The organism is Kitasatospora sp. NBC_01266 (assembly GCF_036242395.1).
Classification (GTDB): domain Bacteria; phylum Actinomycetota; class Actinomycetes; order Streptomycetales; family Streptomycetaceae; genus Kitasatospora.
In genome coordinates, this window is the sequence record NZ_CP108458.1 from 3,596,405 (window position 1) to 3,650,018 (window position 53,614).

67 protein-coding genes (1 of these 67 only partly in view) are annotated in these 53,614 nt (G+C 69.9%); 7 read left to right on the plus strand and 60 right to left on the minus strand.

Translation table 11 applies throughout. The features are described from left to right. Nucleotide 1 precedes the first annotated feature (1 nt). Nucleotides 2-316: a WhiB family transcriptional regulator gene (locus OG403_RS15395; RefSeq protein WP_329564823.1), complete on the plus strand. Its 315-nt coding sequence runs from the start codon at nucleotides 2-4 to the stop codon at nucleotides 314-316. 100 nt (nucleotides 317-416) lie between these two features. Here the strand turns inward: OG403_RS15395 and OG403_RS15400 are convergent, their stop codons facing one another. From OG403_RS15400 to groES, 3 genes are all read right to left on the minus strand, one after another. Beyond that, nucleotides 417-1,418 (minus strand): LysR substrate-binding domain-containing protein, encoded by a 1,002-nt coding sequence (locus tag OG403_RS15400; RefSeq protein ID WP_329564824.1) that lies wholly within the window; start codon nucleotides 1,416-1,418, stop codon nucleotides 417-419. Nucleotides 1,419-1,509: 91 nt separating this feature from the next. Continuing rightward, nucleotides 1,510-3,141, minus strand: coding sequence for a chaperonin GroEL (groL, locus tag OG403_RS15405; protein WP_329564825.1), 1,632 nt, complete (start codon nucleotides 3,139-3,141; stop codon nucleotides 1,510-1,512). Nucleotides 3,142-3,271: 130 nt separating this feature from the next. Continuing rightward, nucleotides 3,272-3,577: a co-chaperone GroES gene (gene groES / locus OG403_RS15410; RefSeq protein ID WP_329564826.1), complete on the minus strand. Its 306-nt coding sequence runs from the start codon at nucleotides 3,575-3,577 to the stop codon at nucleotides 3,272-3,274. 209 nt (nucleotides 3,578-3,786) lie between these two features. Between groES and OG403_RS15415 the strand changes: the two genes are divergently transcribed. Beyond that, on the plus strand, nucleotides 3,787-4,974 hold the full coding sequence (locus OG403_RS15415) for a class I SAM-dependent methyltransferase (RefSeq protein WP_329564827.1): 1,188 nt from the start codon (nucleotides 3,787-3,789) through the stop codon (nucleotides 4,972-4,974). Here OG403_RS15415 and OG403_RS15420 read toward each other — a convergent pair. The 5 genes from OG403_RS15420 to tsaB are packed head-to-tail and all read right to left on the minus strand — an operon-like array spanning nucleotide 4,947 to nucleotide 8,451. Next, nucleotides 4,947-5,873 (minus strand): polysaccharide deacetylase family protein, encoded by a 927-nt coding sequence (locus OG403_RS15420; protein ID WP_329564828.1) that lies wholly within the window; start codon nucleotides 5,871-5,873, stop codon nucleotides 4,947-4,949. The genes OG403_RS15415 and OG403_RS15420 overlap by 28 nt on opposite strands. A gap of 53 nt (nucleotides 5,874-5,926) precedes the next feature. Then, the gene (locus tag OG403_RS15425; RefSeq protein ID WP_329564829.1) at nucleotides 5,927-6,193 is read right to left on the minus strand and encodes a hypothetical protein; all 267 of its coding nucleotides are present in this window, start codon (nucleotides 6,191-6,193) and stop codon (nucleotides 5,927-5,929) included. Continuing rightward, on the minus strand, nucleotides 6,190-7,296 hold the full coding sequence (gene tsaD / locus OG403_RS15430) for a tRNA (adenosine(37)-N6)-threonylcarbamoyltransferase complex transferase subunit TsaD (RefSeq protein ID WP_329564830.1): 1,107 nt from the start codon (nucleotides 7,294-7,296) through the stop codon (nucleotides 6,190-6,192). Before tsaD ends, OG403_RS15425 begins: the two co-directional genes overlap by 4 nt. Further along, nucleotides 7,289-7,801: a ribosomal protein S18-alanine N-acetyltransferase gene (gene rimI, locus OG403_RS15435; RefSeq protein ID WP_329564831.1), complete on the minus strand. Its 513-nt coding sequence runs from the start codon at nucleotides 7,799-7,801 to the stop codon at nucleotides 7,289-7,291. Before rimI ends, tsaD begins: the two co-directional genes overlap by 8 nt. Beyond that, the gene (gene tsaB / locus OG403_RS15440) at nucleotides 7,798-8,451 is read right to left on the minus strand and encodes a tRNA (adenosine(37)-N6)-threonylcarbamoyltransferase complex dimerization subunit type 1 TsaB (RefSeq protein WP_329564832.1); all 654 of its coding nucleotides are present in this window, start codon (nucleotides 8,449-8,451) and stop codon (nucleotides 7,798-7,800) included. The genes rimI and tsaB overlap by 4 nt, the downstream gene beginning before the upstream one ends. A 138-nt stretch (nucleotides 8,452-8,589) precedes the next feature. Between tsaB and OG403_RS15445 the strand changes: the two genes are divergently transcribed. Continuing rightward, the gene (locus OG403_RS15445) at nucleotides 8,590-9,159 is read left to right on the plus strand and encodes a hypothetical protein (protein ID WP_329564833.1); all 570 of its coding nucleotides are present in this window, start codon (nucleotides 8,590-8,592) and stop codon (nucleotides 9,157-9,159) included. Here OG403_RS15445 and OG403_RS15450 read toward each other — a convergent pair. From OG403_RS15450 to glmS, 7 genes are all read right to left on the minus strand, one after another. Beyond that, a complete protein-coding gene (locus tag OG403_RS15450; RefSeq protein ID WP_329564834.1) occupies nucleotides 9,105-9,293 on the minus strand; it encodes a hypothetical protein in 189 nt (62 codons plus the stop codon). The two genes, OG403_RS15445 and OG403_RS15450, sit on opposite strands and share 55 nt — an antisense overlap. 97 nt (nucleotides 9,294-9,390) lie before the next feature. After that, nucleotides 9,391-9,888: a tRNA (adenosine(37)-N6)-threonylcarbamoyltransferase complex ATPase subunit type 1 TsaE gene (gene tsaE / locus OG403_RS15455; protein WP_329564835.1), complete on the minus strand. Its 498-nt coding sequence runs from the start codon at nucleotides 9,886-9,888 to the stop codon at nucleotides 9,391-9,393. Nucleotides 9,889-9,991: 103 nt separating this feature from the next. Continuing rightward, the gene (locus OG403_RS15460) at nucleotides 9,992-11,086 is read right to left on the minus strand and encodes an alpha/beta fold hydrolase (protein ID WP_442910918.1); all 1,095 of its coding nucleotides are present in this window, start codon (nucleotides 11,084-11,086) and stop codon (nucleotides 9,992-9,994) included. Continuing rightward, complete coding sequence (gene alr, locus OG403_RS15465) at nucleotides 11,083-12,243, minus strand: alanine racemase (RefSeq protein WP_442911067.1); 1,161 nt, start codon at nucleotides 12,241-12,243, stop codon at nucleotides 11,083-11,085. The genes OG403_RS15460 and alr overlap by 4 nt, the downstream gene beginning before the upstream one ends. A 35-nt stretch (nucleotides 12,244-12,278) precedes the next feature. After that, nucleotides 12,279-13,745: an NAD(P)H-hydrate dehydratase gene (locus tag OG403_RS15470; RefSeq protein WP_329564837.1), complete on the minus strand. Its 1,467-nt coding sequence runs from the start codon at nucleotides 13,743-13,745 to the stop codon at nucleotides 12,279-12,281. Between the two features lie 10 nt (nucleotides 13,746-13,755). Continuing rightward, nucleotides 13,756-14,124: a holo-ACP synthase gene (locus OG403_RS15475; RefSeq protein WP_329564838.1), complete on the minus strand. Its 369-nt coding sequence runs from the start codon at nucleotides 14,122-14,124 to the stop codon at nucleotides 13,756-13,758. 20 nt (nucleotides 14,125-14,144) lie between these two features. Beyond that, the gene (gene glmS / locus OG403_RS15480) at nucleotides 14,145-16,001 is read right to left on the minus strand and encodes a glutamine--fructose-6-phosphate transaminase (isomerizing) (protein WP_329564839.1); all 1,857 of its coding nucleotides are present in this window, start codon (nucleotides 15,999-16,001) and stop codon (nucleotides 14,145-14,147) included. A gap of 120 nt (nucleotides 16,002-16,121) precedes the next feature. On the opposite strand from glmS, the gene coaA reads away from it, so the two are divergent. Beyond that, a complete protein-coding gene (gene coaA, locus OG403_RS15485) occupies nucleotides 16,122-17,120 on the plus strand; it encodes a type I pantothenate kinase (protein WP_329564840.1) in 999 nt (332 codons plus the stop codon). Between the two features lie 39 nt (nucleotides 17,121-17,159). Here the strand turns inward: coaA and glmM are convergent, their stop codons facing one another. The 37 genes from glmM to OG403_RS15670 all read right to left on the minus strand — a co-directional run bounded on the left by glmM (nucleotide 17,160) and on the right by OG403_RS15670 (nucleotide 41,850). Continuing rightward, nucleotides 17,160-18,530, minus strand: a complete 1,371-nt coding sequence (gene glmM, locus OG403_RS15490; protein ID WP_329564841.1) for a phosphoglucosamine mutase — start codon at nucleotides 18,528-18,530, stop codon at nucleotides 17,160-17,162. Nucleotides 18,531-18,709: 179 nt separating this feature from the next. Continuing rightward, a complete protein-coding gene (gene rpsI / locus OG403_RS15495) occupies nucleotides 18,710-19,192 on the minus strand; it encodes a 30S ribosomal protein S9 (protein ID WP_442911068.1) in 483 nt (160 codons plus the stop codon). Nucleotides 19,193-19,266: 74 nt separating this feature from the next. Continuing rightward, the gene (gene rplM, locus OG403_RS15500; protein WP_035848207.1) at nucleotides 19,267-19,710 is read right to left on the minus strand and encodes a 50S ribosomal protein L13; all 444 of its coding nucleotides are present in this window, start codon (nucleotides 19,708-19,710) and stop codon (nucleotides 19,267-19,269) included. A gap of 219 nt (nucleotides 19,711-19,929) precedes the next feature. After that, nucleotides 19,930-21,594 (minus strand): ABC-F family ATP-binding cassette domain-containing protein, encoded by a 1,665-nt coding sequence (locus tag OG403_RS15505; RefSeq protein ID WP_329564843.1) that lies wholly within the window; start codon nucleotides 21,592-21,594, stop codon nucleotides 19,930-19,932. Nucleotides 21,595-21,636: 42 nt separating this feature from the next. Further along, nucleotides 21,637-22,536: a tRNA pseudouridine(38-40) synthase TruA gene (gene truA, locus OG403_RS15510; protein WP_329564844.1), complete on the minus strand. Its 900-nt coding sequence runs from the start codon at nucleotides 22,534-22,536 to the stop codon at nucleotides 21,637-21,639. A 79-nt stretch (nucleotides 22,537-22,615) separates the two neighbouring features. Further along, the gene (gene rplQ / locus OG403_RS15515; RefSeq protein WP_329564845.1) at nucleotides 22,616-23,119 is read right to left on the minus strand and encodes a 50S ribosomal protein L17; all 504 of its coding nucleotides are present in this window, start codon (nucleotides 23,117-23,119) and stop codon (nucleotides 22,616-22,618) included. A 134-nt stretch (nucleotides 23,120-23,253) separates the two neighbouring features. Then, entirely contained in the window at nucleotides 23,254-24,276 is a 1,023-nt protein-coding gene (locus tag OG403_RS15520) for a DNA-directed RNA polymerase subunit alpha (RefSeq protein WP_035800873.1), read from the minus strand. Nucleotides 24,277-24,402: 126 nt separating this feature from the next. Continuing rightward, nucleotides 24,403-24,810: a 30S ribosomal protein S11 gene (gene rpsK, locus OG403_RS15525; RefSeq protein ID WP_030232513.1), complete on the minus strand. Its 408-nt coding sequence runs from the start codon at nucleotides 24,808-24,810 to the stop codon at nucleotides 24,403-24,405. Nucleotides 24,811-24,883: 73 nt separating this feature from the next. Then, nucleotides 24,884-25,264: a 30S ribosomal protein S13 gene (gene rpsM, locus OG403_RS15530; RefSeq protein ID WP_280692217.1), complete on the minus strand. Its 381-nt coding sequence runs from the start codon at nucleotides 25,262-25,264 to the stop codon at nucleotides 24,884-24,886. Nucleotides 25,265-25,436: 172 nt separating this feature from the next. After that, nucleotides 25,437-25,550 (minus strand): 50S ribosomal protein L36, encoded by a 114-nt coding sequence (gene rpmJ / locus OG403_RS15535; RefSeq protein ID WP_003956441.1) that lies wholly within the window; start codon nucleotides 25,548-25,550, stop codon nucleotides 25,437-25,439. Between the two features lie 59 nt (nucleotides 25,551-25,609). After that, nucleotides 25,610-25,831: a translation initiation factor IF-1 gene (gene infA, locus OG403_RS15540; RefSeq protein ID WP_003956442.1), complete on the minus strand. Its 222-nt coding sequence runs from the start codon at nucleotides 25,829-25,831 to the stop codon at nucleotides 25,610-25,612. Nucleotides 25,832-25,992: 161 nt separating this feature from the next. Continuing rightward, a complete protein-coding gene (mscL, locus tag OG403_RS15545) occupies nucleotides 25,993-26,418 on the minus strand; it encodes a large conductance mechanosensitive channel protein MscL (protein WP_329564846.1) in 426 nt (141 codons plus the stop codon). Between the two features lie 71 nt (nucleotides 26,419-26,489). Beyond that, nucleotides 26,490-27,329 (minus strand): type I methionyl aminopeptidase, encoded by an 840-nt coding sequence (map, locus tag OG403_RS15550; protein ID WP_329572321.1) that lies wholly within the window; start codon nucleotides 27,327-27,329, stop codon nucleotides 26,490-26,492. Nucleotides 27,330-27,484: 155 nt separating this feature from the next. Beyond that, a complete protein-coding gene (locus tag OG403_RS15555) occupies nucleotides 27,485-28,144 on the minus strand; it encodes an adenylate kinase (protein WP_329564847.1) in 660 nt (219 codons plus the stop codon). Then, nucleotides 28,144-29,451 carry a preprotein translocase subunit SecY gene (gene secY / locus OG403_RS15560; protein ID WP_329564848.1) on the minus strand — a complete coding sequence of 436 codons (1,308 nt, stop codon included), beginning with the start codon at nucleotides 29,449-29,451 and terminating at the stop codon, nucleotides 28,144-28,146. The genes OG403_RS15555 and secY overlap by 1 nt, the downstream gene beginning before the upstream one ends. 331 nt (nucleotides 29,452-29,782) lie before the next feature. Next, entirely contained in the window at nucleotides 29,783-30,235 is a 453-nt protein-coding gene (rplO, locus tag OG403_RS15565; protein ID WP_329564849.1) for a 50S ribosomal protein L15, read from the minus strand. Between the two features lies 1 nt (nucleotide 30,236). After that, nucleotides 30,237-30,419 (minus strand): 50S ribosomal protein L30, encoded by a 183-nt coding sequence (gene rpmD / locus OG403_RS15570; protein WP_030300409.1) that lies wholly within the window; start codon nucleotides 30,417-30,419, stop codon nucleotides 30,237-30,239. After that, on the minus strand, nucleotides 30,419-31,060 hold the full coding sequence (gene rpsE / locus OG403_RS15575) for a 30S ribosomal protein S5 (RefSeq protein WP_329564850.1): 642 nt from the start codon (nucleotides 31,058-31,060) through the stop codon (nucleotides 30,419-30,421). Before rpsE ends, rpmD begins: the two co-directional genes overlap by 1 nt. Before the next feature lie 48 nt (nucleotides 31,061-31,108). Then, complete coding sequence (rplR, locus tag OG403_RS15580) at nucleotides 31,109-31,492, minus strand: 50S ribosomal protein L18 (RefSeq protein ID WP_280692204.1); 384 nt, start codon at nucleotides 31,490-31,492, stop codon at nucleotides 31,109-31,111. 3 nt (nucleotides 31,493-31,495) lie between these two features. Continuing rightward, nucleotides 31,496-32,035 (minus strand): 50S ribosomal protein L6, encoded by a 540-nt coding sequence (rplF, locus tag OG403_RS15585; RefSeq protein ID WP_329564851.1) that lies wholly within the window; start codon nucleotides 32,033-32,035, stop codon nucleotides 31,496-31,498. 22 nt (nucleotides 32,036-32,057) lie between these two features. Then, entirely contained in the window at nucleotides 32,058-32,465 is a 408-nt protein-coding gene (gene rpsH, locus OG403_RS15590) for a 30S ribosomal protein S8 (protein WP_184937226.1), read from the minus strand. Between the two features lie 265 nt (nucleotides 32,466-32,730). Continuing rightward, nucleotides 32,731-32,916 (minus strand): type Z 30S ribosomal protein S14, encoded by a 186-nt coding sequence (locus OG403_RS15595; RefSeq protein ID WP_030055830.1) that lies wholly within the window; start codon nucleotides 32,914-32,916, stop codon nucleotides 32,731-32,733. Nucleotides 32,917-32,920: 4 nt separating this feature from the next. After that, the gene (gene rplE, locus OG403_RS15600; RefSeq protein WP_280692202.1) at nucleotides 32,921-33,499 is read right to left on the minus strand and encodes a 50S ribosomal protein L5; all 579 of its coding nucleotides are present in this window, start codon (nucleotides 33,497-33,499) and stop codon (nucleotides 32,921-32,923) included. Next, complete coding sequence (gene rplX, locus OG403_RS15605; RefSeq protein ID WP_035853973.1) at nucleotides 33,499-33,810, minus strand: 50S ribosomal protein L24; 312 nt, start codon at nucleotides 33,808-33,810, stop codon at nucleotides 33,499-33,501. Before rplX ends, rplE begins: the two co-directional genes overlap by 1 nt. A gap of 15 nt (nucleotides 33,811-33,825) precedes the next feature. Beyond that, the gene (gene rplN / locus OG403_RS15610; RefSeq protein WP_035848171.1) at nucleotides 33,826-34,197 is read right to left on the minus strand and encodes a 50S ribosomal protein L14; all 372 of its coding nucleotides are present in this window, start codon (nucleotides 34,195-34,197) and stop codon (nucleotides 33,826-33,828) included. 103 nt (nucleotides 34,198-34,300) lie between these two features. Then, on the minus strand, nucleotides 34,301-34,573 hold the full coding sequence (gene rpsQ, locus OG403_RS15615; RefSeq protein ID WP_110670527.1) for a 30S ribosomal protein S17: 273 nt from the start codon (nucleotides 34,571-34,573) through the stop codon (nucleotides 34,301-34,303). Beyond that, on the minus strand, nucleotides 34,573-34,797 hold the full coding sequence (rpmC, locus tag OG403_RS15620; RefSeq protein ID WP_035848170.1) for a 50S ribosomal protein L29: 225 nt from the start codon (nucleotides 34,795-34,797) through the stop codon (nucleotides 34,573-34,575). The genes rpsQ and rpmC overlap by 1 nt, the downstream gene beginning before the upstream one ends. Continuing rightward, the gene (gene rplP, locus OG403_RS15625) at nucleotides 34,797-35,216 is read right to left on the minus strand and encodes a 50S ribosomal protein L16 (protein WP_329564852.1); all 420 of its coding nucleotides are present in this window, start codon (nucleotides 35,214-35,216) and stop codon (nucleotides 34,797-34,799) included. The genes rpmC and rplP overlap by 1 nt, the downstream gene beginning before the upstream one ends. Before the next feature lie 3 nt (nucleotides 35,217-35,219). Continuing rightward, nucleotides 35,220-36,053, minus strand: coding sequence for a 30S ribosomal protein S3 (gene rpsC / locus OG403_RS15630; RefSeq protein WP_280692196.1), 834 nt, complete (start codon nucleotides 36,051-36,053; stop codon nucleotides 35,220-35,222). Beyond that, nucleotides 36,053-36,400 carry a 50S ribosomal protein L22 gene (gene rplV, locus OG403_RS15635; protein ID WP_280692195.1) on the minus strand — a complete coding sequence of 116 codons (348 nt, stop codon included), beginning with the start codon at nucleotides 36,398-36,400 and terminating at the stop codon, nucleotides 36,053-36,055. The genes rpsC and rplV overlap by 1 nt, the downstream gene beginning before the upstream one ends. A 57-nt stretch (nucleotides 36,401-36,457) precedes the next feature. After that, complete coding sequence (gene rpsS, locus OG403_RS15640) at nucleotides 36,458-36,739, minus strand: 30S ribosomal protein S19 (protein ID WP_030232469.1); 282 nt, start codon at nucleotides 36,737-36,739, stop codon at nucleotides 36,458-36,460. An 11-nt stretch (nucleotides 36,740-36,750) separates the two neighbouring features. Then, nucleotides 36,751-37,587, minus strand: a complete 837-nt coding sequence (gene rplB, locus OG403_RS15645) for a 50S ribosomal protein L2 (protein WP_329564853.1) — start codon at nucleotides 37,585-37,587, stop codon at nucleotides 36,751-36,753. 45 nt (nucleotides 37,588-37,632) lie between these two features. Further along, nucleotides 37,633-37,950: a 50S ribosomal protein L23 gene (gene rplW / locus OG403_RS15650; protein WP_101381383.1), complete on the minus strand. Its 318-nt coding sequence runs from the start codon at nucleotides 37,948-37,950 to the stop codon at nucleotides 37,633-37,635. Continuing rightward, nucleotides 37,950-38,627: a 50S ribosomal protein L4 gene (rplD, locus tag OG403_RS15655; RefSeq protein WP_329564854.1), complete on the minus strand. Its 678-nt coding sequence runs from the start codon at nucleotides 38,625-38,627 to the stop codon at nucleotides 37,950-37,952. The genes rplW and rplD overlap by 1 nt, the downstream gene beginning before the upstream one ends. A gap of 4 nt (nucleotides 38,628-38,631) precedes the next feature. After that, on the minus strand, nucleotides 38,632-39,279 hold the full coding sequence (rplC, locus tag OG403_RS15660) for a 50S ribosomal protein L3 (RefSeq protein WP_329564855.1): 648 nt from the start codon (nucleotides 39,277-39,279) through the stop codon (nucleotides 38,632-38,634). Between the two features lie 14 nt (nucleotides 39,280-39,293). Next, entirely contained in the window at nucleotides 39,294-39,602 is a 309-nt protein-coding gene (rpsJ, locus tag OG403_RS15665; RefSeq protein ID WP_012785157.1) for a 30S ribosomal protein S10, read from the minus strand. Nucleotides 39,603-40,068: 466 nt separating this feature from the next. Then, nucleotides 40,069-41,850 carry a hypothetical protein gene (locus OG403_RS15670; protein ID WP_329564856.1) on the minus strand — a complete coding sequence of 594 codons (1,782 nt, stop codon included), beginning with the start codon at nucleotides 41,848-41,850 and terminating at the stop codon, nucleotides 40,069-40,071. Nucleotides 41,851-42,351: 501 nt separating this feature from the next. Between OG403_RS15670 and OG403_RS15675 the strand changes: the two genes are divergently transcribed. After that, complete coding sequence (locus OG403_RS15675; RefSeq protein WP_329564857.1) at nucleotides 42,352-43,995, plus strand: hypothetical protein; 1,644 nt, start codon at nucleotides 42,352-42,354, stop codon at nucleotides 43,993-43,995. A gap of 73 nt (nucleotides 43,996-44,068) precedes the next feature. On the opposite strand, the gene OG403_RS15680 is transcribed toward OG403_RS15675, so the two are convergent. The 6 genes from OG403_RS15680 to rfbB are packed head-to-tail and all read right to left on the minus strand — an operon-like array spanning nucleotide 44,069 to nucleotide 49,312. Beyond that, a complete protein-coding gene (locus tag OG403_RS15680; RefSeq protein ID WP_329564858.1) occupies nucleotides 44,069-44,977 on the minus strand; it encodes a glycosyltransferase family 2 protein in 909 nt (302 codons plus the stop codon). Next, on the minus strand, nucleotides 44,970-45,374 hold the full coding sequence (locus OG403_RS15685; protein ID WP_329564859.1) for a DUF2304 domain-containing protein: 405 nt from the start codon (nucleotides 45,372-45,374) through the stop codon (nucleotides 44,970-44,972). Before OG403_RS15685 ends, OG403_RS15680 begins: the two co-directional genes overlap by 8 nt. Then, nucleotides 45,371-46,060: a glycosyltransferase family 2 protein gene (locus OG403_RS15690; protein ID WP_329564860.1), complete on the minus strand. Its 690-nt coding sequence runs from the start codon at nucleotides 46,058-46,060 to the stop codon at nucleotides 45,371-45,373. The genes OG403_RS15685 and OG403_RS15690 overlap by 4 nt, the downstream gene beginning before the upstream one ends. Before the next feature lie 29 nt (nucleotides 46,061-46,089). After that, complete coding sequence (locus OG403_RS15695; RefSeq protein ID WP_329564861.1) at nucleotides 46,090-47,400, minus strand: lipopolysaccharide biosynthesis protein; 1,311 nt, start codon at nucleotides 47,398-47,400, stop codon at nucleotides 46,090-46,092. Then, entirely contained in the window at nucleotides 47,397-48,338 is a 942-nt protein-coding gene (gene rfbD / locus OG403_RS15700; protein WP_329564862.1) for a dTDP-4-dehydrorhamnose reductase, read from the minus strand. The genes OG403_RS15695 and rfbD overlap by 4 nt, the downstream gene beginning before the upstream one ends. Next, a complete protein-coding gene (rfbB, locus tag OG403_RS15705) occupies nucleotides 48,335-49,312 on the minus strand; it encodes a dTDP-glucose 4,6-dehydratase (protein ID WP_329564863.1) in 978 nt (325 codons plus the stop codon). Before rfbB ends, rfbD begins: the two co-directional genes overlap by 4 nt. A gap of 80 nt (nucleotides 49,313-49,392) precedes the next feature. On the opposite strand from rfbB, the gene rfbA reads away from it, so the two are divergent. Together rfbA and OG403_RS15715 are read left to right on the plus strand one after the other, a co-directional pair. Further along, the gene (gene rfbA / locus OG403_RS15710; RefSeq protein WP_329564864.1) at nucleotides 49,393-50,268 is read left to right on the plus strand and encodes a glucose-1-phosphate thymidylyltransferase RfbA; all 876 of its coding nucleotides are present in this window, start codon (nucleotides 49,393-49,395) and stop codon (nucleotides 50,266-50,268) included. A 2-nt stretch (nucleotides 50,269-50,270) separates the two neighbouring features. Then, nucleotides 50,271-50,861: a dTDP-4-dehydrorhamnose 3,5-epimerase family protein gene (locus tag OG403_RS15715; protein ID WP_329572323.1), complete on the plus strand. Its 591-nt coding sequence runs from the start codon at nucleotides 50,271-50,273 to the stop codon at nucleotides 50,859-50,861. 216 nt (nucleotides 50,862-51,077) lie between these two features. On the opposite strand, the gene tuf is transcribed toward OG403_RS15715, so the two are convergent. Both tuf and fusA read right to left on the minus strand, forming a co-directional pair. Then, entirely contained in the window at nucleotides 51,078-52,271 is a 1,194-nt protein-coding gene (gene tuf, locus OG403_RS15720; RefSeq protein ID WP_329564865.1) for an elongation factor Tu, read from the minus strand. A 196-nt stretch (nucleotides 52,272-52,467) separates the two neighbouring features. Then, nucleotides 52,468-53,614: the 3' portion of an elongation factor G gene (fusA, locus tag OG403_RS15725; protein ID WP_329564866.1), read on the minus strand. It continues 959 nt past the right edge of the window; only the last 1,147 of its 2,106 coding nucleotides appear in the window; the start codon falls outside the window, past its right edge; its stop codon occupies nucleotides 52,468-52,470.

Genomic DNA, 53,614 nt, shown 5'->3' on the forward strand with positions numbered 1-53,614 from the left:
CATGGCCGATTTCTCCCGTCTCCCCGGTCCGAACGCGGACCTCTGGGACTGGCAGCTCTCCGCCGCCTGCCGCGGCGTGGACAGTTCGCTCTTCTTCCACCCGGAGGGCGAGCGCGGTGCGGCGCGCAGCTCGCGGGAGCAGAGCGCGAAGGAGGTCTGCATGCGCTGCCCGGTGCGGGCCCAGTGCGCGACCCACGCGCTGGCGGTCCGCGAGCCGTACGGCGTCTGGGGCGGCCTCACCGAGGACGAGCGCGAGGAGTTGCAGGGCCGCGCCCGCAACCGGCTGGCCGAGGTGCCCGTGACCGTTCAGCAGTGACCGCCCGGCGGTAGCAGAAACGTTTGCTCGACGTCAGCGCGCCGGTGTGCGGGCACCCCCGCCGACACCGTCGCCGGCCCTGCGGACATCCCGAAGAGCCTTACCCCCGACGACCGGCCGCCACCGTGGCGAGCCGGTCGAGCATGAGCCCGACGGCCGGCACCTCGGCCAGGTCCGGCAGGGTCAGCGCCACCACCTCACGCATCGCGGGCCGGCCGTCCGCCGCGTGCACCGGCACCGCCGCCACCGCGTCGTGCCGCACCGCGTCCAGCGCCAGGCGCGGCAGCACGGCGACCCCGAGACCCGCGGCCACCAGGCCGACCACCGCCGGGTAGTCGTCGGTGGCGAAGTCGATCCGGGGCGCGAAGCCGGCCTCGGCGCACAGCTCCACCAGTTGCCCGCGGCACTGCGGGCAGCCCGCGATCCACTGCTCCTCGGCCAGCTCGGCGAGCCGCACCGGGTGCTCCGCAGTGCGCTCGGCCAGCGGATGGCCGACCGGCAGCAGGCCGACCAGCGGGTCGTCCAGCAGCGGGCGCACCACCAGCTCGGACCAGTCACCGGCGGCCGCGGTCTCGGCGGCGGCCAGCACGGCGGCGGCCCGGGCCGACCGCGACACACCGTGCGCGGGGGTGCTCACCAGGTGCTCGCCCGGGTAGCGGAAGGCCAGCGCGATGTCGCACTCACCGCCGCGCAGCATCGCCAGCGACTCCGGCGGCTCGGCCTCCACCAGCGACACGCGCACCCCCGGATGGGCGTCGCGCAGTCGGGCGACCGCGGGCGGCACCAGGGTGGAACTCGCGGTGGGGAAGGAGACCAGCCGCACCCGCCCGGCCCGCAGCCCGGCGATCGCGGCCACCTCCTGCTCGGCCGCCGAGAGGCCGGCCAGGATCCCCGAGGCGTGCTTGAGCAGCACCTCGCCGGCCTCGCTCAGCTGCACCCCGCGCCCGGAGCGGGCCACCAGCGGCAGGCCGACCGCCTTCTCCAGCGCCTTCATCTGCTGGCTGACCGCCGGCTGGGTGCACCCCAGCTCCCGCGAAGCGGCGGAGAACGACCCGGTACGGGCGACCGCGCGCAGCACACGCAGATGACGAGCCTCGATCATGCGCCAAGGGTAGACCGACGGCCCGGCACCCCCGGTTGAGCGGGGGTACCGGGCCGTCGGCCGGTCACGCTGTCGAACTACCGACCAGGGGTCAGTGCGAGTGGCCGTGGCCGCCGTGCGAGTGACCGGCGCCGGCCTCCTCCTCGGCGGGCTTCTCCACCACGAGGGTCTCGGTGGTGAGCAGCAGCGAGGCGATCGAGGCGGCGTTCTCCAGGGCGGAGCGGGTGACCTTGACCGGGTCGATGACGCCGGCCTTCATCAGGTCACCGTACTCGCCGGTGGCGGCGTTGAAGCCCTGGTTGCCGTCCAGCTCGGAGACCTTGGAGGTGATGACGTAGCCCTCCAGGCCGGCGTTCTGGGCGATCCAGCGCAGCGGCTCGGCAAGCGCCTTGCGGACCACGGCGACACCGGTGGCCTCGTCGCCCGACAGGCCCAGGCCGCCGTCCAGCACCTTCTGGGCGTGCACCAGGGAGGCGCCACCGCCGGCGACGATGCCCTCCTCGACCGCGGCACGGGTCGCCGAGATGGCGTCCTCCAGGCGGTGCTTGCGCTCCTTGAGCTCCACCTCGGTGGCGGCGCCGACCTTGATCACGCAGACCCCGCCGGCCAGCTTGGCCAGGCGCTCCTGCAGCTTCTCGCGGTCCCAGTCCGAGTCGGTGTTGGCGATCTCGGCCTTGATCTGGGCGACGCGACCGGCGACGGCCGCGGAGTCACCGGCACCGTCGACGACCGTGGTCTCGTCCTTGGTGATGGTGACGCGACGGGCCGAGCCCAGCACGTCCAGGCCGGCCTGGTCGAGCTTGAGGCCGACCTCCTCGGCGATGACGGTGGCACCGGTCAGGGTGGCCAGGTCGCCGAGGATGGCCTTGCGGCGGTCACCGAAGCCCGGGGCCTTGACGGCCACCGCGTTGAAGGTGCCGCGGATCTTGTTCACCACGAGGGTGGAGAGCGCCTCGCCGTCCACGTCCTCGGCGATGATCAGCAGCGGCTTGGAGGTGCCGCCCTGCAGGATCTTCTCCAGCAGCGGGAGCAGTTCCTGGATCGAGGAGATCTTGCCCTGGTTGATCAGGATGTACGGGTCCTCCAGGACCGCCTCCTGGCGCTCCTGGTCGGTGACGAAGTACGGCGACAGGTAGCCCTTGTCGAACTGCATGCCCTCGGTGAAGTCCAGCTCCACGCCGAAGGTGTTGGACTCCTCGACGGTGATCACACCGTCCTTGCCGACCTTGTCGATCGCCTCGGCGATCAGCTCGCCGACCTGGGTGTCCTGCGCGGAGAGCGAGGCGACGGCGGCGACGTCGTCCTTGCCCTCGATCTCGCGGGCGACCGAGAGCAGGTGCTCGGAGACGGCGGCGACGGCCTTGTCGATGCCCTTCTTCAGGGCGGCCGGACCGGCGCCGGCGGCGACGTTGCGCAGACCCTCGTTGACCAGGGCCTGGGCCAGCACGGTGGCGGTGGTGGTGCCGTCACCAGCGACGTCGTTGGTCTTGGTGGCCACCTCCTTGACGAGCTGCGCGCCGAGGTTCTCGTACGGGTCGTCCAGCTCGACCTCGCGGGCGATGGTGACACCGTCGTTGGTGATGGTCGGAGCACCGAACTTCTTGTCGATGACGACGTTGCGGCCCTTGGGGCCGATGGTCACCTTGACGGTGTCGGCCAGCTTGTTGACACCGCGCTCGAGCGAGCGGCGGGCGTCCTCGTCGAACTGCAGGATCTTCGGCATGTTTCCGTTTCCTCGGGATATCTGCGTTACGTGACGTCAGGTGTACCAACAACCGCGCCCCGGGCCCCTGTCACAACTGACACGGATCCGGGGCGGGCCAGGTGGCGGACCGTCAGGTCCGCCGGACTGCTTACTTCTCGACGATGGCGAGAACGTCGCGAGCCGAAAGGACGAGGTACTCCTCGCCCTTGTACTTCACCTCGGTGCCGCCGTACTTGGAGTACAGGACGACGTCGCCCACGGCGACGTCGAGCGGCAGGCGCTGGCCGTCCTCGAAGCGGCCCGGGCCGACGGCCAGGACAACGCCCTCCTGGGGCTTCTCCTTGGCGGTGTCCGGGATAACCAGGCCGGAGGCCGTGGTGGTCTCGGCGTCGAGCGGCTGGACCACGATGCGGTCCTCAAGCGGCTTGATGGCAACCTTGCTGGCGGTGGTCACGTCCGAGTTCCCCTTCGGAGATTACGGGGTTGTCTAACAGGTGAGTGGCGACACCGACGGCCTGCCGTCGCGGGGGTCAGGCCGGTACTGTCGCGTTAGCACTCCCCCAGGGGGGAGTGCCAAGAACGACCATAGGCCGCGGTTAGCACTCAGTCAACCAGAGTGCCAACGGCGCGCGGGGCGAATCGCCGGACCTGGACAATGGCCGGGTGGAGACCGAGATCTTTGAGCAGCTGCTGACCGACCAGGGGCAGCGGCTGCTGGCCGAACTGCGCGAGTACGCCCCCGGCGAGGAGCTGGCGCTGGCCACCCGGCTGCGGCGGGAGCACCCGGCGGAGCTGGTCTCGGCGGCGCTGGGGCAGGCCCGGCTGCGGCAGCGGGCGCAGGCGAAGTTCGGGGACGACGCGGCGCGGATGTACTTCACGCCCAACGGGGTCGAGCAGTCCACCCGGCGCAGCGTGGCCCAGTGGCGGGCGGCCCGGTTCCAGCAGCTCGGGGTGGCGCGGCTGGCCGACCTGTGCGCCGGGATCGGCGGTGACGCGATCGCGCTGGCGCGGGCCGGGATCTCGGTCCTGGCGGTCGACCGCTCCCCGCTGACCTGCGCGGTCGCGGCGGCCAACGCGGCCTCGCTGGGCCTGTCCGAGCTGATCGAGGTGCGCTGCGCGGACGTGGCCGAGGTGCGCGTCGACGGTTTCGACGCCGTCTTCACCGACCCCGCCCGACGCACCGACCGGGGCCGGGTCTTCGACCCCGCCGCCTACTCACCGCCGCTCTCCTGGGCGATCGAGGCCGGCCGGCGCACCCGGTTCGGCGCACTCAAGGTGGCGCCCGGCATCCCGCACGAGGCGGTCCCGCAGGACGCGCAGGCGGAGTGGGTCTCCGACCACGGCGAGGTCAAGGAGGCGGTGCTCTGGTTCGGCACCGCCCCGGCCGCCGACGAGCCGCACCGGGCCACCCTGCTGCCGGGGCCGCACACCCTCTCCGGCGGCCGGCTCCCCGACCCGCCGGCCGGCCCGGTGCGCCGCTACCTCTACGAGCCGGACGGCGCGGTGATCCGCGCCCACCTGGTCGCCGAGGTCGCCGGGCAGCTCGGCGCCACCCTGATCGACCCGATGATCGCCTACCTGACCTCGGACCAGCTGCTCCCCACCCCGTACGCCCACGCGTACGAGATCACCGACGTGCTGCCGTTCAACGTCAAGAAGCTCAAGGCCCTGCTGCGGCAGCGCGCGGTGGGCACCGTGGTGATCAAGAAGCGCGGCATCGGGCTGACCCCGGAGGAGCTGCGCCGGCAGCTGAAGCCCGCGGGGCCGAACTCGGCGACCGTCTTCCTGACCCGGGTCGCCGACGCCCCCACCATGCTGCTGGCTCAGCCTGCGGTCGGCGCCTGGATGTAGTCCTCCAGCCGGGCCACCGAGAAGCCCTGCTCCTGGATCCGGCTGAGCAGTTCGCCGAACATCTCGGTCATCGTCTCGCCCTTGAGGTCCTTGGGACCCCGGAAGTGGGCCAGGATGATGTCACCGGACTTCAGCTTCTTGTCGGCGGCCTGGTACTGCATGTCGTGGATCTGCATCGACTCGCGCCACAGCACGACCGCCCGCGGGCCGCACTGCTGGACGGCGCTGTTGAGCGTCGCGGTGTTGGCGCCGTCACCGTAGGGCGGTCGGAACAGGAACGGCGCGGCCCCGTACTGCTGGGTGAGCACCTGCTGGTCGCCGCAGACCTCGTTCTTCTGCGCGGCGGCGGACACGGTGCTCATCTGCGGGTGGTGCAGCGTGTGGTTCTGGATGTGGTTGCCGGCGGCCTGCAGCGGCTTGAAGTAGCTGTAGTCGTTCTTGATCGCGTCGTCCATCAGGAACATGGTGACCGGGATCTTCAGGTCGTTCATCATGTCGATGAACTTGGGGTCCTTCTCCGCACCGTCGTCGAGGGTCACGAAGACCACCTTGTCGGTGGTGGGGATCGAGCTGATCACCGGCACCTGGCCGGTCCTGGTGAGCTTGACCGGCTTGTCGGCGGGCGCCGCCGGCGCGGCGGGCAGCGGCTGCAGGTGCCACTTGGCCCAGGCCGCCGCCGACACCTGGCCGGCCGCGGCGGCCGCACCGCTGGGCGCGGCACTCGAGGGGGCGGCGGCCGACGGCGGCACGGCGGCCGGGGTGCTCTGCGGCGCCACCGCGTTCTGCTGCCCCCCGGCACCGCCGCCGCTGCCGCCGCAACCGCTGACCGAGACGGCGGCGACCAACGCGAGCGAGCCCGCCGTGTACGCCGTCAGCCGGCTCCTCTGGTACGTCTTCACGGCGCGCCGCTCCCCATGCTGTTGTGTGCGATCAGCTCTCTCGGCCCCGAACGCTACCTTGCTTCGGTCACGTACTCACGCTGGAAGGACCACCGGTGCACGGGGCGTGCCAACAGGTCTGACGCAGGCTCAGGCGGCGCCACCGGTTCGGTGCCCGGCGCCCACCAGCTGATCAGCAGCACCCGCTCCCCCGGCGCGCTGAGCAGCTCGACCCGCTCGGCCGCCGCGAGCGCGGGCACCGCGTACTCGCGTGCCCAGCCCAGCAGTTCGGCCCCGCGCCCCGGGGCGGCCTTGGCCTCCCACATCGCCACCTCGGTCACGCCCGGCCGCCGTCCAGCGCGCGGTAGGCCTCGCCGTGGACGTCCCCGTGCCCGAGCGGCGCGGCCGGCACCGAGACCTCGGTGAGCGGCAGCGAGGAGTCGGCCGAGAGGTCGAAGGACGAGGTCGGCCGGTTGCGCCAGACCATCTCCGCGCCGAGCGCCGCGACCATCGCGCCGTTGTCGGTGCACAGGCCCGGCCGCGGCACCCGCAGCCGGATGCCCGCCCGCTCGCAGCGCTGTTCGGCCATCGCGCGCAGCCGGGAGTTGGCCGCCACCCCGCCGCCGATCATCAGGTGGTCCACGTCGTGCTCCTGGCAGGCCTTGATCGCCTTGCGGGTCAGCACATCGGTGACCGCCTCCTGGAAGGAGGCCGCGACGTCCGCCACCGGCACCTCCTCGCCGGCCCGCCGCTTGGCCTCCACCCAGCGGGCCACCGCGGTCTTCAGTCCGGAGAACGAGAAGTCGAACGCGGGGTCCTTCGGGCCGCTCAGGCCGCGCGGGAAGTGGATCGCCTTGCGGTCGCCCTCGCGGGCCATCCGGTCCACCACCGGGCCGCCGGGGAACCCGAGGCCGAGCACCCGGGCCACCTTGTCGAAGGCCTCGCCCGCCGCGTCGTCGATGGTGGCGCCGAGCGGGCGCACGTCGCTGGTGATGTCGCCGGTGAGCAGCAGCGAGGAGTGGCCGCCGGAGACCAGCAGGGCCATCGTCGGCTCGGGCAGCCGGCCGTGCTCCAGCTGGTCGACGCAGATGTGCGAGGCGAGGTGGTTGACGCCGTAGAGCGGCTTGTCCAGCGCCCAGGCGTACGCCTTGGCGGCGCTGACCCCGACCAGCAGCGCGCCGGCCAGACCGGGGCCGGCCGTGACCGCGATGCCGTCCAGGTCACTGGCCTTGATCCCGGCGGTGTCCAGCGCGCGCTGGATGGTGGGGACCATCTCCTCCAGGTGGGCGCGGCTGGCGATCTCCGGGACCACACCGCCGAACCGGGCGTGGTCGTTGACGCTGGAGGCCACCGCGTCGGCCAGCAGGGTGGTGCCGCGCACGATGCCGACGCCGGTCTCGTCGCAGGAGGTCTCGATGCCCAGGACGAGCGGTTCGTCAGCCATGGTCTTCCTCGGTCTCGTTCTCGTTTCGGTGGTCGCGGCGCATCACCAGCGCGTCCACGTTGGCCGGCTGGTAGTAGCCGCGCCGGATGCCGATCGGCGCGAAGCCGAAGCGCTCGTAGAGGCGCTGGGCGCGGAAGTTGTCGATCCGCACCTCCAGCAGCAGCTCGGTGCAGCCGCGCCGGACGGACTCCTCGACCAGGTCGGCGAGCAGCGCCGCGCCCAGTCCCCGGCCCTGGTAGCGGTCGTCGACCGCGATGGTCTGCACGTCCGCCTCGGCGGGGCCCGCCATCAGGCCGGCGTAGCCGACGATGCTGCCGTCCTCGGTGGTGGCCACCGTGTAGTGGCGGCTGCCGCCGGGGTGCGCGTCGGCCAGCTCCGACCAGTACATCCCGGCCGACCAGGCGTCCTCCGGGAAGAGCCGGGGCTCCAGCTCCAGCACCGGGGCGATGTCCCACCAGCGCATCGGGCGCAGCGTGATCCTGGTGGTGCGGGTGCCCGCGGTCACGCCGGCAGCACCGCCTTGTAGCCGGTGGGGACCTGGGCGTCGGGGCGGCGCAGGTAGAGCGGCAGCGGCGGCAGCAGCTCGCGCCCGGCGGCCAGCTCGGTGACCGCGAAGTCGGCCAGCGCGCCGGCCGACAGGTGCTCGGGCCCGTGCGCGCCGGGGAAGGTCTCGGGATAGAGCAGCGCGCCGGCGCCGACCGAGGCCGCGCGGACCGTCAGGTCGCCGGGCCGGTCCACCGCCGGGCCCTCGACGCGGTGCCCCGCCGCGTCGTAGTCGGCCCAGTAGACCTCCTTGCGACGCGCGTCGGTGGCCGCCGTGAACGGGCCGGTCAGGCCCTCGGCGCGGGCCTGCCGGGCGATCGCGTCCAGCGTGCAGACGCCGTGCACCGGCAGGTCGAGCGCGTGCCCGAGCGCGGCGGCGGTGGCCAGGCCCACCCGCAGCCCGGTGTACGGCCCCGGGCCGACGCCGACCGCGATCGCGGTCAGCTCGCGCTTGTCCACGCCGGCCTCGGCGAGCACCCGCACGATCGTGGGCAGCAGCAGTTCGCCGTGGCGCCGGGCGTCGACCTGGTAGGTCTGCGCCAGGACGGCCGCGCCGTCATGGACGGCGGCGGTGACGGCGGGGGTAGCGGTGTCGAACGCGAGCAGCAGCACTCGTCCAGGTTAGAGGGTCGCCGGAGTCGATCATTTGTCCCCATACGGAACACACGTTCAAGAGGTCCCTGGGGCCCGCCCGGAACCTGGCACGATGGGGCTTCACGGCCCTACGAAGAACGGGAGTGCGCGGTGGCGATGAAGGGTCCTGCAGTCGCGGTCACCGGTCTGACCCTGAGCGCCATGGCGCTGGTCGCGCTGCTGGCCGTCCAGGCCGAGGGCTCCGCCACCCGGGCCACGGCCGCCCAGCCGCCGCCCAGCGCGAGCACCTCACCGGGCGGTTCGCCGCCCCCCGGCCCCGACGCCTCGCCCAGCGCTCCGCCGCTGCCCAAGGCCGCGGAGGGCAGCACCCTGCGGGTGGTCTACTCGGTGGGCGCCAAGGAGATCTGGCTGGTCGACCCGGAGAAGACCCCCGAGGTCCAGGCCGCGTTCCCGGTGCAACCCGGCTCGGTCAACCCGGCACCGGGCACCTACACCGTCTACAGCCGATCGCCCACCGGGACCGGGAGCGACGGCAAGCAGATCGAGCACGTGGTCCGGTTCACTCAGCAGGGTGGTGTCGTCTTCGGCTTCAGCGCGGCGCTGGACGGCTCCACCGCGCCGGCCGACCCGAAGGCCAAGACCGGCGGCATCCGGTTCGACCGGGCCGACGGTCAGACGCTCTGGGACTTCGCCCCGGACGGCACCCGGGTGCAGGTGGTCGGCTGAGCCGGCTCGCCGGGCTTCGGCGGGGTGCAGACGGCCCTCGCCGCGGCGGTGGCGGCCAGCAGGCGGTCCATCGGCACCCGCTCGGCCGCCTCGGCGACGTCCTTGGTCATGGTCACGGGGGTGCTGCTCGTCATGATGGACTCCCTAGTTAGGCACACCTAACCTGAAAGCCCATCCCATCACGTCGGCAGCGGTGGCCGCAACAGGATGCCGACACGATGTCGGAAAGCGTCAGCCCTCCAGCGCGGCCAGGTCGACCCCGTCCCAGCGGCCACCGAGGCCGGTCAGGGTGACCAGGCGCGGATCGTCCGACGTCGGCTCCACGCCGCCCAGGGCGCGCTCGATCCGCACCTCCAGGCGGTCCGCCGAGAGCTGCTCGACCTTGCCCTCCCCCCACTCGACCACCACCACCGACTCCGGCAGCGAGACGTCCAGGTCGAGGTCCTCCATCTCCTCCAGCCCACCGCCCAGCCGGTAGGCGTCCACGTGGACCAGCGCGGGCCCGCCGGTCAGCGAGGGGTGCACCCGCGCGATCACGAAGGTCGGCGAGGTCACCGCCCCGCGAACCCCGAGCCCCTCCCCGAGCCCGCGGGTGAGGGTGGTCTTGCCGGCCCCCAACTCCCCGGAGAGCAGCACCAGATCCCCGGGCCGCAACACCGCGGCCAGCCGTCGGCCGAGCCCGGTCATCAGCTCGGGGGTGGGGACGGTGACAGTGGTGTGGGCGCCCATGGGTTCCTCTTGTTCTGCGGGTTGCGCTGCCGGGTCGACCGCGGTGCTGCCGGGTCGACTGCGGCCAACGGTGCCATACCGGCCGCCCCGCCCGCTCGGAGCGTCACACCACGGGAGGGACCGACCGCCCGAGCAACCGGATCAGCCGGTCGTCGACCTCCTCGGGACGCTCCAGCATCACCAGGTGGCCCGCGCCGGGGACCAGCACCAGTTCGGCGTCCGGCAGCGCCCGCGCGATCGCCTCGCTGTGGGCGACCGGGGTGAGCAGGTCCTCGGTGCCGGCCAGCACCAGCACCGGCAGGCCGGCCAGCGCGCCGAGCGCCGCCGTCTTCTCGTGCGCGGCGAAGGCGGGGTAGAACTCGGCGACCACGTCGATCGGGGTGCTGTCCAGCAGTTGGTCGGCGAACCTGGCGACCGCCGGGTCCACGTCCTTGCCGTCGCCGCCGAAGGAGAAGCGGCGGTAGAAGACGGCGCTGACGTCGGCGCCCAGCCGCCGGGTGGCCTCCACCAGGCCGACCTGGCTGCCCAGCAGCTTGACCACCCCGGGGCCAAGCCGGCGCCAGACCCTGGTGCCGACCGGGGAGAGCCCGAGGGTCACCGTCTCCCACTGGCCCGCCGTGGTGCCGATCAGCGCCACCCCGGCGACGCGGTCCCGGAACAGCCGCGGACGCTGGTCGGCCAGCGCCATCACGGTCATCCCGCCCATCGAGTGGCCGACCAGCACGAGCGGCCCGCTTGGGGCGACCGCGTCGATCACCGCGCCGAGGTCGCCGCCCAGCTGGTCGATGGAGGCGGGCCGCCCGGCCAGGTAGGAGCGGGAGCGCTCGGAGCGGCCGTGGCTGCGCTGGTCCCAGAAGACCAGCCGCAGGTCACCGCGGAACGCGGCCCGCTGGAAGTGGAAGACGTCCTGGTTGAGGCAGTAGCCGTGGCTGAACACCACGGTCAGCGGCGCGTCCTCGGGGCCGTCCAGCTCGACGTAGAGCTCGGTGCCGTCCGCCGCCGCCACGGTGCGCGGCCGGCCGCGCAGCGAGCCGAACGGGGCCACCGCGTCCAGCCGCTCGCGGGCGCGCTGGCGGGCCCGGCCCAGCGTCAGGCGCTCGATCGCGATGCCCGCCGCGGCCCCGGCGGCGGCCATCCCGAGCGACAGGCCGATCAGCCCGGCCCGGCTCACCGAGCCCCCGCCGGACTCCTCGCTCACCCGAGCGCTCCGGTCCCGCCCAGGTAGCGGCGCGGCACCCGGGCGCCGATCCGGGTGACGATCTCGTACGCGATGGTCCCGCTGGCCCGGGCCCAGTCCTCGGCGGTCGGCTCGCCGCGCTCGCCGCTGCCGAAGAGCAGCACCTCCTCGCCGACCGGCGGGGTGTCGCCGCCCAGGTCCACCACGAACTGGTCCATCGCGACCCGCCCGGCCACCGTGCGCCACTTGCCGGCGATCTGGACCGGCCCGGTGCCGCTGGCGTGCCGCGGGATGCCGTCGGCGTAGCCGACCGGGACCAGGCCGAGCGTGGTCTCCCCCGGGGTGTGGTACTGGTGGCCGTAGCTGACGCCGTGTCCGCCGGGGACCTGCTTGACCAGGGCGAGCCGGGCGCTGAGCGACATCACCGGGCGCAGCCCGAAGTCCGCGGGGGCGCCCAGCTCGGGCACCGGCGACACGCCGTACATGGCCAGGCCGGTGCGCACCAGGTCGTAGTGGGACTCGGGGAGCAGCAGGGTGGCCGGTGAGTTGGCCAGGTGCCGCACCTCGGGGCGCACCCCGGCCCGCTCGGCGTACGCCAGCATCGAGGCGAAGGCGTCCTGCTGGGCCTGGACGGACGGGTGGCCGGGCTCGTCGGCGGCGGCGAAGTGCGACCAGACGCCGACCACCTGGAGCAGGCCCTCGGCCTCGGCCCGCAGCGCGGCGTCCACCAGGTCCGGCCACTCCTGCGGCTGGCAGCCGTTGCGGCCCAGCCCCGTGTCGGCCTTCAGGTGGACCCGGGCCGGCAGACCGGTGGCCCGCACCGCGTCGAGCAGTTCGTCGAGCGCCCACTGACCGCTGATCGAGACGTCGATCCGGGCCCGCAGCGCGCGCGCCCACGGGCCGCCCGGCGTCCACAGCCAGCACAGGATCCTGGCCTGCTCCGGAGCGATCCCGGCCGCCCGCAGCGCCAGCGCCTCCTCGGGCGTGGCGGTGCCGATCCAGCGCACCCCGGCGGCCAGCGCCTCCAGGGCGCAGGGCAGCGCGCCGTGCCCGTAGGCATCGGCCTTCACCACGGCCATCAGGTCGGCGCCCGGCGCGCGCTCGCGCAGTGCCGCGAGGTTGCCGCGCAGCGCGGCCAGGTCGATGGCCGCCTCGGCGCGCAGTCCCTCGGCGAGCATGGTGGTCCCGGTCGTCTTCGCAGTTGTCATCGGGTTCAGTCTCCCAGACCTTTCCTGGGCACTGCCTGACCCCCCTGCGCCACGTCGCGCCAGGCGGCCGGCAGGGCGGCGGCCAGCTCGCTCGCGGAGATCGGCGCGCCCTGCGGTTCGCCCGCCGCCAGCCGGCCGGCCAGGCCGTGCAGGTAGGCGGCGGCGGGCGCGGCGTCGAACGGCGGCAGGCCGGCGGCGAGCAGCGCGCCGGCCAGGCCCGCAAGCACGTCGCCGCTGCCGGCGGTGGCCAGCCAGGCGGTGCCGGTGGAGTTCACCCGTGCGGTGCCGTCCGGGCGGGCGACCACCGTGGTCGAGCCCTTGAGCAGCACGGTGGCCCCGTAGCGGTCGGCCAGCGCGCGGGCGTGCCGCAGCCGGGCGGCGGCCACCTGATCGGCCGTCACCCCGCCGCCGAGCAGCCGGGCGGCCTCGCCGGCGTGCGGGGTGAGCAGGGTGGGCGCCCGCCGCCCGGCCAGCTCCCGCGGGCCGCGCCGGGCCAGCTCGGTCAGGGCGTCGGCATCCACCAGCACCGGCACCTCACTGGCCAGCGCGTCGTCCAGCGCCTCGGCGGTGTCGTCGCCGGAGCCCGGACCGACCACCCAGGACTGCACCCGGCCCGTGGTGAGCAGCACCTCGGGGTGGCGGCGGACCACCTCCTCGGCGGGGCGGCCCTGGTAGCGGATGGCACCGGCGCCGCCGTGCAGCGCCCCGGCGACGACCAGCAGCGCCGCGCCCGGGTAGCGCTCGGAGCCGGCCAGCACGCCGACCACGCCGCGCCGGTACTTGTCGCTCTCCGCGCCGGGCCGGGGCAGCAGCGCGGCCAGCTCGGCGTGCTGCAGGGCCTCGACGGGCGCGGCGGGCGGGCGCAGGCCGATCGGCACCAGCTGCACCGGCCCCGCGTACTCGGCCCCCGGATCGATCAGCAGGCCGGGCTTGTGGGTGCCGAAGGTGACCGTGAGATCGGCGCGCAGCGCCGTCCCGCCGACCTCCCCGGTGTCGGCGTCCACCCCGCTCGGCAGGTCCACCGCGACCAGCACGCCCCGGCGCGGCTCGCGCGCGTACGGCTCGGCGGCCGGCCGCAGCCCCCCGCTGCCGCCGATCCCGACGATGCCGTCCAGGATCAGGTCGGCGCGGCGGAAGTCGGCCAGGCCGACTTCCTGGTCCGTGGTCACCTGGCTGCCCGTCGCCCGCAGCGCGGCCAGGCCGCCCTGGTGCGCCCGCTCGGGGCTGAGCAGCACCGCGGTGACCGCCGCCCCGCGCCGGGCCAGCCGGGCGCCGGCGAAGAGCGCGTCGCCGCCGTTGTCGCCGCTGCCGGCGAGCACCAGCACCCGGCTCCCGTAGACCCGGCCGCGTCGGCGGGTCAGCAGCCGGGCGCAGGTGGCGGCGAGGCCGGCCACCGCCCGGTCCATCAGTGGCTGCCCGGCCAGTTCGGCTTCGGCGGCCCGGACCTGTGCGACGGTGTGAGCTAGGCGCATACCGGTGAAACTACCCCTCGGCGATGACCACCGCCGAGGCCACACCGGCGTCGTGACTCAGCGACAGGTGCCAGGACCGCACCCCGAGCTGCGCCGCGCGCTCCGCCACCGTGCCGGTGACGTGCAGGATCGGGCGGCCCGAGGCCTCGCTGCGCACCTCGGCGTGGTGCCACTCCAGGCCGCCGGGCGCGCCGAGCGCCTTGGCCAGCGCCTCCTTGGCCGCGAAGCGGGCCGCCAACGAGGCGACCGAGCGCTGCTGGCCCGAAGGCAGCAGGCGCTCGGCCGCGGTGAAGAGACGCTCGCCCAGGGCCGGCGTACGCAGCAGGGCCTCGGCGAAGCGGTCGATCGAGGCGACGTCGATACCTACTCCGATGATCACCTCGCCGACGATACCCGGAGCTACTCGACCGTCACCGACTTCGCCAGGTTCCGCGGCTGGTCCACCTCGTGCCCCTTGGCGGTGGCCAGCTCGCAGGCGAAGACCTGCAGCGGCACGGTGGAGACCAGCGGCTGGAGCAGCGTCGGGGTGACCGGGATCGAGATCAGGTGGTCGGCGTACGGGACCACGGCCTCGTCGCCCTCCTCGGCGATCACGATGGTCCGGGCGCCACGGGCGCGGATCTCCTGGATGTTGGAGACGATCTTGTCGTGCAGGATCGACCGCCCGCGCGGCGAGGGCACCACCACGACCACCGGCAGCCCCTCCTCGATCAGCGCGATCGGTCCGTGCTTCAGCTCGCCCGCCGCGAAGCCCTCGGCGTGCATGTACGCCAGCTCCTTGAGCTTGAGCGCGCCCTCCAGCGCCACCGGGAACCCGACGTGCCGGCCCAGGAAGAGCACCGAGCGGGCGTCGGCCAGCGAGCGGGCCAGCTCACGCACCGGCTCCATGGTCTGCAGCACCTGCTCGAGCTGCTTCGGCGCGTCGGACAGCTCCTGGATCACCGCCGAGATCTCGTCACCCCACTTGGTGCCGCGCACCTGGCCCAGGTAGAGCGCGACCAGGTAGCAGGCGACCAGCTGGGTGAGGAAGGCCTTGGTGGAGGCGACCGCCACCTCGGGTCCGGCGTGGGTGTAGAGCACCGCGTCCGACTCGCGCGGGATGGTCGAGCCGTTGGTGTTGCAGATCGCCAGCACCCGGGCGCCCTGCTCGCGGGCGTGCCGCAGGGCCATCAGGGTGTCCATGGTCTCGCCGGACTGCGAGATCGCGATCACCAGCGTGCGGTCGTCGAGGATCGGGTCCCGGTAGCGGAACTCGGAGGCGACCTCGACCTCGCAGGGGATCCGGGTCCAGTGCTCGATCGCGTACTTGGCGATCATGCCGGCGTGGAAGGCGGTGCCGCAGGCCACGATGACGACCTTGTCGACCTCGCGCAGCACCGAGTCCGGGATCCGCAGCTCGTCCAGGGTCAGCCGCCCGTCGGTGCCGATCCGGCCGAGCAGGGTGTCGGCGACGGCCTTCGGCTGCTCGGCGATCTCCTTGAGCATGAAGTAGTCGTAGCCGCCCTTCTCGGCGGCCGAGGCGTCCCAGTCCACGTGGTACTCGCGGACCTCGACCGGCTCGCCGTGAAAGTCCGTCACGGTCACCGCGTCGGCGCGCAGTTCGACCACCTGGTCCTGGCCCAGCTCGATCGCCTCGCGGGTGTGCGCGATGAAGGCGGAGACGTCCGAGGCGAGGAAGTTCTCGCCCTGGCCGCGCCCGACCACCAGCGGCGAGTTGCGCCGGGCGCCGACCACCACGCCGGGCGCGTCCGCGTGCACCGCCACCAGGGTGAAGGCGCCGTCCAGCCGGCGGCAGACGGTCCGCATCGCCTCGGCCAGGTCGCCGTCGTAGGCCTCGGCCAGCAGGTGCGCGACCACCTCGGTGTCGGTCTCCGAGCGCAGCGTGTGGCCGCGCTCGACCAGCTCGGCGGTGAGCTGGGCGAAGTTCTCGATGATCCCGTTGTGGACCACCGCGACCTCGCGGCGGTCGTCCAGGTGGGGGTGGGCGTTGGCGTCGGTGGGTCCGCCGTGGGTGGCCCAGCGGGTGTGGCCGATGCCGGTGGTGCCGCCGGGAAGAGGGGTCTCCGCGAGCGACTTCTCAAGGTTGACGAGCTTTCCGGCCCGCTTGTCGGTGGCGAGACTCCACTGCCCGGAGGAGCCCGCCGTCTGGATGGCCACGCCCGCCGAGTCGTACCCTCGGTACTCCAGGCGCTGCAGCCCTGCGATCACTACGTCGAGCGCGGGCTGGAAGCCCACGTAACCAACAATTCCGCACATATGTTTCATCATAAGGGCGCTTCCTGAGCGAAAGCCGTCCTTGTGTTTCGCTAGGGCCACCCTTGGGGCAACAGCTGGTGACCGACACCACAGCGCCCGCCCACCCCCGGACGGCCCACAATGGACCATGTGCTGACCGAACTCTGTAGCCAGGGCGCACCCTCGACGCCCAGCCCGTCGCCGTCCCCGTACGTCGATCTGTCCCGGGCCGAGTGGAGCGCCCTGCGCGACCGCACTCCCCTGCCGCTGAGCGCGGCCGAGGTGGAGCAACTACGCGGCCTCGGCACAGCACTGGACCTGGACGAGGTCCGTGACGTCTACCTGCCGCTGTCCCGGCTGCTCAACCTCTACATCCACGCCACCCACGAACTGCGCGGGGCACTGGGCACCTTCCTGGACACCCCGGACACCGAGCGCACCCGCACCCCGTTCATCATCGGGGTGGCCGGCTCGGTGGCGGTCGGCAAGTCCACCACCGCCCGCCTGCTGCAGGCGCTGCTGGCCCGCTGGCCCGAGCACCCCCGGGTCGAACTGGTCACCACCGACGGCTTCCTGCTGCCCAACGAGGAGCTGCGCCGGCGCGGCCTGATGGCCCGTAAGGGCTTCCCCGAGTCCTACGACCGCCGGGCCCTGATGCGCTTCGTGGCGGACGTGAAGGCGGGCAAGCAGCAGGTCTCGGCCCCGGTGTACTCGCACCTGGTCTACGACATCGTGCCGGGCGAGCGGCTGGTGGTGCAGCGCCCGGACATCCTGATCGTCGAGGGCCTGAACGTGCTGCAGCCCGCGCTGCCCGGCACCGACGGCCGCACCCGGCTCGCGGTGGCCGACTACTTCGACTTCTCGATCTACGTGGACGCCCGCACCGACGACATCGAGAACTGGTACCTGTCCCGCTTCAAGAAGCTGCGGGACACCGCCTTCCTCGACCCCAGCTCCTACTTCCGCCGGTTCACCGAGGTGCCGGAGGAGGAGGCGATGGAGTACGGCCGCCAGGTCTGGCGCACCATCAACAAGCCCAACCTGCTGGAGAACGTGCTGCCGACCCGGGGGCGGGCCACCCTGATCCTGCAGAAGGGCGCCGACCACAAGGTCCGTCGCGCCCTTCTGCGCAAGCTCTGAGCCCCAGCGGGGCTCGGAGCAGCGGGACTTGAGCCGCCGTCAGATCGCGAGCTGCTCGCGGACGACGGCGGCCAGCTTCCCGGCCACCGCCTCGGCCTGGTCGTGGTCGGCGGCCTCGACCATCACCCTCACCAGCGGCTCGGTGCCGGACGGGCGCAGCAACACCCGTCCGGTGCTGCCGAGTTCGGCCGCAGCCGCGGCAACAGCCGCGGTCAGCTCGGCACTGTCGGCCACCCGGCTCTTGTCCACACCCTTGACGTTGATCAGCACCTGCGGCAGCCGGGTCATCACGGCGGCCAGGTCGGCCAGCGGCTGCTTGGTGGCGGCCAGTCGGGCGCCCAGCATCAGGCCGGTCAGGGTGCCGTCGCCGGTGGTCGCGTGGTCCAGCAGGATCACGTGGCCGGACTGCTCGCCGCCCAGCGCGTAGCCGTGCTCCTTCATCGCCTCCAGCACGTAGCGGTCCCCCACCGCCGTCTCGACCAGGGCGATGCCCTCGCGCTCCATGGCCAGCTTGAAGCCCAGGTTGGCCATCACGGTGCCGACCGCGGTGTTGCCGCGCAGCGTGCCGGCCTCGCGCATGGCCACCGCCAGGATCGCGATGATCTGGTCGCCGTCCACCTCGTTGCCCTCGGTGTCGGCGGCCAGGCAGCGGTCGGCGTCGCCGTCCAGCGCGATGCCCAGGTCGGCCCGGTGCTCGCGCATCGCCTGGCACAGCCCGCCCAGGTGGGTGGAGCCGACGCCGTCGTTGATGTTCAGGCCGGTCGGCTCGGTGCCCAGCGTGTAGACCACCTCGGCACCGGCCCGGGCGAAGGCCTCGGGGGCCACCCGGGCGGCCGCGCCGTGCGCGCCGTCGATGACCACCTTGATGCCGTCCAGCCGGTTGGGCAGCACGCCGATCAGGTGGGCCACGTACTTGTCGACGCCCTCGGTGTACTCGTGCACCCGGCCGACCACGCTGCCGGTGGGGCGCTGCCGGATCGGCTCGGCGCCCGACAGGTAGTGGCGGTAGTCGGTCTCGATCGCGTCCTCGATCGCGTCGTCCAGCTTGTGGCCGCCGCGGGCCAGGAACTTGATGCCGTTGTCGGGCATCGCGTTGTGGCTGGCCGAGAGCATCACGCCGAAGTCCGCGCCGAGCGCACCGGTCAGGTACGCCACCGCCGGGGTGGGCAGCACGCCGACCCGCAGCACGTCCACGCCCGAGCCGGCCAGCCCGGCGATCACCGCCGCCTCCAGGAACTCGCCCGAGGCACGCGGGTCACGGCCGACCACCGCCACCGGGCGCCGACCGCCCAGGTCGCCCGCGTCACCGAGCACGTGCGCCGCCGCCATCGACAGGCCCAGCGCCAACTCGGCGGTCAGTCCGATGTTTGCCACACCGCGTACGCCGTCAGTACCGAAGAGTCGTGCCACAGTCCCGTCCTTTGTTGCCGGCCACCGGACGGCCTGAGGGAGGACCGCCGGTGGGGATGAGTTCCCTGGCCGCCTGACCGGTCCAGGGAGCACAACGCCCCGGGGCACATGAAGTGCTCCGGGGCGTGGGTCCCGCCTGCGGGGTGCGCACCAAGGGCGGCACACACCCCGGGGGGTGACTAGCGCTTGCTGTACTGCGGGGCCTTGCGGGCCTTCTTGAGACCGGCCTTCTTGCGCTCGACGGCGCGGGCGTCACGCATCAGGAAGCCGGCCTTCTTGAGGGCGGCGCGGTTGTTGTCCACGTCGGCCTCGTTCAGGGCACGGGCGACGCCGAGGCGCAGCGCGTAGGCCTGACCGGAGACGCCGCCGCCCGCGATGCGCGCGATGACGTCGTAACGGCCGTCCAGCTCAAGGAGCTTGAAGGGCTCGTTCACGGTCTGCTGGTGCACCTTGTTGGGGAAGTAGTTCTCCAGGGTGCGACCGTTGATCTTCCACACGCCGGTGCCGGGGACGATGCGCACGCGGGCGATCGCCTCCTTGCGACGGCCGAGGCCGGCGCCGGGGACGGCCTCGCTGAAGCGGCCGGCCAGCGACTCGGTGGAGTACGACTCGGTGTCCTCGGAGGTGTACTCGGTGTACTCCTCGTCGACCTCGATGTCCAGGGGGGTCTCGATGGCAGCGTTCTCGGCCACGATGTTCCTCAGCTTTTCTTAGTTAAGGGGCTTGGTGGCCGGGATTACTGCGCGACCTGGGTGATCTCGAACGGCACCGGCTGCTGGGCAGCGTGCGGGTGCTGGTCGCCCGAGTAGACCTTCAGCTTGGAGAGCATCTGACGGCCCAGGCTGTTCTTGGGGATCATGCCCTTGATGGCCTTCTCGACGGCCTTCTCGGGGTTCTTGTCCAGCAGGTCGTCGTAGCGCACCGAGCGCAGACCGCCCGGGAAGCCCGAGTGGCGGTAGGCCAGCTTCTGGGTCTTCTTGTTACCGGACAGGTGCACCTTGTCGGCGTTGATGATGATGACGAAGTCACCAGTGTCAACGTGCGGCGCGTAGATCGCCTTGTGCTTGCCCCGCAGGAGGTTGGCGGCCTGGGAGGCCAGGCGGCCGAGCACGACGTCGGTCGCGTCGATGACGTGCCACTGACGCTGGACGTCGCCGGGCTTGGGGCTGTACGTACGCACGGTCGTAGCCTTCGCTTTTCAGTGAGTGAGTCCTGACAGGAGCACCTGAACGAGAGATCAGCCTGGATCCACTTGGACGCAATTCAAGGGGAGCCGCTGGTCATCGGCCTGGTGTCTCCGGCGTACCGACCTCTCACGTGAGATGGAGCGAGCCAATACGCACAACAAGGGCCCACAATACCCGCTACCGGGTGCGAGCTCCAAACCCGTGCCGGTCCGTCAGCGCTCGCGGCGGACCCGCGCCTCGTCCCAGACCGGCTCCGGCGACTCGTAGACCCGGCCGTCGGCACCGAAGACCAGGAAGCGGTCGAAGGTCTTGGCGAACCAGCGGTCGTGGGTCACGCAGAGCACCGTGCCGTCGAACGCCTCCAGCCCCTCCTGCAGCGCCTCGGCGCTGTCCAGGTCCAGGTTGTCGGTCGGCTCGTCCAGCAGCAGCGCGGTGACGCCGGAGAGTTCCAGCTTGAGGATCATCAGGCGGGCCTGCTGGCCACCGGAGAGCGACTCGAACTTCTGCTCCTCCTGCTTCTCCAGCTCGTAGCGGCGCAGGGCTCCCATCGCGGCGCCCCGGCTGAGCGCGTGCTCCTCCTCGACGATCGAGCGCACCGTGCGCCCGAACAGCTCGGGGTGGGCGTGGGTCTGGCGGAAGTGGCCCGGCACCACCCGGGCACCCAGCTTCCAGCTGCCGCTGTGCTTCACCGACTCGTCGCCGGCCAGCAGCCGCAGGAAGTGCGACTTGCCGGAGCCGTTGGAGCCGAGCACCGCGACCCGCTGGCCGTAGTAGACCTCCAGGTCGAAGGGCTGCATCAGCCCGGTGAGCTCCAGGTTCTGCAGGGTGAGCGCCCGCACGCCGGTGCGGCCGCCCTTGAGGCGCATGGTGATGTTCTGCTCGCGGGGCGGCTCCTCCGGGCGGCCGGCCTCCTCGAACTTCTTCAGCCGGGTCTGCGCGGCGGCGTAGCGGGTGGCCAGCGCGTGGCTGACCGAGGCCGCCTGGCGCAGCGTGACCACCAGCTTCTTGAGCTTGGCGTGCTCCTCGTCCCAGCGGCGGCCGAGCTCCTCGAAGCGCGCGAAGCGCTCCTTGCGGGCCTCGTGGAAGGAGTCGAAGCCGCCGCCGTGCACCCAGACGCTGCTGCCGCCGCCACCGAAGCCGGACTCGACGCTGATGATCTTGTCGGCGGTGCGGGAGAGCAGTTCGCGGTCGTGCGAGATGTACAGCACGGTCTTGGAGCTGGCCTTGATGGCCTCCTCCAGCCAGCGCTTGCCCGGCACGTCCAGGTAGTTGTCGGGCTCGTCGAGCAGCAGCACCTCGTCCGGGCCGCGCAGCAGGCACTCCAGGACCAGGCGCTTCTGCTCGCCGCCGGAGAGCGTGTTCAGGCCGCGGAACTGGGCCCGGTCGAAGGGCATCCCGAGGGCCGCCATGGTGCAGACGTCCCAGTCGGTCTCGTAGTCGTAGCCACCGGCGTCCGCCCAGTCGGAGAGCGCCTGGGCGTACGCCATCTGCGACTTCTCGTCGTCCTGGGCCATCATCGCCAGCTCGGCGGCGTCCACCGCCTTGGCGGCCACCGCGATCCGCGCCGGGGCCACCGAGACCAGCAGATCGCGCACCGAGGCGTCCGGCGGCAGTGCGCCGGGCGTCTCGCGCAGGTCCTCGCGCCCGGTGGTCCCGACGAACTGGCGCATCACGCCGAGCCCGCCGGAGACCGTCACCGTGCCGCCGTGCGGCTGGGTGTCCCCGGCGATCATGCGCAGCAGCGTGGTCTTGCCGGCCCCGTTCGCGCCCACCAGCGCGACCGCGGCGCCCTCGCCGACCCGGAAGGACGCGTCGTCGAACAGCACCCGCCCGTCCGGCAGGTAGTACTCAAGGTGCGAAATCTCGACGTGTCCCATGAGCAGAAATTGTGCAGTGCTCGCGTGAACCCACCAAATGGATTAGCCCTGGCCCGGCAGCGTCCGCATCCGCCGGGCCAGCCGGTTGCGCTCGGCGAGCTGGTCGTCGGCCGGGTAGCCGACCTCCTCCAGGGTCAGCCCGTAGGGCCGGATCACGTTGACCGCGCTGTTGCGCACGCCACCGCGCAGCACCTCGCCGGGGAACTCCGCCGGCCGGTGCCCGTCCCCGACCAGCAGCATCGCGCCGACCAGCGCGCGCACCATGTTGTGGCAGAACGCGTCGGCCCGCACCGTGGCCACCGCCAGCGAGCCCTCCTGGGCCGCGTACGGGTCCATCGGCACCCGGTCCCAGTGCAGTTCGAGCAGCGTGCGGATGGTGGTGGCGCCCTCGCGCTTCTTGCAGTACGCCGCGAAGTCGTGTTCGCCGAGCAGCAGCCGCGCCGCCTCGTTCATCTTCTCGATGTCCAACGGTCGGTCGTGCCAGAGCACATGGCCGCGCAGCAGCGGATCGACGCCACCCGGGTGGTCGGCCACCCGGTACGCGTACCGCCGCCAGATCGCCGCGAACCGCGCGTCGAACCCGGCCGGCGCCTCGCTCACCCGGTAGATCCGGACATCCGCCGGCAGCCGCCCGGCCAGGCGCCGCAGCAGCTTCTCGCCGTGCGCCGCCCACACCTCGTCCGGCAGGTCGACGTGCGCCACCTGCCCGCGCGCGTGCACCCCCGCGTCGGTGCGCCCGGCGACGGTGAGCGGGAACAGCTCCGGGCTGCGGGTGACGATCTGCAGCGCGCTCTCGATCTCCTCCTGCACCGTGCGCCGCCCCCGCTGGCGCGCCCAGCCGGAGAACTCGGCGCCGTGGTAGGCCAGATCGAGTCGGATCCGGACGCGGCCCTCGGCCGGGCCGTCCTTCACCGGCGGCTGCTCGGCGCAGTCGTTCACCACACATACCTCCGTCGCAAAAGGAACGGGCCCGCTCCCCCGCCGAAGCGGGAAAACGGGCCCGTTGATACACCTACAGGCTTCAGGCCTGCTCGGCCTCGTCCGCCGGAGCGGCGTCGGCCGGGGTCTCGTCGGCGACAACGGCGGCGGCGTCCGCCTCAGCAGCAGTCTCCTTGACGGCGCGCTTGGTGGCGGCCTCGGCCTCACCAACGGCGGTCTGCGAGACGGTCAGCGCCTCGACCAGCTCGATCACGGCCATCGGGGCGTTGTCGCCACGACGGGGACCGATCTTGGTGATGCGGGTGTAACCACCGGGGCGGTTCTCGTAGCGCGGCGCGATCTCGGTGAAGAGGGTGTGCAGCACCGCGACGTCGGTGATCGTCTTGCGGACGATGCGACGGTTGTGGATGTCGCCGACCTTCGCCTTGGTGATCAGCTTCTCCGCCAGCGGGCGCATCCGACGGGCCTTGGCCTCGGTCGTGGTGATGCGGCCGTACTGGAACAGCTCACGGCACAGGCCGGCGAGCAGCAGCGGCTCGTGGTGCGGGCCGCCACCGAGGCGGGCACCCTTCGCGGGACGGGGCATGGTAGCTCCTTGAATCTCCGACTCCGGCCGTATCAGGTACCGGAACGGGCGGCCGGGCGCAGTTGCCCGGACGGCTTAGTTCATTGCATTGAGGTGGGGGCGACCCGCTGGGAGTCGCCCCCACCGCAAACTCATCAGTACTGCTCGGTCTCCGCGTAACCCGCGTCGTCCAGGTCGTCGGCGCCGAAGGCGTCGGCGGCGGCGGTCGGGTCGAATCCGGGCGGGCTGTCCTTGAGGGCCAGGCCCATGCCGGCCAGCTTCGCCTTGACCTCGTCGATCGACTTCGCACCAAAGTTGCGGATGTCGAGCAGGTCGGCCTCGGAGCGGGCGACGAGCTCACCCACGGTGTGGATGCCCTCGCGCTTGAGGCAGTTGTACGACCGAACGGTGAGCTCCAGCTCCTCGATCGGCAGCGCCAGGTCGGCGGCCAGGGCGGCGTCCGTCGGGGACGGGCCCATGTCGATGCCCTCGGCGTCGATGTTCAGCTCGCGAGCGAGGCCGAACAGCTCCACCAGGGTCTTGCCGGCCGAGGCCATGGCGTCACGCGGGCGCATGGCGGGCTTGGTCTCGACGTCGACGATCAGCTTGTCGAAGTCGGTCCGCTGCTCGACACGGGTGGCCTCGACCTTGTAGGTGACCTTCAGCACGGGGCTGTAGATCGAGTCGACCGGGATCCGGCCGATCTCCTGGCCGGAAGCCTTGTTCTGCACGGCGGAGACGTAGCCGCGACCGCGCTCGACGGTCAGCTCCATCTCCAGCTTGCCCTTGCCGTTCAGCGTGGCCAGGACCAGCTCGGGGTTGTGCACCTCGACACCGGCCGGCGGCGCGATGTCGGCGGCGGTGACCACACCGGGGCCCTGCTTGCGCAGGTACATCACGACCGGCTCGTCGTGCTCCGAGGAGACGACCAGCTGCTTGATGTTCAGGATGAGGTCGGTGACATCCTCCTTGACGCCCGGCACGGTGGTGAACTCGTGCAGGACACCGTCGACCCGGATGCTGGTGACAGCGGCACCGGGGATCGAGGAGAGGAGGGTGCGGCGAAGCGAGTTGCCGAGGGTGTAGCCGAAGCCCGGCTCCAGCGGCTCGATGACGAACCGCGAGCGGTACTCGTCGACAACCTCTTCGGTCAGCGAGGGGCGCTGAGCGATCAGCATGTTTTCAGATCCTCCAGTTGTACTCGGCACCCACTATTTGATGCCGAACAAGACCAGCGTACGGGGTCCCGATGGAAACGAGACCCCGTACGCGGTGGTGAAGCAGGTCTGCCCGAAGGCGACGCGTCAGACGCGGCGACGCTTCGGCGGACGGCAGCCGTTGTGCGGGGTGGGGGTGACGTCCTGGATCGAACCCACCTCCAGGCCGGTGGCCTGGAGCGAGCGGATCGCGGTCTCACGGCCGGAGCCCGGACCCTTGACGAAGACGTCGACCTTGCGCATGCCGTGCTCCTGCGCACGACGCGCGGCGGCCTCGGCGGCCATCTGCGCGGCGAACGGGGTGGACTTGCGCGAGCCCTTGAAGCCCACGTGGCCGGCGGAGGCCCAGGAGATCACGTTGCCCGCGGGGTCGGTGATCGAAACGATGGTGTTGTTGAACGTGCTCTTGATGTGCGCGTGGCCGTGAGCGACGTTCTTCTTTTCCTTGCGGCGGATCTTCTTCGCGCCGGCAGCCTGACGACCCTTGGGGGGCATAAGTCTGTTTCTCCTACTGAGGTGGTCGGTCCGCTAACCCGCGGGCCGGAGGGATGTCCGGTTAACGGGCGGACTACTTCTTGCCCGGCTTCTTCTTGCCGGCAATCGCGCGACGCGGGCCCTTGCGGGTACGCGCGTTGGTGTGGGTGCGCTGACCGCGGACGGGCAGGCCACGGCGGTGACGCAGACCCTCGTAGCAGCCGATCTCGACCTTGCGGCGGATGTCGGCGGCGACCTCGCGGCGGAGGTCACCCTCGACGCGGTAGTTGGCCTCGATCCACTTGCCCAGCTTGACGAGGTCGTCTTCGGAGATGTCGCGAACGCGGATGTCGGGGTTCACGCCCGTCTCGGCCAGCGTCTGCTGGGCGCGGGTACGGCCGATGCCGTAGACGTACGTGAGGGCGATCTCGATCCGCTTCTCGCGGGGGAGATCAACGCCGGCGAGGCGTGCCATTCATGGCTCCTGTGGTTCTTCAGAGGTCTTACGAGCCGCCACTCCATCTGTTCACACAGAGAGAGCCCCGGCCTCTGACCGGGGGTGGCAGTCCGTCCCTGGGGACGGATCGGGCAGCCCGTGTATGACTGTGCGCGTCGCGCGAAGGTACTACGAGAAATGCTGGGGAGGATCAGCCCTGGCGCTGCTTGTGGCGCAGGTTGTCGCAGATCACCATGACCCGGCCGTGGCGGCGGATCACCTTGCACTTGTCGCAGATCTTCTTGACGCTCGGCTTGACCTTCATGTTCTGGTCCTCCGGGTCTAGATCTGACGGTCCCGCCCCTCGCGGGGCGAGCAATGGAACTACTTGTAGCGGTAGACGATGCGTCCGCGAGTCAGGTCGTAGGGGCTCAGCTCCACGACGACGCGGTCATCCGGCAGGATTCGGATGTAGTGCATCCGCATCTTGCCGCTGATGTGCGCGAGGACCTTGTGACCGTTCTGCAGCTCAACCTTGAACATCGCGTTCGGGAGAGACTCGATCACGGTGCCCTCGATCTCAATGGCGCCTTGCTTCTTTGCCATGAACTACGAGATCCACCTTCCGGGACCGGCTACCGTATGCGGCACGCTCGTGCGAACCTGGGTTCACCCCGCCCCTGAGAGGGAAGAGGGCGTGCTGAAGCACGCTACGAGTGAGCCGACGGTCCATCCTACGCCACCGTCCGCTCAGCGACCAAAACGGGTCAGTGCTGCGCCGCGACGGCGAACGGCTGGACCTGCGCGGTGCAGGCCGAGCAGCGGCTGGCCGCCTGCGGGATCTCGGTCAGGCACTCCGGGCAGGGGCGCACCGCGACCTTCGGCTTCTTCGGCAGGTACCGGGCGGTGGCCCGGGTCACCGGCAGCACCACGCAGAAGTACAGCACCGCGGCGGTCAGCACGAACGCGATCAGCACGTTCAGGAACTGCCCGTACGGGAAGGTCACGTGGGCCGCGGTGAAGGTGCGCGAGCTGAAGTCGCCGGCCGCACCCAGCACCACGCCCACCAGCGGCGTGAGGAACGCCTTCACGAACCCGGTGACCACCGCGGTGAACGCCGACCCGATCACGATGCCGACGCCCATGTCGATGACGTTGCCGCGCATCATGAAGTCGCGAAAGCCCTTGAGCACTTGTTACCCCTATTGTCCGATTTCGCCTGCCGCTGAAGGCAGCACGATACCGGTTCAGCCCAGCGGCCGTGTTAACCCAAGGGATCCGGCGCCGCGGTCACACCGAGGGCCGCGAGCTGTGCCTTGCCGCCGTCGAAGGCGGTGAGCACCAGCGGGCCCTGCTCGGTGACGGCCACCGAGTGCTCCCAGTGCGCGGCCCAGGTGCCGTCGTTGGTGACGACCGTCCAGTCGTCCTCCAGGACCGCGGTGTGCGGGGTGCCCAGCGAGACCATCGGCTCGATCGCCAGCACCGTGCCGGGGACCAGCTTGGGACCCTTGCCACGGCCGCGCTCGACGTAGTTCAGCACGTGCGGCTCCATGTGCATGGCGGTGCCGATGCCGTGGCCGCCGTAGCCCTCGGTGATGCCCCACTTGCCCTTGGGCGGCAGCGGCTGGCGCCGGATGAAGCCCTCGATCGCCTTGGAGACGTCGACCAGGCGGTTGCTCTTCTTCATCTGGGCGATGCCGGCCCACATCGAGCCCTCGGTCACCTGGCTGAGCATCGCGACCTCGGGGCGGACCTCGCCGACCGGCACGGTGATCGCCGCGTCGCCGTGCCAACCGTCGATGATCGCACCGCAGTCGATCGAGATGATGTCGCCCTCGGCCAGCACCCGCTCGCCGGGGATGCCGTGCACCACCTCGTTGTTGACCGAGGCGCAGATCACCCCGGGGAACCAGAGGCCGCCGTGGTGGGCCCGGAAGTTGGAGGTGGCGCCGTGGTCGGCGATCACCTTGGCCGCGATGTCGTTGAGCTCCTGGGTGCTCACCCCGGGGGCGACCGCCTCGCGGCAGGCCTTGAGCGCCTCGGCGACGACCAGCCCGGCCGCTCGCATCTTCGCGATCTGCTCGGGGGTCTTGATCTCCACCATCTGGCCAGTGCCTTTCGTCGGTATGTCGGCCACCCGGTCCTTGCCGGGCGGCGGTTCCACTCCCCCACGGTACGACCCCGCGGCTGACCACAGAGCAACACGGCCGCGGTACCCGGTGAGCGGGTACCGCGGCCGTGTGGGGGAAAGCCCTGTTCTCAGCCCTGAGCGCGGGCCTGCAGCGCGTCCACCGCGCGCCGGGTCACCTCGTCGACCTTGCCGAGCGCCGAGATGGTGGTGACCAGCCTCTGCTTGACGTAGTACTCGATGATCGGCTCGGTCTCCGTGTGGTAGACCTCGAGCCGGGTACGGACCGCGTCCTCGGTGTCGTCCGAGCGCTGGTACAGCTCGCCGCCGCACTCGTCGCAGACGCCCTCGGCGGCCGGCGGGTTGTAGTCCACGTGGTAGACGTGGGCGCCGTTGTTGCGGCAGAGCCGGCGACCGGCGATCCGCTTCACCACCTCGTCCTCGGGGACCTCCAGGTCGAGCACGCCGTCCAGGGTGATGCCCTCGGCGGTGAGGTGCTCGTCCAGCGCCTTGGCCTGGGCCAGGTTGCGCGGGAAGCCGTCGAGCAGGAAGCCCTGCGCGGTGTCCGGCTGGAGGAGGCGGTCCTTGGCCATCCCGATGGTTACCTCGTCCGGTACGAGCTGACCCTTGTCCATGTAGCCCTTCGCCTCGAGCCCCAGCGGGGTGCTCTGGCTGATGTTGGCCCGGAACAGGTCACCGGTCGAGATGTGGGGAATGGACAGGGTCTTGGCGAGCACGTGCGCCTGAGTACCCTTCCCGGCCCCGGGAGGTCCGACGAGGACGATACGCATCAGCGGAGGAACCCTTCGTAATTACGCTGCTGGAGCTGGCTCTCGATCTGCTTCACAGTTTCGAGTCCGACGCCGACGATGATGAGGATGCTGGTGCCACCGAACGGGATCGTGGTGCTCGCGTTGAGGGCGACCAGGCCGATCATCGGGATCAGCGCGATGAGGCCCAGGTAGAGCGAACCCGGCCAGGTGATGCGGGTCAGCACGTAGTTCAGGTATTCGGCCGTCGGGCGACCGGCCCGGATGCCCGGGATGAAGCCACCATACTTCTTCATATTGTCCGCAACTTCCTCGGGGTTGAAGGAGATCGCGACGTAGAAGAAGGCGAAGAACACGATCAGCACGAAGTACGTGACCATGTAGATGGGGTGGTCGCCCTTGGTGAAGTTGTTCTGGATCCAGATCGCCCAGCCGGCCTTGCTGCTGGTCAGCTGAGCGACCAAGGCCGGGATGTACAGCAGCGAGGAGGCGAAGATGACCGGGATGACACCGGCCTGGTTCACCTTGAGCGGGATGTAGGTCGACGTGCCGCCGAAGGCCCGCCGCCCGATCATGCGCTTGGCGTACTGGACCGGGATCCGCCGTTGGGCCTGCTCGACGAAGATGACCAGCACCACCACGACCACGCCGACCGCGAGGACCGCGAAGAAGTCGACCCAGCCGCCACCGATCTTGCCGGCCTTCTTGATCGACCAGAGGTTCCCGGGGAAGCCGGAGGCGATCGAGGTGAAGATCAGGATCGACATGCCGTTGCCGATGCCGCGGTCGGTGATCAGCTCACCGAGCCACATGATCATCGTGGTACCGGCGGTCATGGTGATGACCATGGTGGCGATCCGGAACACCGAGGTGTCCGGCACGACCTGGTTGCCCACGGCACAGGTGGAGAAGAGCGCGCCGTTGGACGCGGTCGCCACGATGCCGGTGCCCTGCAGGATCGCCAGCGCGATGGTCAGGTACCGGGTGTACTGGGTGATCTTCGTGGTGCCGGCCTGCCCCTCCTTCTTCAGCGCTTCCAGCCGCGGGATCACGACGGTCAGCAGCTGGAGGATGATGCTGGCGGTGATGTACGGCATGATGCCGAGCGCAAAAATCGTCAACTGCAGCAGCGCGCCGCCGCTGAACAGGTTGACGAGGCCGAAGAGGCCGCTGTTGCTCTGCTTGACGCACTCGTTCACGGCTTTGAAGTTGACGCCGGGGACGGGGACGTGCGCACCCATCCGGAACAGCACCATGATGCCCAGCGTGAACAGCAGCTTCTTGCGCAGGTCGGGCGTCTTGAACGCCCGCGCGAACGCACTGAGCACGGTGCCTCCTGCGCCTCCCGCGCGTCGTCGGCGGGAGGGTCGGTCCTGATGATGGGAGTTGAGGTTGGTCCTGCTCCGCGCAGCCGGGGGGAGGCTACAAGGGAACTCCACGGACTCTAACAGTGCGCAGCCACTCCGAAGAAGCGCACGGAGCAGGGGGTTGCCCAAGGGGCGCCCAGATGCCCGGTTTTGGCCTGGCTTGAGCGCCAAAGTCGTGCCGATGACCACATAAACGACCGGAGCCCCGCCCCTCGAAAGAGGGACGGGGCTCCGAATCCGACCTGACGTCAGTCAGCTACTGCTGCTGCTCGTCGGCGAGTCGTCAGCGGGCTCAGATGAGCTCGGTGACGGTGCCGCCGGCGGCCTTGATCTTCTCGGCGGCGGAGCCGGAGACGGCGTCCACCGAGACCTGCAGCGCGACCGAGATCTCGCCGGTGCCGAGCACCTTGACGAGCGAGTTCTTGCGAACCGCGCCCTTCTCGACGAGACCCTCGACCGTGACCTCGCCACCCTGCGGGTAGAGCTCGGCCAGCTTGTCGAGGTTGACCACCTGGAAGGTGATCTTGAAGGGGTTCTTGAAGCCCTTCAGCTTCGGCAGGCGCATGTGGAGGGGCATCTGGCCACCCTCGAAGCGCTGCGGAACCTGGTAGCGGGCCTTGGTGCCCTTGGTGCCACGACCGGCGGTCTTACCCTTGGACGCCTCACCACGACCGACACGGATCTTGTCGGTCTTGGCGCCGGGGGCGGGACGCAGGTTGTGGATCTTGATCGGCGAGTCAGCCATCTCAGTCCACCTCCTCGACCGTGACGAGGTGACGCACGGTCTGGGCCATCCCGCGGATCTCGGGACGGTCCTCCTTGACGACCACATCGTGCATGCGCTTCAGACCCAGCGAGCGCAGCGTCTCGCGGTGGTTCTGCTTGCTGCCGATGTAGGACTTGGTCTGCGTGATCTTCAGGCGAGCCATCAGGCACCCGCCCCAGCGGTCGCGGCAGCGGTGCCGGCGGCGCGAGCGCGCAGCAGGGCGGCCGGGGCCACGTCCTCGAGCGGCAGACCACGACGGGCGGCGATCTCCTCGGGGCGCACGAGGCCCTTCAGAGCGGCCACCGTGGCGTGCACGATGTTGATCGCGTTGTCCGAGCCGAGCGACTTCGACAGGATGTCGTGAACGCCGGCGCACTCCAGGACGGCACGCACCGGGCCACCGGCGATAACACCGGTACCGGGGGAAGCCGGCTTCAGGAGCACGACGCCGGCGGCCTTCTCGCCCTGGATCGGGTGCGGGATGGTGCCCTGGATACGGGGGACCTTGAAGAAGTTCTTCTTGGCCTCCTCAACACCCTTGGCGATGGCGGCCGGAACCTCCTTCGCCTTCCCGTAACCGACACCCACGGTGCCGTCACCGTCGCCCACCACGACCAGCGCGGTGAAGCTGAAACGACGACCACCCTTGACAACCTTGGCGACACGGTTGATCGCGACAACGCGCTCGACGTAAGCGGTCTTCTCGACGACCGGGGCGTTGCCCTGACCATCACGCTTACGGTCGCGCCGCTCGCCACCGGTGCCGCCGCCGGCGCCGCTACCGCGGCGCTGGGGTCCAGCCATTGGAATTACCTCTCTCGATTACGTCCGTCGACTGAGCCGACGAGCGGCTTAGAAGTCGAGCCCGGCCTCACGGGCCGCGTCCGCCAGGGCGGCGATGCGGCCGGCGTACCGGTTGCCCGCGCGGTCGAAGACGACCGACTCGATGCCGGCGGCCTTGGCGCGCTCGGCGACCAGGCTCCCGACCTTCTTGGCCAGCTCGGTCTTGTCGCCCTCGGTGCCCTTGATGGACACGTCGAGGGTGGACGCCGACGCCAGGGTGTGACCCTTGGCGTCGTCGATGACCTGGGCGACCATGTGACGGTTCGAGCGCGTCACAACGAGGCGCGGACGCACCTCGGTGCCGACGACGCGCTTGCGAACGCGAATCGCGCGGCGCTTACGGGCGGAGGGCTTGTAGGCGTTGCCCTTGCCGATCTTGACAGAGACGCTCATCGCTTACTTACCACTCTTTCCGACCTTGCGGCGGATGACCTCGCCCGCGTACTTGACGCCCTTGGCCTTGTACGGGTCGGGCTTGCGCAGCTTGCGGATCTTGGCCGAAACCTCGCCGACCAGCTGCTTGTCGATCCCGTCCACGTGGAACTTGGTGGGCGACTCGACCACGAAGGAGATGCCCTCCGGGGCCTCGATCAGGATCGGGTGGCTGTAGCCGAGCTGGAACTCCATGGCGGAGCCCTTCGCTGCGACACGGTAACCAACACCGCTGATCTCCAGCGACTTGCGGTAGCCCGCGGTCACGCCGGTGATCATGTTCGCCACCAGCGTGCGGGTCAGGCCGTGCAGGGCCTTCGACTGACGCTCGTCGTTCGGGCGCGAGACGACCAGGGTGCCGGTCTCGTCCTTGCTGATCTCGATCGGCTCGGCGACGACGTGCGCGAGGGAGCCCTTGGGACCCTTCACACCGACCGTCTGGCCATCGATGGTGACGTCCACGCCGGCGGGAACCGGGATGGGCAGCCGTCCAATACGCGACATTGCTGTACCTCCGTTTCCCGAATTACCAGACGTAGGCGAGAACTTCTCCGCCTACGCCCTTCTTGGCGGCCTGCTTGTCGGTGAGGAGACCCGAGGACGTGGAGATGATCGCCACGCCCAGGCCGCCGAGCACCTTCGGCAGGTTGGTGGACTTTGCGTAGACCCGCAGGCCCGGCTTGCTGATGCGCTTGATACCAGCGATCGAGCGCTCGCGGTTGGGGCCGAACTTGAGCTCGATGGTCAGCTTCTTGCCGACCTCGCCCTCCTGCGGCTCCTCGACCTTCCAGCTGGAGATGTAACCCTCCTGCTGCAGGATCTGCGCGACGTGCGACTTGATCTTGCTAGCCGGCATCGCCACGGTGTCGTGGTACGCCGAGTTCGCGTTACGCAGACGCGTGAGCATGTCTGCGATGGGGTCGGTCATGGTCATGATGGCCTCAGGCCTCTCTCGCCGTGGTTTCTCCGCGCCAGGTCCCCCCGCCGCACTCCGCGAGGAGTTCGGCAGGGGCACAGACGCAGGGGACCTGCGGCGTTAGTAAGACTGGGTGCGAGCCCTCCAAGAGGGCCGCGGACATTCATAGGGAATGCCACGGCAGGGGGCCCGACCCCACTACCTTACGGGATCCGGAACTGGAACCCAAAAGTGGTGGGGTCGGGCGCCGTCTGCGTCGCTGTGGAACCCAAGCGCTCTGGGACTACCAGGAGCTCTTGGTCACGCCCGGCAGCTCGCCGCGGTGCGCCATCTCACGGAGGCACACACGGCAGAGGCCGAACTTGCGGTACACCGAGTGCGGACGGCCGCAGCGCTGGCACCGGGTGTAGGCCCGGACGCCGAACTTCGGCTTACGCTCGGACTTCGCGATGAGGGACTTCTTCGCCATTGGCTCACGCCTCCTTGAACGGGAAGCCCAGAGCGCGCAGGAGCGCCCGGCCCTCGTCGTCGGTCTGAGCGGTGGTCACGACGGTGATGTCCATACCGCGCTGACGGTCGACCTTGTCCTGGTCGATCTCGTGGAACATGACCTGCTCGGTCAGACCGAACGTGTAGTTGCCACGGCCGTCGAACTGCTTCGGGGAGAGACCACGGAAGTCGCGGATACGCGGCAGCGCCAGCGACACCAGACGGTCCAGGAACTCCCACATGCGGTCACCACGGAGGGTGACGTGGGTGCCGATCGGCTGGCCCTCACGCAGCTTGAACTGCGCGATGGACTTGCGAGCCTTCGTCACCGCCGGCTTCTGGCCGGTGATGGCGGTGAGGTCGCGGATCGCGCCCTCGATCAGCTTGGAGTCGCGGGCGGCCTCGCCCACACCCATGTTGACCACGACCTTGACCAGGCCGGGGATCAGCATGACGTTCTCGTAGGAGAACTCCTCCTGCAGCTGGCCCTTGATCTCGGCGTTGTAACGCGCCTTGAGGCGGGGGGCCACCTTCTCAACGTTCTCGATGGTCGTCTCAGACATCAGATGTCCTCACCGGTTCGCTTGGCAACGCGGATCTTGTTGCCCTCGTCATCGAAGCGGTAACCAACGCGAGTGACGACCTTCTTGCCGTCCTTCTCCACGACCAGCTGCACGTTGGAGACGTGCACCGGGGCCTCGACGGTGATGATGCCACCGGCGGTGCCCTGGCCGGGCTTGGTGTGCTTCTTGACCCGGTTCACACCCTCGACGAGGACCTTGTTCTCGGCGGGCATGGCCTGAATGACCTTGCCCTGCTTGCCGCGGTCCTTGCCGGTGATGACCTGAACCAGGTCACCCTTCTTGATCTTCATGCTGTTCGCCATGGGTTAGAGCACCTCCGGCGCAAGCGAGATGATCTTCATGAACTTCTTGTCACGCAGCTCGCGGCCCACCGGGCCGAAGATGCGGGTGCCACGGGGGTCACCATCGGTGTTCTTGAGCACGACGGCGGCGTTCTCGTCGAACCGGATGTACGAACCGTCGGGACGACGGCGCGACTTCACGGTGCGGACGATGACGCACTTGACGACGTCGCCCTTCTTGACGGTGCCACCGGGGATCGCGTCCTTGACGGTAGCGACGATGACGTCCCCGATGCCGGCGTAGCGGCGACCGGAGCCACCGAGAACGCGGATGCAAAGGATTTCCTTCGCGCCCGTGTTGTCGGCGACACGCAGTCGCGACTCCTGCTGGATCACAGCTTTCTCCTGATCGTCAACGAGAGTCGACGGGCCGGCCGCTGCTCACACCGGCGTCCCCGCGGGGACCTGGTGCACATACGGCCGTACCTCATCGGCTTCGTTACTTGGCCTTCTCGAGGATCTCGACGACGCGCCAGCGCTTCGTCGCGGACAGCGGGCGGGTCTCCGCGAGGAGGACCCGGTCACCGATGCCGCACGCGTTCTGCTCGTCGTGCGCCTTCAGCTTGTTCGTACGGCGGATGACCTTGCCGTACAGAGCGTGCTTGACGCGGTCCTCGACGGCGACGACGACGGTCTTGTCCATCTTGTCGCTGACGACGAGACCCTCACGGGTCTTGCGGAAACCGCGCGTCTCGTTGGTGTTCTCAGTCATCAGGCGTTCTCCACCGTCTCGATGCCCAGCTCGCGCTCGCGCATCAGGGTGTAGATCCGCGCGATGTCCTTACGGACCAGCCGGAGCCGTCCGTGGTTGTCGAGCTGTCCGGTCGCCGCCTGGAAGCGGAGGTTGAACAGCTCCTCCTTGGCCTCGCGGAGCTTGGCAACGAGACCCTCGTTGTCCAGCTCGCGCAGCTCAGCAGCCTTGGTGCCGGCCGACATCAGCTCTCACCTGCCTCGCGCCGGACAATCCGGCACTTCATCGGGAGCTTGTGAGCTGCGCGGGTCAGCGCCTCACGAGCCACCTTCTCGTTGGGGTAGGACAGCTCGAACATGACCCGTCCCGGGTGAACGTTGGCGATCCACCACTCCGGCGAACCCTTACCGGAACCCATGCGGGTCTCGGCAGGCTTCTTGGTGAGGGGGCGGTCCGGGTAGATGTTGATCCAGACCTTGCCGCCACGCTTGATGTGACGGGTGATGGCGATACGAGCGGACTCGATCTGCCGGTTCGTCACGTAGGCCGGGGTGACGGCCTGGATGCCGTACTCGCCGAAGGCGAGCTCGGTGCCACCCTTGGACATGCCACGGCGCTTCGGGTGGTGCTGCTTGCGGTGCTTGACCCGACGGGGGATCAGCATGGGTCAGGCCTCCGTTCCGGTGCTCTCAGCAGCCGGCGCCTCGTTCACCGCAGCCGCGGGGGCCTCGGTGTTCGCGGGACGACGACCGCCACGGGCGCCACCACGCTCGCCGCCACGGCCACCGCGCTCGCCGCCACGCGCGGGGCGGGCGTCGTTGCGGGCCGGACGGTTGCCCGAGCGGGCAGCGGCGTTCTCAGCGCGGACCTCGGCGATGTTCTTGACGTCGCCCTTGTAGATCCAGACCTTCACGCCGATACGGCCGAAGGTCGTCTTGGCCTCGAAGAAGCCGTAGTCGACGTTCGCGCGCAGCGTGTGCAGCGGCACACGACCCTCGCGGTAGAACTCCGAACGGCTCATCTCGGCGCCGCCGAGACGACCGGAGCACTGGACCTTGATGCCCTTGGCGCCGGACTTCATGGTGCCCTGCATCGACTTGCGCATGGCACGGCGGAACGACACGCGGGAGGACAGCTGCTCCGCGACGCCCTGAGCCACGAGCTGGGCGTCCAGCTCGGGGTTCTTGACCTCGAGGATGTTCAGCTGGACCTGCTTGCCGGTCAGCTTCTCGAGGTCGCCGCGGATGCGGTCGGCCTCGGTGCCACGGCGACCGATGACGATGCCGGGGCGAGCGGTGTGGATGTCGACGCGGACGCGGTCGCGGGTGCGCTCGATCTCGACCTTGGAGATACCGGCGCGCTCCATGCCCTTCGTCATCATGCGACGAATGGCAACGTCTTCCTTGACGTAGTCCTTGTACAGCTTGTCGGCGTACCAGCGGGACTTGAAGTCCGTGCTGATGCCGAGGCGGAACCCGTGCGGGTTAACCTTCTGGCCCATTACCGGGTCCCTTCCTTGCTGCTGACGACCACGGTGATGTGGCTGGTCCGCTTGCGGATCCGGTAGGCACGGCCCTGGGCACGCGGACGGAACCGCTTCAGGGTCGGGCCCTCGTCAACGTACGCCTCGCTGATGACGAGGTCGTCCACGTTGTTGTGGTTGTAGTTGTGCGCGGCGTTGGCGATGGCGCTGTTGAGCACCTTGCCGACCGGCACGGTGGCGGCCTGCGGAGCGAACCGCAGGATCGCCTGGGCCTCCGTGGCGTTCAGGCCACGGATGAGGTCCACCACGCGGCGGGCCTTCATGGGCGTGACGCGGATGTACCGCGCCTGGGCCCTGGCTTCCATGGTTGTCCCCTTAATGGAGTAAGTCATTGAGTCGTTCTGGCCGTGAAGCTCAGGCGACTAGCGACGCTTCGACTTGCGGTCGTCCTTGACGTGGCCGCGGAAGGTGCGGGTCGGAGCGAACTCGCCCAGCTTGTGGCCGACCATCGACTCGGTGACGAACACCGGGACGTGCTTGCGACCATCGTGGACCGCGATCGTGTGACCGAGCATGCTCGGGCTGATCACGGAGCGGCGGGACCAGGTCTTGATGACGTTCTGGGTACCGGCTTCATTCTGTACGTCCACCTTCTTGATGAGGTGGCCGTCGATGAAGGGGCCCTTCTTGAGACTGCGCGGCATCTGACCTGCTCCTAGCGCTTCTTGTTGGTCTTGCGGCGGCGCACGATGAGGGCGTCCGAAGCCTTGCCGGGCTTACGGGTGCGACCCTCCTTCTTGCCCCACGGCGAAACCGGGTGGCGACCACCGGAGGTCTTACCCTCACCACCACCGTGCGGGTGGTCGATCGGGTTCATGGCCACACCACGCACGGTCGGGCGAACGCCCTTCCAGCGCATACGGCCGGCCTTGCCCCAGTTGATGTTCGACTGCTCGGCGTTGCCGACCTCGCCGATGGTGGCGCGGCAGCGAACGTCGACCAGGCGGATCTCGCCGGAGGGCATGCGCAGGTGCGCCATGCGACCCTCACGGGCGAGCAGCTGGATGCCGGAGCCCGCGGAACGGGCCATCTTGGCACCGCCACCGGGACGCAGCTCCACCGCGTGGATGGTGGTACCAACCGGGATGTTGCGCAGCGGCAGGTTGTTGCCCGGCTTGATGTCGGCCGCGGGGCCGTTCTCAATCCGGTCACCCTGGGTGATGCCACGCGGGGCGATGATGTAGCGCTTCTCGCCGTCCGCGTAGTGCAGCAGCGCGATGCGCGCGGTGCGGTTGGGGTCGTACTCGATGTGCGCGACCTTGGCCGGCACGCCGTCCTTGTCGTGACGACGGAAGTCGATCACGCGGTAGGCGCGCTTGTGTCCGCCACCCTGGTGGCGAGCGGTGATACGACCGGCGTTGTTACGGCCGCCCTTGCTGTGCAGGGGGCGAACCAGCGACTTCTCCGGCGTGGACCGCGTGATCTCTACGAAGTCGGCCACGCTGGAGCCACGACGGCCCGGCGTAGTCGGCTTGTACTTGCGGATGCCCATTTGGCTCTCTCGTCCTCGTCCTTATCGACGATCACGATCCCCTTGTCAGGAGACCGGACCACCGAAGATGTCGATGCGGTTGCCCTCAGCCAGCGTCACGATGGCGCGCTTGGTGTCCTTGCGCTTGCCAAAGCCCGTCTTGGAGCGCTTGCGCTTGCCCTGACGGTTGAGCGTGTTGACGGACTCGACCTTGACCGAGAAGACCGCCTCGACGGCCTGCTTGATCTGGGTCTTGTTGGCACCGGGCGACACGACGAACGTGTACTTGTTCTCGTCGAGGAGCGCGTAGCTCTTCTCGGAGATGACCGGCTTCACCAGAACGTCACGGGGGTCCGTGAACGTCTTGCTCGTAACGTCGCTCATCAGGCGGCGCTCCCTTCGAGCTCGCCCTCAGCGGCAACGGCCTTGGCGGACGCGGCCGGACCGGCCACGAAACGCTCGAAGGCGGCCTGGGTGAAGACCACATCGTCGGAGACGAGCACGTCGTAGGTGTTCAGCTGACCGGCGTCCAGGATGTGCACGTTCGGCAGGTTGCGAGCGGACTTGAGGCCCAGCTCGTCCGAGCGCTCGACGACCAGGAGGACGTTCTTGCGGTCGGTGATCTTGCCGAACAGGCCCTTGGCGGCCTTGGTCGACGGCGCCTCGGTCGCGGTCACGCCGGTGATGACGTGAATGCGCTCGTGGCGGGCCCGGTCGGTGAGCGCACCGCGCAGAGCGGCGGCGATCATCTTCTTCGGGGTCCGCTGCGAGTAGTCGCGCGGCACGGGACCGTGCACAACGCCACCGCCGGCGAACTGCGGCGCACGGGTCGAGCCCTGACGAGCCCGGCCGGTGCCCTTCTGGCGGTACGGCTTGCGGCCGCCGCCTCGGACCTCGCCGCGAGTCTTGACCTTGTGGGTACCCTGACGGGCCGCAGCGAGCTGCGCCACGACGACCTGGTGCATCAGCGGAACGCTGACCTTGGCGTCGAAGATCTCGGCGGGCAGCTCGAGGCTGCCGGTCTTGTCGCCCGAGGGCGACAGGATGTCAATGGTGCTCATATCCTCACAGCCCCTTCGCCGCGGTGCGGACGAGGACGAGGCCGCCGTTCGGGCCCGGGATGGCTCCCTTGATCAGGAGCAGCCCCTTCTCCGCGTCAACGGCGTGGATGGTCAGGTTCTGGGTGGTCACGCGCTCGTGGCCCATCCGGCCGGCCATCTTCAGGCCCTTGAACACACGACCCGGGGTGGCGCAGCCACCGATCGAGCCGGGCGAACGGTGCTTGCGCTGCACGCCGTGACCGGCGCCGAGGCCCTTGAAGTTGTGACGCTTCATGACACCGGCGAAGCCCTTGCCCTTGGAGGTGCCGGTCACGTCGACCTTGACACCCGCCTCGAACAGCTCGGCGGTGATCTCCTGGCCCAGCGTGTACTCGGACGCGTCCGAGGTACGCAGCTCGACCAGGTGGCGGCGCGGGGTGACACCGGCCTTGGCGAAGTGACCCGCGAGGGGCTTGTTCACCTTGCGGGGGTCGATCTCGCCGAAACCGATCTGCACGGCGTTGTAGCCGCTCGCGCTGTCGGCGGTGTGAACCTGGGTCACGACATTCGGCCCGGCCTTGACGACGGTCACCGGAACGATCCGGTTGTTCTCGTCCCAGACCTGGGTCATGCCGAGCTTCTCGCCCAGGATGCCCTTAATCTGCTTTGCCATCTTCGTCGCGCCTCTCAGAGCTTGATCTCGATGTCGACGCCGGCCGGAAGGTCGAGGCGCATCAGCGAGTCAACGGTCTTCGGGGTCGGGTCGAGGATGTCGATCAGACGCTTGTGAGTGCGCATCTCGAAGTGCTCGCGCGAGTCCTTGTACTTGTGCGGCGAGCGGATGACGCAGTACACGTTCTTCTCAGTGGGCAGCGGCACCGGGCCCGCGACCTGCGCACCAGTACGAATCACCGTCTCGACGATCTTCTTCGCCGAGGAGTCGATGACCTCGTGGTCGTAGGCCTTGAGCCGGATGCGGATCTTCTGTCCCGCCATGGCTACTCAGTAGTCCTTTGTCTCGTCTGCTGCTTCTACTGCCGAATTCGTCCGGCGGACTCCTCCGGTGGCACTCCTGGGTGGTTACCCTCCGGCCCCCGCGCTCGGGCGTGTCGCGCCCGCGCTTAAGAAAAGGGAAAGCCCTCTTCGAGAGGATCCGGATTGCCTTGCACCCACAGAACGCCGGGTCGAGGCCCCGCCCACGCTTCCCGGAAGATTCCCGTACGTCCGCCCCGCAGCTGCCGCGGTGTCGCTTACACACCACTGCGTCCACACACAGCACGTGAACACATGAACGGCCATCACGGGAACGACGAGTACATGGGACTCGCTTCCGGTCCTCCCGACGGGAGGCGCGCAGCATCGGCACTCAACCGAGCAACTTGGACATCCTGCCATAACAGGAGATGGGAACGCGAATCGGGGCCGACGTGGTCTGCACCACGCCGGCCCCGATCGTCACCCGCTACTTCTTGGTGTCAGTGACCCACGGCGCCGGACGGCCGCAGACCGCCTGCCAGTCGTCGGCCGAGATGCCGGCGCACCAGATGTAGCCGTCGTCGGCGGTGGGCGCCCAGTCCTTGACGATCGGGTTGGCGCAGTCCTTCACCGGCGAGAACTTGGGGCACAGCCCGTTCGGCTTCTTGATCTCGTGCGCCCGGTAGGCGTCGATGCCCATCGAGCTCGGGGACGACTCCGGCATGTAGCGGTTGATCGACCACGAGGCGCCCATGGTGGCGAACAGCGCGATCGCGCAGACCATGCCGGCCGAGAGCTGCCCCAGCACCCGCCGCGGAATGACGCCCACCGAGGCGTCCTTGGCCGGCACGACCCGGTTGACCCAGCCGGTACCGCGCTGGACCAGGGCCATCAGGCCGAGGACGGCCAGGATCATCAGGCAGTACATGATGATCCAGGTGGTGCGGGGGTAGAGCTGGATCTGCTGGTTGTGCTCCATGCTCCCGGCGTAGTAGAAGCGCATCAGCCAGGCGCCGGCCAGGACGGCCGCGGCGGTCCGCACGGCGATGTTCCGCAGCCCCAGGCCCACCCCGAGGCCGACGCCGAGCAGCAGCAGCACCGCGAATCCGGTCTGGCCCGACAGCTCGCCGGCCGCCGGCCAGGTGTCGTAGGTCAGCTGGCCCGAGCGGTCCGACATCCAGCCGAGCACATACGTCGGGTCCGCGTAGACCGAGAGGTAGGCGTACCGGTCGGGCGTCGAGGCGCCGAGCTTCACGATCTCGTAGAGCAGCGGCGAGCCGACCACGCCGAAGGCGACCGCGGCGCTGACCACGAAGGCGCCGACCGACGTGACCGCCGCACGGCCCTTGCGCCACGGGAAGAGGAAGAGCGCCAGCACGAAGACGCCCGGCGCCGACCACAGGTACCAGCCCGAGTACCAGAGGAACAGCAGCCCGAAGACAACGCCGAAGCCGGCACCGACCAGCAGCGCGGACGGCACGGACCGCCGGTCGGGCCGACGCAGTTCGCGCATGAAGGCGGCCAGCAGCGGGATCAGCATGATCATGACGACGTGGCTGTAGGGCCGGATCGGGTCCAGGAAGGTCACCGCGGCCGGCACCGCTATCAGCAGCGCCCAGAACGGACGCAGCAGCAGCCTCCAGGCCAGGTAGGACATGGGACCGACCAGCGCGCTGCAGATGATCTGCAGGTCGTGCAGCGCGTATCCGGCGCCGCCCACCCCGCCGTAGCGCATCTCCGACCAGACCGCCATCACGGCGGGGAACCCGGGCGGATACACACCCACGTTCTTGCCGTGCATGATCGAGGTGGCCATGTCGATCAGGACACTGGGGTCACCCTCCTGACCGCCCAGCGGCCAGGGCGTTCCCCGCAGTGCCACCACGACTCCGCCGGCCACCACGCCCGTGGCGAGCCCGGCCAGGGCCGCGCAGACCAGGCGCTTGGCCAGCTCGTGCTGCCGCAGTGTGCCGCGGTATGCGGCGTAGAGCAGCACCGCCAGCAGCGGCAGCCCGATCAGCGCCACGTACTCCTGCATCTTGGCGAGCCCGCTGACCTGGCCGATCCGGTCGAGCGGGTCGACGCTGATGTGGCGGCACAGCGCGGTGTAGCCGAGCGCGGCGGCGACGCTGACCAGCGCCTCGCCGACCCCCATCACCCAGCGCTTCGACAGCCAGGCCGGACCGCGCCGTCGCACGGCCGCCGGCGTTCTGCCGGGTCGGCGTGTCAGGTCCGCCTCGCTGGTCGCCCCCGGCGCCAGATCAGTCATGTCAGTCCACTTCTGTGGGCGGCACTCGCCGCAGTCGGAGCCGGACGGTCGTCCGGACTTGGGCCAGGGTGGTCAGGCACTCAGGGAGTCGGCCGAGCGCTGTGCCCCACCGTCGGCATGAGGGCCGCCGCGCCTTCGGGCCGGCCCTGACACGTCAACCGCTCCCCCTCGGGCTCAGCCACAGCGTTGACCGCCGGCCGCACTCCGCACTCCCATGATCGGCGTGGAACTCGCCACCAACCCACTACGTCCTCTTACTACGGCAGGAGTGTGCCACGGCGTTCACACGAGCGGCCAACGGGCCCACCGGTCACGCGCTCGTACTGGGCCTCCCAAGCACCATGACAGAATCGCCGAGACGCACCGATTGTTCACAAGGGATCCGCAGTGACGATGAGCTCAGCTCTCCCGAGGCAGGCGGACCAAAGCCGGCACCGCACGCGTGCCCCCAGGCTGCGGGGCGACCGTACGTCCGGGTGGTGGCTGGCGGCCGAGGGTCTGGTGGCGACCGTCACAGCCCTGCTGATGACCTGGCTGGCCCGGTTCGTGCAGATCGATCCGGTCTCCCGGATCGGTCAGGTGAGCGGGCTCGCCGCGCTGCAGCTGCGACTGCTGCTCCTGCTCGCCGTGATCCTGCTGATCGCGATACCCGCCATGCGCCGCTGGACGGCCGTGCCGCTGCAGCTCGCGTCGGCCGCGGTGGCCGGACTCTGCACCGGCGTGACGGCGGCCGGCGTCGCGCTCGCGCTGCACGGGACGAGTTGGCCGCTCTACGCCCAGGGGGGCGACGCGGGAGCGCTGCAGGGCTGGGCCGCCGCGATCATGGCCGGCAAGCCGCTGGACCCCGCGTACCCCCCGCTGTTCCCGCACCTGATCGCCTGGGTCGCGCAGACGTTCACCGGCGGTGAGACCGGCGCCGCGCTCAAGGTGGTGGAACTGGTCTTCACCGCCATGATGGGGCCGGTCGCCTACCTCGCCTGGCGACTGCTGCTCCCGCCGCTCTGGGCGCTGGGGATCGGGGTCACCGCCGCGCTGCCGCTGGTGCAGCCGTACAAGCCGTACACCAATCTCGTCCTGGTGGCGCTGGTCCCGCTGCTCGGCAAGCTGCTCCAGCTGGTCCAGCGGTCCCACGCCATCAGCCGTCGGCATGCGGCGATCCTCGGGGCTCTGCTGGGCCTGGTGACCGGCGTGCTCTTCCTGCTCTACTCGGGCTGGTTCGTCTGGTCGGCGGTGGGCATCGCCGCGCTGGGCCTGGTCGTGCTCTTCCAGCTGGCTCGCGCCGAGGGGCGGCGGGCGCTGGTCACCGCCCTGATCGGACTGGGCTCGACCGCGGCCGGGTTCATGCTGGTCGCCGGGAGCTACACCGTCCAGTTGCTGACCGCCGCCGGTGCGGCCGTCGACCGCTACTGTTACTTCGACACGTACACCGAGCCCGCCTACTTCGCGATGTGGCGCGACGACCTGCCCGGCACGGACGCGTTCAGCAGTTGGCCCCCGCCCGGTGAGCTGGGCGGGGTGGGTGTCTTCAGCATCCTGCTGCTGGTCGGCGCCGGCGTCGCGCTGGCCCTCGGGGTGCGGCACGCGGCCGTGCTGGCCTGCGCGGCCTGCACCGCCAGCGCGCTGCTGATGCGGTACTGGTTCGCCTCGCACATGGAGAGGGACCAGGCCGTCATGCTCTACCCGCGGACCAGCGCCCAGCTCCTGTACTGCCTGCTGGTGCTCACCGGCCTCGCCGTCTACCTGGTCGCCGGACGGTACGCCAAGCTCCACCGGACATCGGCGCAGGCCCCCGGGGAGCGCGGTGTGAAGTCGGTGGGCGCGGTGGTGCGGCGACCGGTCGCCCTGGGCGCGCTCTGTGCGCTCGGCCTGCTGTACGGCATGGCCGGTTCCGCCACGGCCAGCAAGTACATGCCGCAGGACCCCCAGCTCAACGGCCCCGGCATGCTCGCCTGGGTCGCCCAGTCGACCGCGGACCCGCACGGCAAGTGCTCTCCGTACGCCCCGGGCGGCAAGTGCACCGCTGGTCCCGTCGACCTGAGTACCAAGCTGCAGAAGGCCCCGGACACGGGCCGCCTCTCCTGCCCGAACACGGATCCCTACCCGTCGGCGGTACCCAGCCGTCCGCCGGGAGCCGGCACCGGCTGAGCTGTGCCGTGCGAAAAGCGATCCGCCCCACCCGGAGGAGTCCGGGTGGGGCGGATCGCTTTTCACGGGCCGGTCAGGCTTCCTGCCGCCGTCCCGTGGTGAGCGCGTGCCGGGCCATCAGCTTGGCCCCGTCGGCCCGGCCGTGGCGAAGCGCTCCGGGCAGCATCGTCAGCGCGTGAAACCGGGACGCGCTGTGGAAGCGCGCCGCACGAGCCGCCTTGGGCCAGCCGCGGGCGTCCAGCCGGTCGGCGACCGCGGAGAAGTACCGCTCCGCCTCGGTGAAGCGGCTGCCGGAGAAGGCCTGCACGGACGACTCGCTGACGGCGTGGCGCCGGTACTGGAACGTCTTGGTGCTGTCGTCGATCACCATCTGCTCGCCCAGCTCCAGCAGGTCGATGACCAGCGCCAGGTCCTGGATGACCGAGTAGTCGTCCCGGAAGTTGACCGCGCGCAGGGCCTCGCCACGCCAGCAGATGGACGGGAAGTACAGCCAGTTGCCCCGCAGGACACTGGCCGCCAGCTCCTCGCCGCCCATCACGCGGCGCCCGTTGATCCTGGGCGAGTACAGCCAGCGCTTGGTCTGGTCCGCCAGGCCGGACGTGACGGCTCCGGTGCCGTCGATCACCTCGACCCCGGGCTGGACCATGCCGGCCTCGGGGTGCTCCGCGAGGATCGACCTGACGGTCTGCAGGTAGTGCGGGTGCAGCAGATCGTCGCAGCCCATGATGACCACCCGCTCCGCCTGCGAGAGCTCGACGCACTTCTGGAAGTTCTTGGTGATGCCGAGGTTCTGCTCGTTGCGCAGGTAGTGGACCCGCTCGTCGCCGAGTTGCTCGAACCAGCCCGGCACCTCGGGCTCCCGGCCGTCGTCCACGACGACCAGCCGGAAGTCGGGATCCGTCTGAGCCAGGACACTTCGCACGGCGTCCTGCATCAGCCGCACGTCCCCGTAGTAGGGGAGCATGAAGTCGAAGCTAGACACCGGACTTGGCCTTCACGGACTCGGAGGTCTCCAGAGCCTCGGGTGCGAGGCGCTCGTCGTTGCTGCGGACGCCCTCGCTGATCGCCACCGTCCGGGCCAGGTCGGTCAGCTTCTTCTCGAGCGAGCGGAAGCGCAGGAAGGTGTTGAGGGTCAGGAAGCCCATCCCCAGCACCATGACGTAGAGCACCAGGTCGGTGCCGCGGCCGACGCCCATCTGCTTGGCCAGCCAGGTGACATCGGACGGTCGCAGGACCGCGTAGATGTTGACCAGGACGAAGGTCGAGAAGGCGATGCGCTTCCAGGCACGGGTGTTCGCACGGTCCCAGCGACGTATGAACATCAGGGCCAGCGACAGCGAGCCCAGGATGAGGACCAGCTGGATCCAGAAGTACTTCATCGGCGGCCACGCTCCCGAAGCGAGATGTCGAAGAGGATGTTGACGCCGTTGATCAGGGACTGACCCTTGGCGCGAGAGTAATCGGTGTACAGGATGTCGACCGGGAGCTCGGCGACCTTCAGCTCGGAGCCGGCCAGGAAACCGACGATCTCGGAGGCGTGGGCCATCCCGTTCATCGTTATTCGCAGCCGCCCAGCCGCCTCACGGTTGAGGACGCGCAGGCCGTTGTGGGCATCGGTCAGCTTCAGCTTGCGAGCGGTCGGGCTGACCGCCGCGGCCGTGCGCAGCACGACCCGCTTGATCCACGGCACCTGGCCGTTCTGCTCGATGAACCGGGAGCCGAGCACCACGTCGACCTCGCCGGTCCGCAGCAGCTCCACCATCTTCTCGACGTCCTGGGTCTGGTGCTGACCATCCGCGTCGAAGGTGGCGAAGTAGCGGGCGTCCGGCTGCTCCAGGGCGTACTTCAGCCCCGTCTGGAGCGCGGCGCCCTGGCCCAGGTTGACCGGGTGGCGGACCAGGTGTGCCCCGGTCCGGCCGACGTGCTTCGCGGTGTCGTCCGTGCTGCCGTCGTCGACGACGACGATATTGGGGAACGTCTGGCGCGCCGCCTCCACCACATCGGCGATCACCTGGCCCTCGTTGTAGGCGGGGATCACCAGCCAGGTGTCGTGGTAGTCGTTCACTGCTTCTCCGAGGTGGGAAAGGGGCGGCGTCATGCGTTTTCCAGCGCTGAGACTGCGGCGTTGCCATGAGTCATCGGGTCGGACGGCTGCCGGGAAATGCCTCGAACAAGCGTCAGAAGCATGAAGATAGCGGTCACCAGTGAACCGAACGCATACGCTACCTCAACCCTGGTGGCCACCTGGCCGGGAATGAGGGTGACCCCCGCCAGCACCGCGGTGCCCAGCAGCCAGGCGGTCATCTGCCGACTGTGCCGCCCGAGCGCCAGGAGCGCCTGGCCGAGCACCATCGCCAGCATGTAGCACATGGTTCCGATCGAGAACCAGAAGAAGTCCATCGCCCCGAGCAGGTCCTTGGCCCCCATGAGCACCGAGGTCACCCAGGGACCGGCGACGACGGCGCCGAGCGTGCCGAGCAGTCCCAGGCCGCCGATGACCGCGCTGGTCTGCAGCAGCATCTTGCGGAATCCCGCGCGGTCGCCCTCGGTGGCCGTGGTGGACAGGCCGGTCATCAGCGTCGGTTGCAGCGAGCCGAAGACGAAGAGCGGGACCCGGCAGAGCATTCCGGCGGTCAGCAGCGCGAAGCTCAGGTCCTTGTCGACGGTGACCAGCGCGGTGGTGATCACGGCCGCGTTGACGACGAGCTGGGCCAGCACCGAGGCGCAGATCATCATCGTCATGTTCTGGAAGAGTTCACCCCACGCCATCGCCGGGCCCGGCCGGCAGCCGCGCAGCGTGGTGGGCAGGGTGCACACCATGGCCACCAGCGGGGCCATCGCCAGCACCAGGCCGTACTCCACGGCCGAGGTGCTGCCGGCCAGGTAGAGCCCGCCGGCGAGCAGGATCCGCAGCAGGCCGTCCAGGCCCAGCGAGACCCCGTAGGCGTTGAACAGGCCGAGCCCCGCCAGGATGCCGCGGGTCAGGTAGACCAGCGCCATCCCGGCCAGTGCGGCCCCGAAGGCCCAGACCAGCGAGCGGTCGTGGCCGAAGAAGGTGTTCGCCAGCGGGCCGGCGACGGCGGCCAGCACCGCGGCTATCACGGCGAGAAGTCCCAGGGTGAGCAGCGCGGCCCGGCGCAGCACCGGGGCGACGCCCTCACCGCGGACGGCCCGCGCGGCGACCACCCGGGTGAGTTCCTGCTCGATCGGGAAGAAGAGCCCCAGGCTGACGGTCATGACCAGCGTCCAGAGCTCGGCCAGGGCCTGCTTGGGGTCACCGGTGAAGGCGTGACCGGTGATCGAGGTCTGGATGTACGACGCCGCCCCGAGGATCATCGTGCCGCCGATGACCAGGTGGGTCCCGGGTGGGATCACCTTGAGCAGCTTCGCCAGCGGGTTGCTCATCCTCGGCTCGGCGTGTGGGTCGGGGCCTGGAGGGCCGCCTGGCCGAGGGCCTGGAAGCCGGGACCCGTCAGCGCCTCGGCCAGGCTCCGGTCCCACCTGGGCATGGGCTCCAGGCCCGCCTGGGCCCAGCGCTCGTGCGCCAGCACGCTGAACGCCGGCCGGACCGCCGGGCGGACGAACGCCGCCGAGTCGGTCTGCCGGATCCGCTCGGGGTCAAGACCGGTCAGCCGGTACGCCTCGCGGGCCAGCCCGAACCAGGTGGTACGGCCGGCGGAGGTCCCGTGGTAGACGCCGGCCGGCGCGCGGCCGGCCAGGGCGGCGTGGCCGAGCGCGACCAGCCGCGCGGCGAGCGCCCGGGACCAGGTCGGCTGGCCGTGCTGATCGTCCACCACGTCCAGGGTCTCCCGCTGGGTGGCGGCCTTCAGCATGGTGGCCACGAAGTTGGGGCCGTGCTCGCCGTAGAGCCAGGCGGTGCGCACGATGTAGCCGTGCTCCGGAAGCAGTCGCAGCACGGCCTGCTCGCCGACCAGCTTGGAACGGCCGTAGGCGTTGACCGGGCCGGTCGGCGCCGTCTCGGCGTAGGGCTCGACGGCGTCCCCGGGCAGCACGTAGTCGGTGGAGACGTGCAGCAGTCGCGCGCCGAGCGCGGCACAGGCGTCCGCGAGGTGGCGCACGCCCGTGCCGTTGATCGCCGTGGCGGCCTCCTCGGCACTCTCGGCACCGTCGACGTCCGTCCACGCCGCGCAGTTGACGACCACGTCGTGGCCCGCGACCGCGGCCAGCACGGCCGCGGCGTCGGTGATGTCGAGATCGGCCCGGCGCAGCGCGGTGACCTTCACCGCGGGGTCGTCGGCGAGCACGGCCAGCACGTCCTGGCCGAGCATCCCGGCGGCACCGGTGACCAGCCAACTGGTGGTGCCCGAGGAGTTCGCGGTCACTTCTGCAGAGCCGCCTTCGCCTTGAGCGGCTCCCACCAGGCGCGGTTCTCGCGGTACCAGGCGATGGTCGCGGCGAGGCCGTCCTCGAAGCGGACCTGCGGCTTGTAGCCGAGCTCGGCGCCGATCTTGCTGATGTCCAGGGAGTAGCGCAGGTCGTGGCCCTTGCGGTCCTCGACGTACTCGACCATGTCCCAGCCGGCGCCCGCGGCGTCCAGCAGCAGGCCGGTGAGCTCCTTGTTGGTCACCTCGGTACCGCCGCCGATGTTGTAGACCTCGCCGGCGCGGCCACCGCGCATCACCAGGTCGATCCCGCGGCAGTGGTCGGAGACGTGCAGCCAGTCGCGGATGTTGCCACCGTTGCCGTACAGCGGCACCTTCCCGCCGTCGATCAGGTTGGTGGTGAACAGCGGGATGACCTTCTCGGGGAACTGGTAGTGCCCGTAGTTGTTGGAGCAGCGGGTCACCACCACATCCATCCGGTGGGTGCGGTGGTACGCGAGCGCCAGCAGGTCGGAGCCGGCCTTGGAGGAGGAGTACGGGGAGTTCGGGGCCAGCGGCCACTCCTCGGTCCAGGACCCCTCGCTGATCGAGCCGTACACCTCGTCGGTGGAGACGTGCACGAAGCGGCCGACGCCGTGCTTGCGAGCGGCGTCCAGCAGCACCTGGGTGCCGACCACGTTGGTCATCACGAAGGGGCCGGCGCCGGCGATCGAGCGGTCGACGTGCGACTCGGCGGCGAAGTGCACGACCACGTCGTGGCCGGCCATCACCTGGTCGACGGCGTCGACATCGCAGATGTCGCCCTTGACGAAGGTGTAGCCCGGGAGGTCCGCGACCGAAGCGAGGTTGGCCTCGACTCCGGAGTAGGTCAGCTTGTCGAAGACCGTGATCTGGGCGGTGGCGTCCGCACCCAGCTGCTGGCGGACGAACTCAGAACCGATAAAACCGGCACCGCCGGTCACGAGGATGCGCATAATACGATGAGTCTAGCGGCCATCCTCGGCCCTCCCTACCCGGGCCTCAGCGGCCGCGCGGTCTCGCATAGGGTGCACCCATGCGTGGAATCCTCTTGGCCGGCGGGACCGGATCACGACTCTGGCCGCTGACCCGGGCAGTGTCGAAGCAACTTCTGCCCGTCTTCGACAAGCCGATGATCTACTACCCGCTCTCCACTCTGGTGATGGCGGGGATCAGTGAGATCCTGATCATTACGACACCCGCCGACCGGGACCAGTTCGAGCGACTGCTCGGCGACGGCTCGCAGTTCGGCCTGCGGCTGGAATACGCCGTGCAGGAACGGCCCGAGGGCATCGCCCAGGCCTTCGTGCTGGGTTCCGACTTCATCGGCGACGACTCGGTCGCGCTGATCCTCGGCGACAACATCTTCCACGGCAGCGGGCTCGGCACCCGACTGGCGGAGCACACCGACGCCAAGGGCGGACGGGTCTTCGCGTACCCGGTCGCGGACCCGACCGCGTACGGCGTGGTGGAGTTCGACGAGAACGGCCAGGCCATCTCCATCGAGGAGAAGCCGGCCGCCCCCAAGTCCCGTTACGCGGTGCCCGGCCTGTACTTCTACGACAACCGGGTGGTCGAGATAGCCCGCGGTCTGAAGCCCAGCGCCCGCGGCGAGTTGGAGATCACCGCCGTCAACGACGCCTACCTGCGCGACGGCGAGCTCCAGGTCACGATCCTGGACCGCGGCACGGCCTGGCTGGACACCGGCACCTTCGTCTCGATGGTGCAGGCCTCGGAGTTCGTCCGGGTGATCGAGGAACGCCAGGGCCTGAAGATCGGCTGCATCGAGGAGGCCTCCTGGCGGGCCGGGCTGATCAGCGACGAGCAGCTGCGCGAACTCGCCGAGCCGCTGACGAAGAGCGGCTACGGCCAGTACCTGCTCCGCCTGCTGGACGAGGAGACCGCACAGTGAAGATCCGTGAGTTGAGCATCGAGGGCAGCTTCGAGATCACGCCGCAGCTGCACGGCGACCCGCGCGGGCTGTTCACCGAGTGGTACCGCTTCGACCGGCTCGCCGACGTCGTCGGCCACCCGCTGAAGCTCGCTCAGGCCAACCTCTCGGTCTCCGCGCGCGGGGTGGTGCGCGGCATCCACTTCGCCGATGTGCCCCCCGGCCAGGCCAAGTACGTGACGTGCGTCCGCGGTGCGGTGCTCGACGTCATCGTGGACCTGCGGGTCGGCTCGCCGACCTTCGGCCGCTGGGAGGGCGTGCGGCTGGACGACGTGGAGCGCCGCGCGGTCTACCTCTCCGAGGGTCTCGGCCACGGCTTCTGCGCGCTGACCGACGACGCCACGCTGTCCTACCTCTGCTCCGAGGCGTACAACCCCACCGGTGAGCACGCCGTCCACCCGCTCGACCCGGACCTGGGCATCGAGTGGCCGGCCGAGGTGCCGCAGCTCTCGGCCCGCGACGAGGCCGCCCCCTCGCTGGCGGAGGCGATCGAGACCGGACTGCTGCCGGACTACGCCGCCTGCAAGGCGTTCACCGCGTCACTGCACAGCTGACCACCGGCAACCGAAAACGCCGACGGGGGCCGCTCGAACGAGCGGCCCCCGTCGGCGTTTTCGCGTCCCGGGACGGTCCGGCCGGGTGGATTCCGGTGCCCGGCCTGCGCCCACGTCCGGCGCCGACCGCGGAAGCGCCGCAGGGGCTGCGCGATACCAGCGGTATCGCGCAGCCCCTGCGGGTGCCCTTGGAACAGGCAGGCCTAAGCCGTCAAATTACTTGACGATCTTGGTGACCTGGCCGGCGCCGACGGTACGGCCACCCTCACGGATGGCGAACTTCAGGCCCTCCTCCATGGCGATCGGCTGGATCAGCACGACCGACATGGCGGTGTTGTCGCCCGGCATGACCATCTCGGTGCCCTCGGGGAGGGTCACGACGCCGGTCACGTCCGTGGTACGGAAGTAGAACTGCGGGCGGTAGTTGTTGAAGAAGGGGGTGTGACGGCCACCCTCGTCCTTCGACAGGATGTAGGACTGCGCCTCGAACTCGGTGTGCGGGGTGACGGTGCCCGGCTTGATGATGACCTGGCCGCGCTCGACATCCTCGCGCTTGATGCCACGGAGCAGCAGACCGACGTTCTCACCGGCCTGGCCCTCGTCGAGCAGCTTGCGGAACATCTCGATGCCGGTGACCGTGGTGGTGGTCTTGGTCTCCTTGATGCCGATGATGTCGACAGTCTCGTTGACCTTGAGGATGCCACGCTCGATACGACCGGTGACGACGGTGCCACGACCGGTGATCGTGAAGACGTCCTCGATCGGCATCAGGAACGGCTGGTCGGTGAGGCGAGCCGGGGTCGGGATGGCCTCGTCGACCGCGTGCATCAGGCCGAGGAGCTTCTCGCCCCACTCCTTGTCGCCCTCCAGCGCCTTCAGCGCGGAGACGCGGACGACCGGCAGGTCGTCGCCCGGGAACTCGTACTCGGAGAGGAGCTCACGGACCTCGAGCTCGACGAGCTCCAGGATCTCCTCGTCGTCCACCATGTCGGCCTTGTTCAGGGCGACAACGATGTAGGGGACGCCGACCTGGCGGGCCAGGAGGACGTGCTCCTTGGTCTGCGGCATCGGGCCGTCGGTGGCGGCGACGACGAGGATCGCACCGTCCATCTGGGCCGCACCGGTGATCATGTTCTTGATGTAGTCCGCGTGACCGGGGCAGTCGACGTGGGCGTAGTGACGCGCCTCAGTCTGGTACTCGACGTGCGCGATCGAGATGGTGATACCGCGCTGCCGCTCCTCCGGCGCCTTGTCGATCTGGTCGAACGGCGTGAAGGGGTTGATGTCCGGGTACGCGTCGTGCAGCACCTTGGTGATGGCCGCGGTAAGGGTCGTCTTACCGTGGTCAATGTGACCGATGGTGCCGATGTTGACGTGGGGCTTCGTCCGCTCGAACTTCGCCTTCGCCACTTCAGTCCTCCTGAGGACAGTTCTGTACGCCGTACGACGTCAGTTGGTCTTTGATCGGGTTGTGGTACGGGGTGCTGGTTGCACCTCATGCCAGTCCCGCGGATGGGGGCCGGAGGCGCCGGCGGGGTCGGGTGTGACCCCGCCGGGTTTGCCTCCAGTAAGCCTAAGGGTTGTGAATCATCCCGATTGCGGGACGTCACTCGCCCTTGGACTTGGCGATGATGTCGTCCGCCACGTTCCGCGGAACCTCGGCGTACGAGTCGAACTGCATCGAGTAGCTAGCGCGACCAGAGGTCTTGCTGCGCAGGTCACCGACGTAGCCGAACATCTCGGAGAGCGGCACCAGCGCGTTGACCACGCGGGCACCGTGACGCTCGTCCATGGACCGGATCTGTCCACGGCGAGAGTTGATGTCGCCGATGACCTCGCCCATGTAGTCCTCGGGCGTGGTGACCTCGACGGCCATCATCGGCTCCAGCAGGGCCGGCTTGGCCTTGCGGGCGCCTTCCTTGAAGGCCATCGAGCCGGCGATCTTGAACGCGAGCTCGGAGGAGTCGACGTCGTGCGAGGCACCGTCGAGCAGCGTGACGCGGACACCCTGAAGCGGGTAGCCGGCGAGCACACCGAACTCCATGGCCTCCTGGCAACCGGCGTCGACCGACGGGATGTACTCCCGCGGCACGCGGCCACCAGTGACCTTGTTGACGAACTCGTAGCCCTCGCCGGACTCGATCGGCTCCATCGCGATCTGGATCTTCGCGAACTGGCCGGAGCCACCGGTCTGCTTCTTGTGCGTGTAGTCGATCCGCTCGACGGCGCTGCGGATCGTCTCACGGTAGGCGACCTGCGGCTTGCCGACGTTGGCCTCGACCTTGAACTCACGGCGCATACGGTCGACCAGCACCTCGAGGTGCAGCTCGCCCATACCCGCGATGATGGTCTGGCCGGTCTCCTCGTCCGTGTTGACCTGGAAGGAGGGGTCCTCCTCCGCGAGACGCTGGATGGCGACACCCAGCTTCTCCTGGTCGCCCTTGGACTTGGGCTCGATGGCGACGCGGATGACCGGGGCCGGGAAGTCCATGGACTCCAGGACGACCGGCTGCTTCTCGTCACTCAGCGTCTCACCGGTGGTGGTCTGCTTGAGACCCATCACAGCGATGATGTCGCCGGCGCCCACCGACTCGATCTCCTCACGCTTGTTCGCGTGCATGCGGTAGATCTTGCCGATGCGCTCCTTCTTGCCCTTGACGGAGTTCAGCACCGAGGTGCCGGACTCCAGGCGGCCCGAGTAGACCCGGACGAAGGTGAGCTTGCCGAGGTGCGGGTCCGACATGATCTTGAAC

Coding starts and splice junctions, on each gene's coding strand:
- OG403_RS15395 (WP_329564823.1), top strand. CDS start 2: ATGGCCGATTTCTCCCGTCTCCCCGGTCCGAACGCGGACCTCTGGGAC.
- OG403_RS15400 (WP_329564824.1), bottom strand. CDS start 1,418: ATGATCGAGGCTCGTCATCTGCGTGTGCTGCGCGCGGTCGCCCGTACC.
- groL (WP_329564825.1), bottom strand. CDS start 3,141: ATGCCGAAGATCCTGCAGTTCGACGAGGACGCCCGCCGCTCGCTCGAG.
- tsaD (WP_329564830.1), bottom strand. CDS start 7,296: ATGGCTGACGAACCGCTCGTCCTGGGCATCGAGACCTCCTGCGACGAG.
- OG403_RS15445 (WP_329564833.1), top strand. CDS start 8,590: ATGAAGGGTCCTGCAGTCGCGGTCACCGGTCTGACCCTGAGCGCCATG.
- OG403_RS15450 (WP_329564834.1), bottom strand. CDS start 9,293: ATGACGAGCAGCACCCCCGTGACCATGACCAAGGACGTCGCCGAGGCG.
- tsaE (WP_329564835.1), bottom strand. CDS start 9,888: ATGGGCGCCCACACCACTGTCACCGTCCCCACCCCCGAGCTGATGACC.
- alr (WP_442911067.1), bottom strand. CDS start 12,243: ATGCTCGCCGAGGGACTGCGCGCCGAGGCGGCCATCGACCTGGCCGCG.
- OG403_RS15470 (WP_329564837.1), bottom strand. CDS start 13,745: ATGCGCCTAGCTCACACCGTCGCACAGGTCCGGGCCGCCGAAGCCGAA.
- glmS (WP_329564839.1), bottom strand. CDS start 16,001: ATGTGCGGAATTGTTGGTTACGTGGGCTTCCAGCCCGCGCTCGACGTA.
- coaA (WP_329564840.1), top strand. CDS start 16,122: ATGGACCATGTGCTGACCGAACTCTGTAGCCAGGGCGCACCCTCGACG.
- OG403_RS15505 (WP_329564843.1), bottom strand. CDS start 21,594: ATGGGACACGTCGAGATTTCGCACCTTGAGTACTACCTGCCGGACGGG.
- rplQ (WP_329564845.1), bottom strand. CDS start 23,119: ATGCCCCGTCCCGCGAAGGGTGCCCGCCTCGGTGGCGGCCCGCACCAC.
- OG403_RS15520 (WP_035800873.1), bottom strand. CDS start 24,276: ATGCTGATCGCTCAGCGCCCCTCGCTGACCGAAGAGGTTGTCGACGAG.
- rpsK (WP_030232513.1), bottom strand. CDS start 24,810: ATGCCCCCCAAGGGTCGTCAGGCTGCCGGCGCGAAGAAGATCCGCCGC.
- rpsM (WP_280692217.1), bottom strand. CDS start 25,264: ATGGCACGCCTCGCCGGCGTTGATCTCCCCCGCGAGAAGCGGATCGAG.
- rpmJ (WP_003956441.1), bottom strand. CDS start 25,550: ATGAAGGTCAAGCCGAGCGTCAAGAAGATCTGCGACAAGTGCAAGGTG.
- infA (WP_003956442.1), bottom strand. CDS start 25,831: ATGGCAAAGAAGCAAGGCGCCATTGAGATCGAGGGCACCGTGATCGAG.
- map (WP_329572321.1), bottom strand. CDS start 27,329: ATGGTGGAGATCAAGACCCCCGAGCAGATCGCGAAGATGCGAGCGGCC.
- OG403_RS15555 (WP_329564847.1), bottom strand. CDS start 28,144: ATGCGTATCGTCCTCGTCGGACCTCCCGGGGCCGGGAAGGGTACTCAG.
- rplO (WP_329564849.1), bottom strand. CDS start 30,235: ATGGCTGACTCGCCGATCAAGATCCACAACCTGCGTCCCGCCCCCGGC.
- rpmD (WP_030300409.1), bottom strand. CDS start 30,419: ATGGCTCGCCTGAAGATCACGCAGACCAAGTCCTACATCGGCAGCAAG.
- rpsE (WP_329564850.1), bottom strand. CDS start 31,060: ATGGCTGGACCCCAGCGCCGCGGTAGCGGCGCCGGCGGCGGCACCGGT.
- rplR (WP_280692204.1), bottom strand. CDS start 31,492: ATGAGCGTCTCTGTCAAGATCGGCAAGGGCAACGCCTACAAGCCCTCC.
- rplF (WP_329564851.1), bottom strand. CDS start 32,035: ATGTCGCGTATTGGACGGCTGCCCATCCCGGTTCCCGCCGGCGTGGAC.
- rpsH (WP_184937226.1), bottom strand. CDS start 32,465: ATGACCATGACCGACCCCATCGCAGACATGCTCACGCGTCTGCGTAAC.
- OG403_RS15595 (WP_030055830.1), bottom strand. CDS start 32,916: ATGGCGAAGAAGTCCCTCATCGCGAAGTCCGAGCGTAAGCCGAAGTTC.
- rplE (WP_280692202.1), bottom strand. CDS start 33,499: ATGTCTGAGACGACCATCGAGAACGTTGAGAAGGTGGCCCCCCGCCTC.
- rplX (WP_035853973.1), bottom strand. CDS start 33,810: ATGAAGATCAAGAAGGGTGACCTGGTTCAGGTCATCACCGGCAAGGAC.
- rpsQ (WP_110670527.1), bottom strand. CDS start 34,573: ATGACTGAGAACACCAACGAGACGCGCGGTTTCCGCAAGACCCGTGAG.
- rpmC (WP_035848170.1), bottom strand. CDS start 34,797: ATGTCGGCCGGCACCAAGGCTGCTGAGCTGCGCGAGCTGGACAACGAG.
- rplP (WP_329564852.1), bottom strand. CDS start 35,216: ATGCTGATCCCCCGTCGGGTCAAGCACCGCAAGCAGCACCACCCGAAG.
- rpsC (WP_280692196.1), bottom strand. CDS start 36,053: ATGGGCCAGAAGGTTAACCCGCACGGGTTCCGCCTCGGCATCAGCACG.
- rplV (WP_280692195.1), bottom strand. CDS start 36,400: ATGGAAGCCAGGGCCCAGGCGCGGTACATCCGCGTCACGCCCATGAAG.
- rpsS (WP_030232469.1), bottom strand. CDS start 36,739: ATGCCGCGCAGTCTCAAGAAGGGCCCCTTCATCGACGGCCACCTCATC.
- rplB (WP_329564853.1), bottom strand. CDS start 37,587: ATGGGCATCCGCAAGTACAAGCCGACTACGCCGGGCCGTCGTGGCTCC.
- rplW (WP_101381383.1), bottom strand. CDS start 37,950: ATGAGCGACGTTACGAGCAAGACGTTCACGGACCCCCGTGACGTTCTG.
- rplD (WP_329564854.1), bottom strand. CDS start 38,627: ATGAGCACCATTGACATCCTGTCGCCCTCGGGCGACAAGACCGGCAGC.
- rplC (WP_329564855.1), bottom strand. CDS start 39,279: ATGGCAAAGCAGATTAAGGGCATCCTGGGCGAGAAGCTCGGCATGACC.
- rpsJ (WP_012785157.1), bottom strand. CDS start 39,602: ATGGCGGGACAGAAGATCCGCATCCGGCTCAAGGCCTACGACCACGAG.
- OG403_RS15670 (WP_329564856.1), bottom strand. CDS start 41,850: ATGACTGATCTGGCGCCGGGGGCGACCAGCGAGGCGGACCTGACACGC.
- OG403_RS15685 (WP_329564859.1), bottom strand. CDS start 45,374: ATGAAGTACTTCTGGATCCAGCTGGTCCTCATCCTGGGCTCGCTGTCG.
- OG403_RS15695 (WP_329564861.1), bottom strand. CDS start 47,400: ATGAGCAACCCGCTGGCGAAGCTGCTCAAGGTGATCCCACCCGGGACC.
- rfbB (WP_329564863.1), bottom strand. CDS start 49,312: ATGCGCATCCTCGTGACCGGCGGTGCCGGTTTTATCGGTTCTGAGTTC.
- rfbA (WP_329564864.1), top strand. CDS start 49,393: ATGCGTGGAATCCTCTTGGCCGGCGGGACCGGATCACGACTCTGGCCG.